General features: G+C 38.9%; 57 protein-coding genes and 1 pseudogene (1 of these 58 running past the window's edge). 37 read left to right on the top strand and 21 right to left on the bottom strand.

The window, feature by feature from the left end:
• Together ACLLO5_RS00290 and ACLLO5_RS00285 are read right to left on the bottom strand one after the other, a co-directional pair.
• Positions 1–471 carry the 5' end (the start) of a DUF790 family protein gene (locus tag ACLLO5_RS00290; protein WP_413173502.1) on the bottom strand. 744 nt of this gene lie to the left of the window's left edge, so the window shows 471 of its 1,215 coding nt (coding positions 1–471); its start codon is at positions 469–471; its stop codon lies beyond the left edge, outside the window.
• Positions 401–2,053, bottom strand: a complete 1,653-nt coding sequence (locus ACLLO5_RS00285; RefSeq protein WP_413173501.1) for a DEAD/DEAH box helicase — start codon at positions 2,051–2,053, stop codon at positions 401–403. The genes ACLLO5_RS00290 and ACLLO5_RS00285 overlap by 71 nt, the downstream gene beginning before the upstream one ends.
• A gap of 52 nt (positions 2,054–2,105) precedes the next feature.
• Here ACLLO5_RS00285 and ACLLO5_RS00280 point away from each other — a divergent pair, with 52 nt between their 5' ends.
• The 4 genes from ACLLO5_RS00280 to ACLLO5_RS00265 all read left to right on the top strand — a co-directional run bounded on the left by ACLLO5_RS00280 (position 2,106) and on the right by ACLLO5_RS00265 (position 8,098).
• Positions 2,106–3,410 (top strand): adenylate/guanylate cyclase domain-containing protein, encoded by a 1,305-nt coding sequence (locus ACLLO5_RS00280; RefSeq protein ID WP_413173500.1) that lies wholly within the window; start codon positions 2,106–2,108, stop codon positions 3,408–3,410.
• Between the two features lie 301 nt (positions 3,411–3,711).
• Positions 3,712–6,396, top strand: coding sequence for a PAS domain S-box protein (locus tag ACLLO5_RS00275; RefSeq protein ID WP_413173499.1), 2,685 nt, complete (start codon positions 3,712–3,714; stop codon positions 6,394–6,396).
• Positions 6,397–6,506: 110 nt separating this feature from the next.
• Positions 6,507–7,427: a M23 family metallopeptidase gene (locus tag ACLLO5_RS00270; RefSeq protein ID WP_413173498.1), complete on the top strand. Its 921-nt coding sequence runs from the start codon at positions 6,507–6,509 to the stop codon at positions 7,425–7,427.
• Positions 7,428–7,552: 125 nt separating this feature from the next.
• The gene (locus ACLLO5_RS00265) at positions 7,553–8,098 is read left to right on the top strand and encodes a late competence development ComFB family protein (protein WP_413173497.1); all 546 of its coding nucleotides are present in this window, start codon (positions 7,553–7,555) and stop codon (positions 8,096–8,098) included.
• Between the two features lie 59 nt (positions 8,099–8,157).
• On the opposite strand, the gene ACLLO5_RS00260 is transcribed toward ACLLO5_RS00265, so the two are convergent.
• Positions 8,158–8,973, bottom strand: a complete 816-nt coding sequence (locus ACLLO5_RS00260; protein WP_413173496.1) for a L,D-transpeptidase — start codon at positions 8,971–8,973, stop codon at positions 8,158–8,160.
• 526 nt (positions 8,974–9,499) lie between these two features.
• On the opposite strand from ACLLO5_RS00260, the gene ACLLO5_RS00255 reads away from it, so the two are divergent.
• Together ACLLO5_RS00255 and ACLLO5_RS00250 are read left to right on the top strand one after the other, a co-directional pair.
• Positions 9,500–10,156 (top strand): sigma-70 family RNA polymerase sigma factor, encoded by a 657-nt coding sequence (locus ACLLO5_RS00255; protein WP_413173494.1) that lies wholly within the window; start codon positions 9,500–9,502, stop codon positions 10,154–10,156.
• A gap of 156 nt (positions 10,157–10,312) precedes the next feature.
• Positions 10,313–10,948, top strand: coding sequence for an anti-sigma factor family protein (locus ACLLO5_RS00250; RefSeq protein ID WP_413173493.1), 636 nt, complete (start codon positions 10,313–10,315; stop codon positions 10,946–10,948).
• A gap of 11 nt (positions 10,949–10,959) precedes the next feature.
• Here ACLLO5_RS00250 and ACLLO5_RS00245 read toward each other — a convergent pair whose 3' ends face one another.
• The 3 genes from ACLLO5_RS00245 to ACLLO5_RS00235 all read right to left on the bottom strand — a co-directional run bounded on the left by ACLLO5_RS00245 (position 10,960) and on the right by ACLLO5_RS00235 (position 13,415).
• The gene (locus ACLLO5_RS00245; protein ID WP_413176203.1) at positions 10,960–11,355 is read right to left on the bottom strand and encodes a gamma-glutamylcyclotransferase; all 396 of its coding nucleotides are present in this window, start codon (positions 11,353–11,355) and stop codon (positions 10,960–10,962) included.
• 84 nt (positions 11,356–11,439) lie between these two features.
• Entirely contained in the window at positions 11,440–12,783 is a 1,344-nt protein-coding gene (locus ACLLO5_RS00240) for a TRAP transporter large permease (RefSeq protein ID WP_413173492.1), read from the bottom strand.
• An 8-nt stretch (positions 12,784–12,791) separates the two neighbouring features.
• Entirely contained in the window at positions 12,792–13,415 is a 624-nt protein-coding gene (locus ACLLO5_RS00235; RefSeq protein ID WP_413173491.1) for a TRAP transporter small permease subunit, read from the bottom strand.
• A gap of 249 nt (positions 13,416–13,664) precedes the next feature.
• Here ACLLO5_RS00235 and ACLLO5_RS00230 point away from each other — a divergent pair, with 249 nt between their 5' ends.
• The 3 genes and pseudogenes from ACLLO5_RS00230 (at position 13,665) to leuS (ending at position 18,507) form a co-directional block, all read left to right on the top strand.
• Positions 13,665–14,801, top strand: a complete 1,137-nt coding sequence (locus tag ACLLO5_RS00230) for a TRAP transporter substrate-binding protein (RefSeq protein ID WP_413173490.1) — start codon at positions 13,665–13,667, stop codon at positions 14,799–14,801.
• A 390-nt stretch (positions 14,802–15,191) separates the two neighbouring features.
• Positions 15,192–15,689 (top strand): annotated as a pseudogene (locus ACLLO5_RS00225) (DUF4351 domain-containing protein); the annotation flags it as partial.
• Positions 15,690–15,927: 238 nt separating this feature from the next.
• Positions 15,928–18,507, top strand: a complete 2,580-nt coding sequence (gene leuS / locus ACLLO5_RS00220; protein ID WP_413173489.1) for a leucine--tRNA ligase — start codon at positions 15,928–15,930, stop codon at positions 18,505–18,507.
• A gap of 312 nt (positions 18,508–18,819) precedes the next feature.
• On the opposite strand, the gene tnpA is transcribed toward leuS, so the two are convergent.
• A complete protein-coding gene (gene tnpA / locus ACLLO5_RS00215) occupies positions 18,820–19,257 on the bottom strand; it encodes an IS200/IS605 family transposase (protein WP_413173488.1) in 438 nt (145 codons plus the stop codon).
• Between the two features lie 171 nt (positions 19,258–19,428).
• On the opposite strand from tnpA, the gene ACLLO5_RS00210 reads away from it, so the two are divergent.
• Both ACLLO5_RS00210 and ACLLO5_RS00205 read left to right on the top strand, forming a co-directional pair.
• Entirely contained in the window at positions 19,429–20,811 is a 1,383-nt protein-coding gene (locus tag ACLLO5_RS00210) for an AAA family ATPase (RefSeq protein WP_413173487.1), read from the top strand.
• A gap of 17 nt (positions 20,812–20,828) precedes the next feature.
• Complete coding sequence (locus tag ACLLO5_RS00205) at positions 20,829–21,782, top strand: hypothetical protein (RefSeq protein ID WP_413173486.1); 954 nt, start codon at positions 20,829–20,831, stop codon at positions 21,780–21,782.
• Positions 21,783–22,232: 450 nt separating this feature from the next.
• Here the strand turns inward: ACLLO5_RS00205 and ACLLO5_RS00200 are convergent, their stop codons facing one another.
• Positions 22,233–23,309 (bottom strand): PIN/TRAM domain-containing protein, encoded by a 1,077-nt coding sequence (locus tag ACLLO5_RS00200; protein ID WP_413173485.1) that lies wholly within the window; start codon positions 23,307–23,309, stop codon positions 22,233–22,235.
• A gap of 257 nt (positions 23,310–23,566) precedes the next feature.
• Between ACLLO5_RS00200 and hemW the strand changes: the two genes are divergently transcribed.
• The 3 genes from hemW to ACLLO5_RS00185 all read left to right on the top strand — a co-directional run bounded on the left by hemW (position 23,567) and on the right by ACLLO5_RS00185 (position 25,578).
• Entirely contained in the window at positions 23,567–24,772 is a 1,206-nt protein-coding gene (hemW, locus tag ACLLO5_RS00195) for a radical SAM family heme chaperone HemW (RefSeq protein WP_413173484.1), read from the top strand.
• Positions 24,773–24,865: 93 nt separating this feature from the next.
• On the top strand, positions 24,866–25,126 hold the full coding sequence (locus ACLLO5_RS00190; RefSeq protein WP_413173483.1) for a hypothetical protein: 261 nt from the start codon (positions 24,866–24,868) through the stop codon (positions 25,124–25,126).
• Complete coding sequence (locus tag ACLLO5_RS00185; protein ID WP_413173482.1) at positions 25,123–25,578, top strand: type II toxin-antitoxin system VapC family toxin; 456 nt, start codon at positions 25,123–25,125, stop codon at positions 25,576–25,578. The genes ACLLO5_RS00190 and ACLLO5_RS00185 overlap by 4 nt, the downstream gene beginning before the upstream one ends.
• A 49-nt stretch (positions 25,579–25,627) precedes the next feature.
• Here ACLLO5_RS00185 and ACLLO5_RS00180 read toward each other — a convergent pair whose 3' ends face one another.
• Positions 25,628–26,035, bottom strand: coding sequence for a universal stress protein (locus ACLLO5_RS00180; RefSeq protein WP_413173481.1), 408 nt, complete (start codon positions 26,033–26,035; stop codon positions 25,628–25,630).
• Between the two features lie 87 nt (positions 26,036–26,122).
• Here ACLLO5_RS00180 and ACLLO5_RS00175 point away from each other — a divergent pair, with 87 nt between their 5' ends.
• The 6 genes from ACLLO5_RS00175 (at position 26,123) to hpnH (ending at position 32,552) form a co-directional block, all read left to right on the top strand.
• Positions 26,123–27,325: a phosphoglycerate kinase gene (locus ACLLO5_RS00175; protein ID WP_413173480.1), complete on the top strand. Its 1,203-nt coding sequence runs from the start codon at positions 26,123–26,125 to the stop codon at positions 27,323–27,325.
• 204 nt (positions 27,326–27,529) lie between these two features.
• Positions 27,530–27,946 carry a DUF29 family protein gene (locus tag ACLLO5_RS00170; RefSeq protein ID WP_413173479.1) on the top strand — a complete coding sequence of 139 codons (417 nt, stop codon included), beginning with the start codon at positions 27,530–27,532 and terminating at the stop codon, positions 27,944–27,946.
• Between the two features lie 175 nt (positions 27,947–28,121).
• Positions 28,122–29,315 (top strand): AAA family ATPase, encoded by a 1,194-nt coding sequence (locus ACLLO5_RS00165; protein ID WP_413173478.1) that lies wholly within the window; start codon positions 28,122–28,124, stop codon positions 29,313–29,315.
• On the top strand, positions 29,312–29,866 hold the full coding sequence (locus ACLLO5_RS00160) for a DUF4276 family protein (RefSeq protein ID WP_413173477.1): 555 nt from the start codon (positions 29,312–29,314) through the stop codon (positions 29,864–29,866). Before ACLLO5_RS00165 ends, ACLLO5_RS00160 begins: the two co-directional genes overlap by 4 nt.
• 525 nt (positions 29,867–30,391) lie before the next feature.
• On the top strand, positions 30,392–31,375 hold the full coding sequence (gene hpnA / locus ACLLO5_RS00155) for a hopanoid-associated sugar epimerase (protein WP_413173476.1): 984 nt from the start codon (positions 30,392–30,394) through the stop codon (positions 31,373–31,375).
• A gap of 157 nt (positions 31,376–31,532) precedes the next feature.
• Entirely contained in the window at positions 31,533–32,552 is a 1,020-nt protein-coding gene (hpnH, locus tag ACLLO5_RS00150; RefSeq protein ID WP_413173475.1) for an adenosyl-hopene transferase HpnH, read from the top strand.
• A gap of 113 nt (positions 32,553–32,665) precedes the next feature.
• On the opposite strand, the gene ACLLO5_RS00145 is transcribed toward hpnH, so the two are convergent.
• Together ACLLO5_RS00145 and ACLLO5_RS00140 are read right to left on the bottom strand one after the other, a co-directional pair.
• Entirely contained in the window at positions 32,666–32,881 is a 216-nt protein-coding gene (locus tag ACLLO5_RS00145) for a hypothetical protein (protein WP_413173474.1), read from the bottom strand.
• A 69-nt stretch (positions 32,882–32,950) separates the two neighbouring features.
• A complete protein-coding gene (locus ACLLO5_RS00140; protein ID WP_413173473.1) occupies positions 32,951–33,442 on the bottom strand; it encodes a GNAT family N-acetyltransferase in 492 nt (163 codons plus the stop codon).
• Positions 33,443–33,626: 184 nt separating this feature from the next.
• Between ACLLO5_RS00140 and ACLLO5_RS00135 the strand changes: the two genes are divergently transcribed.
• The 5 genes from ACLLO5_RS00135 to ACLLO5_RS00115 all read left to right on the top strand — a co-directional run bounded on the left by ACLLO5_RS00135 (position 33,627) and on the right by ACLLO5_RS00115 (position 37,231).
• Positions 33,627–33,998 carry a DUF2237 family protein gene (locus tag ACLLO5_RS00135; RefSeq protein ID WP_413173472.1) on the top strand — a complete coding sequence of 124 codons (372 nt, stop codon included), beginning with the start codon at positions 33,627–33,629 and terminating at the stop codon, positions 33,996–33,998.
• Positions 33,999–34,100: 102 nt separating this feature from the next.
• Positions 34,101–35,222, top strand: coding sequence for a magnesium chelatase ATPase subunit I (gene bchI / locus ACLLO5_RS00130; RefSeq protein ID WP_413173471.1), 1,122 nt, complete (start codon positions 34,101–34,103; stop codon positions 35,220–35,222).
• Positions 35,223–35,417: 195 nt separating this feature from the next.
• Complete coding sequence (locus ACLLO5_RS00125) at positions 35,418–35,735, top strand: hypothetical protein (RefSeq protein ID WP_413173470.1); 318 nt, start codon at positions 35,418–35,420, stop codon at positions 35,733–35,735.
• 140 nt (positions 35,736–35,875) lie between these two features.
• On the top strand, positions 35,876–36,607 hold the full coding sequence (gene radC, locus ACLLO5_RS00120; protein WP_413173469.1) for a RadC family protein: 732 nt from the start codon (positions 35,876–35,878) through the stop codon (positions 36,605–36,607).
• A gap of 18 nt (positions 36,608–36,625) precedes the next feature.
• The gene (locus ACLLO5_RS00115; RefSeq protein ID WP_413173468.1) at positions 36,626–37,231 is read left to right on the top strand and encodes a Uma2 family endonuclease; all 606 of its coding nucleotides are present in this window, start codon (positions 36,626–36,628) and stop codon (positions 37,229–37,231) included.
• Positions 37,232–37,312: 81 nt separating this feature from the next.
• On the opposite strand, the gene ACLLO5_RS00110 is transcribed toward ACLLO5_RS00115, so the two are convergent.
• Entirely contained in the window at positions 37,313–37,744 is a 432-nt protein-coding gene (locus ACLLO5_RS00110; protein WP_413173467.1) for a PEP-CTERM sorting domain-containing protein, read from the bottom strand.
• Between the two features lie 228 nt (positions 37,745–37,972).
• On the opposite strand from ACLLO5_RS00110, the gene ACLLO5_RS00105 reads away from it, so the two are divergent.
• Both ACLLO5_RS00105 and ACLLO5_RS00100 read left to right on the top strand, forming a co-directional pair.
• On the top strand, positions 37,973–39,283 hold the full coding sequence (locus tag ACLLO5_RS00105) for a YcjF family protein (protein ID WP_413173466.1): 1,311 nt from the start codon (positions 37,973–37,975) through the stop codon (positions 39,281–39,283).
• Positions 39,284–39,417: 134 nt separating this feature from the next.
• Entirely contained in the window at positions 39,418–41,286 is a 1,869-nt protein-coding gene (locus tag ACLLO5_RS00100) for an RNA-binding domain-containing protein (RefSeq protein WP_413173465.1), read from the top strand.
• 26 nt (positions 41,287–41,312) lie between these two features.
• Here ACLLO5_RS00100 and ACLLO5_RS00095 read toward each other — a convergent pair whose 3' ends face one another.
• Positions 41,313–42,557, bottom strand: coding sequence for a DUF4336 domain-containing protein (locus ACLLO5_RS00095; RefSeq protein WP_413173464.1), 1,245 nt, complete (start codon positions 42,555–42,557; stop codon positions 41,313–41,315).
• Positions 42,558–42,668: 111 nt separating this feature from the next.
• Between ACLLO5_RS00095 and ACLLO5_RS00090 the strand changes: the two genes are divergently transcribed.
• Complete coding sequence (locus tag ACLLO5_RS00090) at positions 42,669–43,223, top strand: Uma2 family endonuclease (RefSeq protein ID WP_413173463.1); 555 nt, start codon at positions 42,669–42,671, stop codon at positions 43,221–43,223.
• 8 nt (positions 43,224–43,231) lie between these two features.
• Here ACLLO5_RS00090 and ACLLO5_RS00085 read toward each other — a convergent pair whose 3' ends face one another.
• Positions 43,232–43,489 (bottom strand): hypothetical protein, encoded by a 258-nt coding sequence (locus ACLLO5_RS00085; protein WP_413173462.1) that lies wholly within the window; start codon positions 43,487–43,489, stop codon positions 43,232–43,234.
• Between the two features lie 449 nt (positions 43,490–43,938).
• Here ACLLO5_RS00085 and ACLLO5_RS00080 point away from each other — a divergent pair, with 449 nt between their 5' ends.
• Together ACLLO5_RS00080 and ACLLO5_RS00075 are read left to right on the top strand one after the other, a co-directional pair.
• Positions 43,939–44,163, top strand: coding sequence for a hypothetical protein (locus ACLLO5_RS00080; RefSeq protein ID WP_413173461.1), 225 nt, complete (start codon positions 43,939–43,941; stop codon positions 44,161–44,163).
• On the top strand, positions 44,163–44,624 hold the full coding sequence (locus ACLLO5_RS00075) for a type II toxin-antitoxin system VapC family toxin (RefSeq protein WP_413173460.1): 462 nt from the start codon (positions 44,163–44,165) through the stop codon (positions 44,622–44,624). Before ACLLO5_RS00080 ends, ACLLO5_RS00075 begins: the two co-directional genes overlap by 1 nt.
• Before the next feature lie 27 nt (positions 44,625–44,651).
• Here ACLLO5_RS00075 and ACLLO5_RS00070 read toward each other — a convergent pair whose 3' ends face one another.
• Positions 44,652–45,632, bottom strand: coding sequence for an aldo/keto reductase (locus ACLLO5_RS00070; RefSeq protein WP_413173459.1), 981 nt, complete (start codon positions 45,630–45,632; stop codon positions 44,652–44,654).
• A gap of 168 nt (positions 45,633–45,800) precedes the next feature.
• Positions 45,801–46,604 carry a hypothetical protein gene (locus ACLLO5_RS00065; protein WP_413173458.1) on the bottom strand — a complete coding sequence of 268 codons (804 nt, stop codon included), beginning with the start codon at positions 46,602–46,604 and terminating at the stop codon, positions 45,801–45,803.
• Positions 46,605–46,975: 371 nt separating this feature from the next.
• On the opposite strand from ACLLO5_RS00065, the gene ACLLO5_RS00060 reads away from it, so the two are divergent.
• Entirely contained in the window at positions 46,976–47,809 is an 834-nt protein-coding gene (locus ACLLO5_RS00060; protein ID WP_413173457.1) for an alpha/beta fold hydrolase, read from the top strand.
• Between the two features lie 54 nt (positions 47,810–47,863).
• On the opposite strand, the gene ACLLO5_RS00055 is transcribed toward ACLLO5_RS00060, so the two are convergent.
• Positions 47,864–49,273, bottom strand: a complete 1,410-nt coding sequence (locus ACLLO5_RS00055; protein ID WP_413173456.1) for a glycosyltransferase — start codon at positions 49,271–49,273, stop codon at positions 47,864–47,866.
• Between the two features lie 283 nt (positions 49,274–49,556).
• Here ACLLO5_RS00055 and ebsA point away from each other — a divergent pair, with 283 nt between their 5' ends.
• The 4 genes from ebsA to ACLLO5_RS00035 all read left to right on the top strand — a co-directional run bounded on the left by ebsA (position 49,557) and on the right by ACLLO5_RS00035 (position 52,661).
• Complete coding sequence (gene ebsA, locus ACLLO5_RS00050; protein ID WP_413173455.1) at positions 49,557–49,931, top strand: type IV pilus biogenesis protein EbsA; 375 nt, start codon at positions 49,557–49,559, stop codon at positions 49,929–49,931.
• 198 nt (positions 49,932–50,129) lie between these two features.
• Positions 50,130–51,224 (top strand): phosphotransacetylase family protein, encoded by a 1,095-nt coding sequence (locus ACLLO5_RS00045; protein ID WP_413173454.1) that lies wholly within the window; start codon positions 50,130–50,132, stop codon positions 51,222–51,224.
• A 270-nt stretch (positions 51,225–51,494) separates the two neighbouring features.
• Positions 51,495–51,998: a DNA recombination-mediator protein A gene (locus ACLLO5_RS00040; protein ID WP_413173453.1), complete on the top strand. Its 504-nt coding sequence runs from the start codon at positions 51,495–51,497 to the stop codon at positions 51,996–51,998.
• 171 nt (positions 51,999–52,169) lie between these two features.
• Positions 52,170–52,661: a YajQ family cyclic di-GMP-binding protein gene (locus ACLLO5_RS00035; RefSeq protein WP_413173452.1), complete on the top strand. Its 492-nt coding sequence runs from the start codon at positions 52,170–52,172 to the stop codon at positions 52,659–52,661.
• A 119-nt stretch (positions 52,662–52,780) separates the two neighbouring features.
• Here ACLLO5_RS00035 and ACLLO5_RS00030 read toward each other — a convergent pair whose 3' ends face one another.
• Together ACLLO5_RS00030 and ACLLO5_RS00025 are read right to left on the bottom strand one after the other, a co-directional pair.
• On the bottom strand, positions 52,781–53,341 hold the full coding sequence (locus tag ACLLO5_RS00030; protein ID WP_413176201.1) for a glutathione S-transferase family protein: 561 nt from the start codon (positions 53,339–53,341) through the stop codon (positions 52,781–52,783).
• Positions 53,342–53,356: 15 nt separating this feature from the next.
• Entirely contained in the window at positions 53,357–53,821 is a 465-nt protein-coding gene (locus tag ACLLO5_RS00025; RefSeq protein WP_413173451.1) for a hypothetical protein, read from the bottom strand.
• 364 nt (positions 53,822–54,185) lie between these two features.
• Between ACLLO5_RS00025 and ACLLO5_RS00020 the strand changes: the two genes are divergently transcribed.
• Positions 54,186–54,911, top strand: a complete 726-nt coding sequence (locus ACLLO5_RS00020) for a tetratricopeptide repeat protein (protein WP_413173450.1) — start codon at positions 54,186–54,188, stop codon at positions 54,909–54,911.
• Positions 54,912–55,219: 308 nt separating this feature from the next.
• On the opposite strand, the gene ACLLO5_RS00015 is transcribed toward ACLLO5_RS00020, so the two are convergent.
• Both ACLLO5_RS00015 and psaM read right to left on the bottom strand, forming a co-directional pair.
• Positions 55,220–55,630 carry a hypothetical protein gene (locus tag ACLLO5_RS00015; protein ID WP_413173449.1) on the bottom strand — a complete coding sequence of 137 codons (411 nt, stop codon included), beginning with the start codon at positions 55,628–55,630 and terminating at the stop codon, positions 55,220–55,222.
• Positions 55,631–55,884: 254 nt separating this feature from the next.
• Positions 55,885–55,980 carry a photosystem I reaction center subunit XII gene (gene psaM, locus ACLLO5_RS00010; RefSeq protein WP_015141228.1) on the bottom strand — a complete coding sequence of 32 codons (96 nt, stop codon included), beginning with the start codon at positions 55,978–55,980 and terminating at the stop codon, positions 55,885–55,887.
• 330 nt (positions 55,981–56,310) lie between these two features.
• On the opposite strand from psaM, the gene ACLLO5_RS00005 reads away from it, so the two are divergent.
• Positions 56,311–57,591 (top strand): FGGY-family carbohydrate kinase, encoded by a 1,281-nt coding sequence (locus ACLLO5_RS00005; protein ID WP_413173448.1) that lies wholly within the window; start codon positions 56,311–56,313, stop codon positions 57,589–57,591.
• The last annotated feature ends 80 nt before the right edge of the window (positions 57,592–57,671 follow it).

The raw sequence follows: 57,671 nt of genomic DNA, 5'->3' as shown, positions 1-57,671 counted from the left end.
ATCCTCTGGTTTGGGTGCTTCAAAAGCGGTTAAAATTTTATTTTCAGATAAATCAGCATAAAGACCATCACGCACCTGAATCGGTAAAACCTCCTGCTGTAATTCCCGACTTAATTCATCAGCAAGCTTACTCAAAGTCACCTCCGTTGCTTCCCGACTAGGAACAGACTTTGCAGCCAAAGCAAAAACCCGTTCCCTTAACATTGGTGGTTCAAGAGGACTAACAACTTCAAAAGTACAGAAACTGCTTTTAAGAATATAAGCCAAACCACGCTTCATGCGATAATCAGTAGTATCACCTTCAAAATCAGCCAATTGACGTTCCAGAACCCCTTGAGATTTCCCCACAGCCTCCTTAAAAAAACCAATCAAATCATTTGCTAAATCCAAATGTTTCTGATCAAGTTTCAGTCTCTTCGGGATAATTTCCTCCCCGTTTTGACGATGAATCAGTAACTCCGTTGGTAACATCTTTCTTCTTAGTTGAATAATTAATCTCTAACTGTTCAGCAGCCTTAGCACTATTTTCCTTCCCACCCCCATAAACAACCTTTAAATTCCCTCTTTTTTTCTTCTCCCCTCTATTCCCCTGCTCCTCTGCTCCCCTGCTCCCCTGCTCCTCTGCTCCTCTGCTCCCCTGCTCCTCTGCTCCCCTGCTCCCCTGCTCCTCTGCTCCCCTGCTCCTCTGTTCCCCCCTCCTCCTCGCCGAAGTTCCCTCCTCACTAGTATCTTCTGCTACAACTTCATATAAAATTGCCTGTTTATTTTCAATATTACCCTTACGTAAAACCCTCCCCAAACGTTGAATATATTCCCTAGCTGAACCAGTACCCGAAAGAATAATAGCGATAGAAGCCGCCGGAACATCAACACCCTCATTTAAGACATGAGAAGCCACCAAAGTATTATATTCACCCTCCTTAAACTTAGTTAAAATTTCGTGCCTTTCCTTCACCGGAGTTTGATGAGTAATTGCCGGAATTAATAAATCTTGAGAAATGCGGTAAACAGTAGCATTATCTGCCGTAAAAATCAACACCCTAGCGGGATAATGTTCAGCTAATAAATCCATCAAAATTCTTAATTTACCATCAGTCCCCAGGGCGATTTCTTTAGCTTGACGGTGTGCTAACATTGCTCTGCGTCCGACTTGCGATCGCGCACTCATCTGTACAAAAGTTTGCCAACCTTGCAGACTTCCCAAAGAAATCCGCGATTGCTTTAAAAAATCATTGCGGGTTTGAATTAGCTGATTGTATCGTTCCCGTTCCAACTGGGATAACTTGACCTTAATTTGCACAATTTGATGTTCTGCTAAAGCCTTACCAGCTAAATCTTCAGCACGTTGACGATAAACTTCTCTCCCAATGAGAATATTTAAATCAGCGTGTTTACCATCAGTGCGTTCTGGTGTAGCAGAAAGTCCGAGTCGATAGGGTGCGATCGCATATTCAGCAATGACTCGATTAAAATCCGTTGGTAAATGATGGCATTCATCAAAAATTATCAAAGCATATTTATTACCCAAAGTTTCCGCATGAATCGCTGCACTGTCATAAGTAGCCACCAAAATCGGTGTTTGATCCCGTGAACCACCCCCCAGCAAACCCAACTTGGCATCAGGAAAAGCCGCCGTTAGATGTGCATACCACTGGTGCATCAAATCCAAAGTTGGCACAACAATCAACGTCGTGCGCGGTGTCGCTTGCATCGCCATTTGTGCCAAATAAGTCTTACCCGCAGCCGTCGGTAACACCACAACCCCCTGTCTTCCCGCCAATTTCCAAGCCGCTAAAGCCTCATTTTGGTGGGGATATGGAGTCATTTCCAAACTGGCAACCAAATCCAAAGAATAAAATCCCTTGGCCTCATCAGTGAAGTTTGTATCTTCTGCTTGTAATGCTTCGACTAAAGAACGGTATCTAATCGCCGGAATGCGGAATTTTTCGACTCTATCATCCCATGTTGCATAATCTATCCAAGCTTTACTGCGTGGTGGTGGGTGTAAAATTAACGTACCACGATCAAAAGTTAAGGTGGGGTTGCGACCCATCTGAGGTTTTCTCCCAACTCGTTCACTTCACTACTCATAACTTAAAACGTGCATGATTCCCAAAAGAGATTTTGATATCACCCAACTAGAACATCTGTTTACCCCAGAGATATCAGACTGGCAAACTGATACAATCCTGCTTGAATCCTACAGAGAACAGCGAAGACAGTTTCTGATCAAACGCCTACGATTACAAACAAAAATTATGCTGCTGGTAGGTTTAACACTTACTGGCTTTTTTATATGGGTTAATCAGCAACCTCATGAAAAAATCTACGCCTTGAAAATTGGCTTAATACTTGAATCTTTTATCTTAATTTGTTGGTTTTTATGCAAAACTCCTCTTGGTCGTCGTTACCCACACTTGATTTTTTTAGCTTTATCCTGGTGTGGAACTTGCGTCATCCAAATTGACACAGCCATTTTATTTAATCATGTAGAACCATTCACTAATATTTGGAATTTGATGTTTATCACCCAAGCAACAATTGTTCCAGTATTATGGCGACTACATTTAATTTCTCAACTTGGTGCAATTATTTGCTATGCAGGATTATACATTCTCTATCGTCCTCAATTGCAGCAAACATTATATTTTTATGTTGAGCATGGAATATATTTATTTTGGACAGGAACAATTTGTGTATTTTCTGTTTATCTGTATGAAAAATTGCGAAAAAAAGAATTTCGAGCTAAACAACAATTAGAAATAGCTCAACAACAATCAGAAAAACTACTTTTAAATATTTTACCCCAGGTAATAGCCGATCAATTAAAACAACAACCTACAACTATCGCTGATAGTTTCCTAGAAGTCACAGTTTTATTTGCTGATATTGTCGGATTTACAGAACTTTCAAGCCATACGTCACCACCCAGACTAGTCGAATTATTAAACGAAATATTCTGCTTATTTGACCAGTTAGCAGAACTTCACGGAGTCGAAAAAATCAAAACCATTGGTGATGCTTACATGGCCGTTGCTGGTTTACCTCATCATCGCAGTGATCACGCCATAGCTATAGCTAATATGGCACTGGATATGCAACAGGCTGTCCTTCAGTTTAACCAGCAACAAAATCAATCATTTCGCATCCGTGTAGGTATAAGCACAGGGCCAGTAGTAGCAGGAGTAATTGGGCTGAAAAAATTTGCTTATGACCTGTGGGGTGATACAGTCAATACGGCTAGTAGAATGGAATCACATGGTATCGCCGATTGTATTCAAGTTTGTGAAGCCAGTTATCATTTGTTAAAAGAACAGTATGTCATGGAAAAGCGTGGTTTAATTTCCGTCAAAGGCAAAGGAGAAATGCTTACGTATTTACTCCTGAGGAGAAAGCTGAAAAATCAATAAACTTTTGCGGATACAACACCACTCATAATACAATTGAAATCATAGATTCTATACTATAAAATCTTGATCGTCATGGATTTTTACTACTTTAGATAGATTCAGACTCTGTAAATGTGAGCTTTTTATTTCTCCATAGCATAATAAATATGAAGCCATAAATACAGCAGAATTCAGGAGTCAGGAGTAAAACTGGCTTTTTGTATAGGTTTGAATTTAGATGTTATACCTCCTAATTACGCAAACTGCTGTATATGTCTAAGAAAACTTCCAGTAACTTACTACCCTAAAGGAGAATTCTATATTGATAGAAAAAATTACCCTTCTATCAAAATATGCTGTAGCCAGCATCTCTGTTAGTACAGCCTTGGTACTAACACTAATGTTGCAGCCAATACTACATCAATCTATTTTTCTGTTCTTTTATGCTGCTGTAGCCGTTAGTACCTTCTATGGTGGCATCAAGCCAGGGGTATTAGCTACATTTTTGTCTGTCATAGTAGTTAACTACTTTTTGCTAAATTCCCAATTTTCACTAAACATTGAGAGAGTAGAAAATATAATTAGATTGGCTTTGTTTACCATCATCATGTTGGTGATCATTTGGCTGAATTCAGAATTACGTAATGCCAAACAGAAGTTAGAAATTAGTGTTCAATATCTAGCAGCCAGTGAATCTCGATTTCGGCGCTTGAAAGATGCCAATATCATTGGGGTGATTATAGCTGATATGAATGGCAGAATTTTAGAAGCGAATGATGCTTTTTTAAAGCTAGTGGGTTACACACCAGAAGAAGTCCTATCAGGACGAGTTAACTTTCGCGAAATGACACCTCCAGAATATGTGGAACAAAGTATTCGCGCTACATTAGAACTCAAAACTCAAGGTGTTTGTCAACCTTTTGAAAAAGAATATATCCGCAAAGATGGTAATCGTGTGAGTGTACTATTAGGATTAGCATTATTAGAAAATAACTTAGAGCAAGTGATTGGTTATGTTGTTGATATTAGTGAACGTAAACAGGCTGAACAATCCTTGAGTAAACAAGAAAAACAACTACGCTTAATTACTAATTCTTTACCAGTACAAATTTCTTATGTAGATGCTCAACAGCGTTATCTATTTAATAATCAAAAATATGAAGAATGGTTTGGAATTTCCACATCTGCCATGCTAGGTAAGCACGTGCAAGAAATTTTAGGAGAATCAGTTTATCAAAAAATTTATCCTTATTTGGAAGCAGTATTATCAGGACAGCAAGTAAATTACGAAACTAAATTATTACATCAAGATGGGACAATTCACGATACAAATGTGACTTATGTTCCCCAATTCAATCAACAAGGAAAAGTAGAAGGATTTGTTGCCCTCGTTAGAGATATTACAGAGCAGAAGCAATCACAAGCTGCCATCAAACAAAGTGAAGAAAGATTTCGCAAACTCACAGAAAAAGTGCGCGTAATTCCTTGGGAAGCAGATTCCAAAACCGGAAATTTCACATACGTGGGTCCCCAAAGTGAAGATATTCTCGGCTATCCCTTAACGGATTGGTATACCACTAATTTCTGGGTCAAACACATCCACCCAGAAGATCAACAATGGGTGGTTGATTATTGTCTCCATGCTTCACAATCACAGGAAAATTATGAATTTGAATATAGAATGTTATCAGCCGATGGTAGGGTAGTTTGGCTATATGACATTGTGAATGTGGTGTGGGTTGAAAATAATCCCCAACAAATGCATGGGTTCATGATTGATATTACCGAACGCAAGCAAGCAGAACAAGAACGAGAACAATTATTAAAGCGAGAACAAATTGCAAGGGCAGAAGCAGAAGTTGCAAACCGCATCAAAGATGAATTTTTAGCCACACTATCCCATGAACTCCGGACTCCCCTAAATGCCATACTGGGGTGGTCACAGTTACTCAAAAGCCGCAAATTTGATGAAATTACCACTGCTAGGGCATTAGATACCATAGATCGTAATAGCCGTGCTTTAGCACAGTTAATTGAAGATGTGTTGGATGTTTCGCGGATTATTTGCGGCAAACTGCGATTGAATCTGCATTCGGTAGAACTTGCCCCAGTGGTGTCAGCAGCCATAGATACTGTGCGTCCAGCGGCAGACGCGAAAGAAATTACGATTGAATCCCAATTTGACTCAGAAGTGGGGGTAGTAATAGCTGATGCTAACCGCTTACAACAAATTGTCTGGAATTTGCTTTCCAACGCTGTCAAGTTTACACCCAAGAGAGGAAAAGTTAAGGTCGGACTCAAACGCATTAATTCCCGTGTGCAGATTCAAGTCAGCGATACCGGAGGGGGGATTCATTCTGATTTTTTACCTCATGTATTTGAACGATTTCGCCAAGCTGATAGTTCAACTACGCGATCGCATGGCGGATTAGGATTAGGATTAGCAATTGTCCGGCACCTGGTAGAATTGCATGGAGGCACAGTCTCAGCCACCAGTCCCGGACTTGGGCAGGGAGCGACTTTCATCGTCAATTTACCCATGAAAGCCCTGACTGTTAAATACAGTACATCAGAGCAACAGCAACTTTTGGTTAATGATGATTTTGTTCAACAGCAATTATCAATCCTGCAAGGGTTACGGGTACTCGTTGTTGATGATGAAGCAGATGCACGGAATTTACTGACCACAATTTTAGGGCAATATGGCGCTCAAGCAATGGCTGTCACCTCAGCCACAGAGGCAATAACAGCTTTATCACAATTTCATCCAGATATATTAATCAGTGATATTGGAATGCCAGAAGAAGATGGCTATACACTAATCCATAAAATTAGAAATCTGCCTAGTCATCAGGGAGGAAAAATTCCCGCAGTCGCCGTCACAGCTTATGCTAGAGCAGAAGACCGCACCCAAGCTTTGTTAGCTGGGTTTCAATTACATATTCCCAAACCTGTCAATCCTGCGGAATTAGCCGCTGTGGTAGCAAATTTGGCAGGCAGGACATAAATTTTCCCATGCCCCATCCTCAAACCCCTAATTTTGATTTGGAAGTGGAAACACCAGAGATGATAAGTTAGTCTGTTGAGAAACAGCAACAATAGATTTTTCATAACTTCATGACTACCAAAACTCAAGCTATTAATCCGCAGAATAAGTTTCAGTGTGTTGGTATCATCAACCGTGCAAATAGAATCTTCATGGGAATAGTTGCAGCTGTCCCAATTGCTTTAGCATTACCAGCAGAAGCATTACAAGTACAGATCACACCAACTGCTCCGAAACTGGGAGATACACTTTCAGTCATGATTGATGTAGATAGTCAAGAAAATGTGATTAATCCCACAGTGAAAGTTGGGGAAGAAACATATCCAGCTTTTGCAATTTCCCCTAATAAGTATCGTGCTTTTATTCCTACCACTCCACTAGAACAACCAGGGATCAGAAAAGTCACAGTGGCTGGAGATGGACAAGAAAGAAATTTAGCAGTAAAAATAAGCGATCGCAAATTTCCCGTCCAACGTATCACCTTACCACCAGGAAAAGCCGGAGTACAAGCCACAGAATATGAACTCCAGCGAGTCAAAGAATTTAAAGCCCTCCAAACACCAGAAAAATATTGGAACGGAGTTTTCCTCAGACCAAATAAAGGACGCATGACCACAACCTATGGTGTACGTCGCTACTATAATGGTAAATTTGCAAATGACTACTACCATCGTGGCCTAGACTACGCTGGTGCCGCAGGTTCAGCCGTAGTTGCCCCAGCCCCAGGACGAGTTGCTTTAGTAGGTACAGTTTCCCAAGGTTTCCGTATTCATGGTAACGTAGTTGGCATCGACCACGGTCAAGGTGTAACCAGTATTTTCATGCACCTCAGCCGTATTAATGTTAAAGAAGGAGATATTGTCAAAGCTGGTCAACTCATTGGTGGAGTAGGTTCAACAGGTGCTTCCACAGGCCCTCATTTGCACTGGGGTTTATATGTCAATGGAAAATCTATTGACCCCACATCCTGGCAAACCAAAGTCGTCGATTAATAATTCGTAATTCGTAATTCGTAATTCGTAATTAAATTCATAATTATGAATTATGAATTTGTTTGGTATAATCAATTGCTTTCTCTATTCCCTGTATTCCTTAAATTTAATCGTGAGAACTAATTATGAGTATTGAAAAAATTGTCGAACAAGCCCTTCAGGATGGTTATCTCACACCAGCAATGGAAGCCGAAGTGGGTCGAATTTGTGATAACGCCTCAGATCTATCCATTGAAGAGTACATGGCTCTAGATCGACTCATGGGTTCATTATTGACAGGTGAAGTAGTCGCAGTACCTCGCAAACAATTTATTAACGTAATGGAAGAATTGGTACTAACTGAAGTAATCAGCAAAGTAGCAGAAATAGAAGCCACTTCTGAAAGCTCTCTGGATGTGGGAGATATCACCGCTTACGCTCTTAATCGTCTTCCACCTCTGTATGCTACCACGGAAGAAGGCGCTAATTACCAGCGCCAACGCGCCAAAACAGAACTTCAAAACTTGATTTCTCAACAAGTAGCCAAAGCCATTGATTGTTACTTAGATAGACCTGAATTCTTCCCAGAACGTCAAGCCTTAAGCAAACACACTGGTAATGAAGTCCTCAGCCAAGTTAGTAACTTACTCCAAGTTTACGCACCCAATTTTGAACAAAAATCACATCCTTAGTCAGGAGTCAGGAGTCAGTAGTTAGTGGCAAATATTAAAAACTGACAACTGACAATTAACTAATTTCTCACCATAACTGGTGTACCTAAACTCAATTGTTCATACAGCATTCGGACATCAGAATTACGCATTCTTAGGCAACCATGAGATACTGCTGCTCCTATTAAGTCAGTATTAGGTGTACCATGAAAGCCAATTTCGTTTCTTCCATCTGACCAAAACCCAATCCATCTATCTCCTAAAGGACTGTCAGTACCTGCTTCAAATATTTGGCCAGTAATCGGATGCTTCCAAATGGGATGAAGTTGTTTGTGTATGACTTGAAACTCCCCTGTGGGCGTTTCCCAACCCTTCTTTCCTACAGCAATGGGATAACTAGCTATCACTTCATCATAGCGGTAAACATAAACCCGGCGATCGCTTAAATCAACTACCGCCTGTGTTCGATTAACTTCCAGTCCCTGAACAGATTTAGCTTGAGCTACACCCGGAAAGAAAAATCCCTTGGGACTATTATTCTCCTTGTTATTCTCTCCTTTTTCTGGAACTGCCAACTTTGTCTTCTTTGGTTTGTCCACAGCACCATCTGGATTTTGGTTTCCTTGAACTAATCTAGTCTTAGGCTTTGTTACAGAAGAATTTGGTGCTAATGGAAGTTCAGCCAAAGCTACTTCCCCAATACCAATGCCTTGCGGGGGATTTTTACCAGAGTTAGTGCGGCTAGTGGGATTTTGCCTCAATGTCGTGGATGCTGATTGATTTAACTGCTCTGTCGTTTTCTTAGTATGCCAATGGACAGCTAGAGACAAAATTGCTGTGCCAAAACAGAGGAACATCACCATCCGCGCTACAGATTCATTTCTTGCCATTGCCATCGCTTATTGTTTATCCCTGACCTATCTGGCTCTATAAAATTATGGACTACCCAGACCAGTCAATTAGCAAAGAATTTATCAATTATTATCAGTTATCTTATTACGCTGACAATATCTTCATAATTTAGCAGGAAGGTGACAGGTAACAGGTGACAGGTGACAGGTAACAGGTGACAGGTAACAGGTAACAGGAGTCAGGAGTCAGGAGTCAGGAGAAAGAAGAAAGAATTAATTTTTACCCTGCTCCCCTACTCCCCTACTCCCCTGCTCCCCTGCTCCCCTGCCTCTTTTTCCCGATCCCCCACACCCTGTTCTTAGTCAAGAGCGAGTAGTCAGTTGTTCAAGTGAATACATTTTACTAATTTTTTTCCCTAAACCCAAGACCCAGCAATGTACACTCAACACTTTTTTAATAATTCCTGATTTATACCGCTGTGGTTATCTCATAAATCCGTCACCTAGCGTGGGAACTTCTGAAAAATTATCCTGTCTAATAGGAGGGGATGATTTAACGCCAGTACGATCTATGAGTCAAGCGATTACGGTATCCTGGTCAACGGTTGATGCAACTTATTTGGAAGCATCGGTGCAGGTTGACAAACTCTCAAATCACGATCTAATTTTACGCTGTCAAGCAGGACTGCGTCCAGAGAAAGCTGCCTTTGCAGAACTCTTGCGTCGCTATCAGACTCAGGTTGATCGGGTTTTATACCACCTAGCCCCTGATTGGTCTGACAGAGCCGATTTAGCTCAAGAAGTGTGGATTCGAGTCTATCGGAATATTAACCGATTACAAGAACCTACTAAATTTCGGGGCTGGTTAAGCCGTATTGCCACTAACTTGTTTTACGACGAATTGCGTAAACGCAAACGGGTGGTTACTCCCCTATCACTAGATGCTCCTCGTTCGCTAGAAGATGGCGAAATGGATTGGGAAATTGCTGGTGATACTCCAGGGCCAGAAGAAGAACTGACAACCAGGGAATTTTACGAACAATTGCGAGATGCGATCGCGGATTTACCAGAAGTATTCCGTACTACAATCGTTCTCAGAGAAATTGAAGGCATGGCCTATGAAGAAATTGCCGAAATTACAGGCGTTTCATTAGGAACAGTCAAATCGAGAATAGCTAGAGCCAGATCCAGATTGCAAGCACAGTTGCAAACTTATCTAGATACCTAAATTTACAATCTGTTTCCTCAGTTCTATGGCAGAATTTAACCATATTAAAAATTTCTGCAAAAATAGATTTTTTCTGCCTCATGGAAGCAAATTTAACTAAATTCTCGTACTTAATACCCTGTATTCACCCGTGTATGAATTGGTAAAAACGTTAAAATGAATACTGATTCTCAGTTCTACGACCGTTCCCACTCCCAACTCTCTAGTGATGTATCAAATGGAATGGCTCAACATACCAATGAATTAACGGGTGCTATGGATATGGAGAAACACGATAACCAAGGGCATAAAGAAGCAGATCGCTTCGAGTTATTAAGTGCCTATCTTGATGGTGAAGTGACAGCATCTGAACGTCGGCAAGTGGAAGAATGGCTGGCAAAGGATGACTCAGTTCAATGCCTATATCAGCGACTACTAAAGTTAAGGCAAGGTGTAAAGTCCATGCCTATACCAGTATCTCAACTCTCACCAGAGGTGACATTTCAAAAGGTATGGAAACGTTTACGCAGCCGTACCCAGTTAAGTTGGTTGGTTGGTGGTGCAGCGGTAGCGGCTTGTGTCATCGGCTCAATATCTGGCTTAATTCCCGGTAACACAACCAAATTGCAACTAGCACAACAAAAAATACAACCAATAGCGACAATAACACAGCCAGCAGTCCCAGTTTCACCGCTAATGGTAGCTCTAAACAACCCAGTCATTGAAATTCCCAAAACAGCAATAGCTTCTCCCATTACACCAGTTAATGAATCAAAAACTCTGGAAAAAGACACAGACTTAGACATCAATTAATCAAGTTGCTTTTAGCTTAAACTATTCCAACAACCATCTAGTTGACAAATGCCACCTAGTTGGTAAACTTTTTCGGGTGTCATCAAGTACACCCAAGCCCAACCCAATGATAAGCCCATTGGCGCAGAAATCTCTATAGATTGCCGATTATAGAGGTTTTCTGATATTGGTCTTGTGGAGTCATAATCTTCTAAATCATCCAACGCTGTTAAAATCGCTGCATCGGCGAAAGAGAGTAAATAACCGTGAACTTTTTCATCCCCCAGTGTCATCGCTGGATAACCCATTGGTAAAGCATATAATTTACCTGGTGCGATCGCTTTTCTTGCTTCTACCACTCTACCAGCACAATATTTTTGATAATTCACTTCACCTGGCTTGAGAGTTCCGTACACGAAAACATTAATCACTGTGATTTCCTGGTTACAGTAATGATCCTGTAATCGCTAGTCCTATTGGTTGCATGAATGAAATGTAATGCACCATATTTTTCAACTACCAGTTGTTGCCGAAATATCAATTAACCAACGTACCGTTTGCGGAAAAGCAATTACAATCAACAACACAATAAACTGTAAAACCATAAAAGGAATAGCACTTTTATGAATATCAAATGTACTCACTTCTTTAGGGGCAACACTTTGTAAATAGAACAAAGAAAATCCCACAGGTGGAGAAATAAAAGCCGTTTGTAAATTAATAGCCATTACCACCCCAAACCATACCATATCAATATTTAAAGCTTGGGCAGCGGGTACAAATAAAGGCATAGCAATAAAGCAAATTTCCATAAATTCTAGAAAAACTCCCAGAGCAAAAATTGCTAAATTACTCACAATTAAAAATCCCCAATATCCTCCAGGTAAACCTGTTAATAAATTAGTAATAAGAGTTTTTCCGCCCAAAGCATCAAACACCAAACTAAACATCGAAGAACAGAAGAGAATCATCACCACCAAAGAAGTAATTACTGCGGTAGAATGAGCAGCATCACGAATTAATTGCGGTGTTAAACGTTTATTAAAAGCTGCAAGAACAGAAGCCCCAACCGCACCTACAGCACCTGCTTCTGTGGGAGTAGCAACACCAAAGAAAATACTACCTAATACTGCAAAAATTAACAGAATAGGAGGAACAACCGCCTTAAAAACTTTCTTAATTAATTGACGACCTTGAGGAATTTCCACATCAGCAGGGATAGGTGGAACTTTTTCCGGTTGAAAAAAAGCTAGTCCTAAAATATAGAGAATATAAGAACCAGATAACATTAATCCGGGAATTAATGCCCCTAAAAATAAATCTCCAACAGAAACACCAATTTGATCACTAAGAATTACTAAAACTAAACTGGGAGGAATTAACTGGGCTAAAGTACCGGAAGCAACTATTACCCCAGCAGCTAACTTTTTATCATAGCCATAGCGGATCATTACAGGTAATGATAACATTCCCATCACAATTACTGTAGCGGCTACGACTCCAGTTGTTGCGGCTAAAACCGTTCCTACTAAGACAACTGCTAAAGCTAATCCTCCCCGTACACGACTTAAAACAATCCCAATAGTTTCTAATAACTCTTCCGCTAGTCCTGATTTTTCTAAAACTGCACCCAGAAAGACGAAAAAGGGAATAGCGAGTAGAGTGAAATTAGACATTGTGCCGAACCAACTATTAGGTAATAGTAGGAGACGAGCAGGATTAAAAGCCCCTACTGCTGTACCAATTAGTCCAAAAACAATGGCTGTTCCTGCAAAAGAAAAAGCAACAGGATAGCCACTCATTAAAATAAAGAAAAAGCCGACAAACATTAAAATTGCTAACCATTCAAAACCCATGATTTTCCCTACTCAATATTGATATTTTCTGAAGTTTCTAGGCGAATTTTGTCTACTACTTGTTGATAGCCTAATAATACTGCTAAATATTTAATGGCTTGGGAAAGACTTTGTAAAAGCAGAAATATTAACGCTATGGGAACCATAGTTTTGATTGGTGCGCGGGGTAAACCATTAGCGTCAGAAGATACTTCCCAAGTTCCCCAACTGCCATCACTTGACCTTCCCCAAGACTGTAAAACAGGATTGAATGTCACCCAAATACCAATTATACAAAAAGGAATTAAAAACAAAATCGTTCCTACAAGATCAACTAAGGCACGTTTTTTTGCATTCATATTAGTATAGAGAAAGTCAACCCGCACATTTTCTCCATGCCTTAAAATATAAACAAAGCCGAATAAGAAAGTTAGAGAAAATAAATACCATTGCAATTCTAATAAAGCATTAGAAGATAATTGCACTCCAATGAAACGTCCTAGATAACGGACTACAACATTAAAAAAACCGACTCCAATTGTGAGTAATACTAGCCAGTTAGATAACCATCCCAATTTATCAGCACAACTGTCAATAAACTGCGAAAATTTTAACAGCTTGCTGATGAGAGTTAATCTTTTTGAGTTACGCATATAACATATAAATTCAAGGTAAGAATTGAGAAAATAACACAGAGAATTCAGTATAAATATACTTATAAAGTCCAGATGAATCAACTTTTAAAATACTTGCTCCTTGATATTCTTGAGATAAGCAAATATTCTGACTCCTGACTCCTGACTCCTGAATTCTCACAATTAAAGCACCTTATTTTACCTGAATTGTTACATCAATATGATATTGTGAGAAAATCTTATAGTTAGTCAATACTATTAACTTTTATGAAACGCCGAGCTATTGTTAACAGATTATCTCAAAGTGCGATCGCAGCTACAGGAGTGGCAATAGTCGCTGGCTGTCAAAAAGCCCAAAATACAGCCGCAACCGGACAAGCAGACACCAGCAACTTACCCACCATTAAATGGCAAATGGCTACAAGTTGGCCATTATCCTTAGAAACAATCTTTGGCGGAGCGCAGGTTTTAGCAGATCGTGTCAAAGCCCTAACCAACGGTAAATTTATCATCGAACCCCGTGCAGCAGGAGAAATAGCCCCCGGTTTAGAAGTTCTCAATGTTGTTTCTCAAGGTGCAGTACAAGCAGGACATACTGCCGCTTATTACTACATTGGTAAAAGTCCTGCCCTAGCTTTTGGTACATCAGTACCATTTGGACTTAATGCCCAACAACAAAATGCTTGGTTATATGAAGGAGGCGGTTTAGCTAAACTGCAAGAAATTTATGCCCGTAAATTTAATGTAATTCAATTTCCAGCGGGAAATACGGGTACACAAATGGGGGGATGGTTTCGTAACGAAGTGAAAACACTCAATGACCTCAAGGGTCTAAAAATGCGTATTCCCGGTTTGGGAGGACAAGTTATGGCTAAACTAGGCGTAACAGTACAGACTCTTCCAGGTGGAGAAATCTTTCAAGCCTTACAAACAGGCGCTATTGATGCTGCTGAGTGGGTAGGACCCTATGACGATGAAAAATTAGGCTTAAATAAAGTCGCTAAATTTTACTATTATCCCGGTTGGTGGGAACCAGGCCCAACCCTAGAAGTACAAGTTAATTTAGACGAGTGGAAAAAGTTACCACCTCAATACCAAGCAGCTTTAGAAACCGCTGCATATCAGTCGAATACAACAATGTTAGCTCGTTATGATGCCCGCAATAGTGAGGCATTAGAGAAACTATTAAAAACAGGGATTCAAGTTCGTCCTTATAGTCAAGAAATTCTGGAAGCAGCGGAAAAAGCGTCTTTTGCTTTATATGATGAGTTCGCGGCTAAAGATGCAGATTTTAAAGCCGTTTATGAACAGTGGAAACCCTTCAGAGATCGGATGTATGCTTGGAACAATCTCAATGAAGGCAGTCTGACTCGTTATGCTTATGGGAAACTGAAAGCAGAGTAATTGAGAGTTTTGTTAATAACGTAAGTTGCTAGTTAGGAAAATTGTCAGCATCAGGATTTACAGGATTTAAAGATCAACAGGATTAAGACTGAGATTTCATCATCAATTACCCATTACCAGCCTTAACTAGATGACTAGCAACTAGCAACTTGGGTTAATAGACTTCTAAAGAATAATGTAGAGATGTTTCATGGAACGTCTCTGCAAGGGTTATGGGAAACGTACTACTTCCAAATCCAAAAATTTCCACTTTACTTTTTTTACACGAAAATGGAAAATTTTCCTGTATATTCTATTGATAATTGGTGATAGAATCTCTGATTTTCATCCTGTTCATCCTTTAATCCTGGATATCCTGATTCTGACAATTTACCCAACTAGCAACTTTTAGGATTTAGCGGGACAACAAAACCGGATTCCTTACCAAGAATATACTATTTACCAAAATCATTACACACCGCAATTGTTGTCATTCATCAATTACCACAAACTCAAGAAACACTGTGGTTAAGACTTTTAGGTAGAGGTACAGTCCAAAAACGAGCAATTGATGAATTAGCTGCGTTACCATTAAATCAACCTTACGTCAAAATTACCTTAGAACTACTCTACAACCTCCAGAAAAACTTAAAAATCAATCAAAGTTCACAAACAGAAGATCAGGAGTTAATTATGCGTTTAGCACCACTTTACCAACAAGACCGAGAACTAGCTAAACAAGAAGGAGAACAACGTCTAATTATCCGTCAATTAAATCGCCGAATTGGTGAAATTGATTCCTCATTAATTCAAAAAATCCAAGAATTACCTGTTGAGAAACTTGAAGAATTAGGAGAAGCTTTGTTAGATTTTACTTCAGTTACAGACTTAGAAACTTGGCTGAAATAAATATCTCCAAAAAAGTGGAGACGTTCCATAGAACGTTTCTACAAGGGTTACAGATAACGCATATTTAATTATTGGAGATATTTATTAGGGTTAATTTACTTGTATCTTGATTTTCGCTAATTCTTTGGACGATGATCACTATATAGCTTATTTAATTATTTAATTTTCACTCTTATGTCTGATATCTATAATTATGCCACAATAGCAAAATTAGGTAACAGCATTAGGAGTTTTAGTTGTGGAGTCCCCCCAAAAAACGTTATACCACCCAGCCACAATTGAGGAAAAATGGCAACAAACATGGTTAGAACTTGGCTTAGATAAAACACCTCAAGATCAAAACAAGCCAAAATTCTACGCGCTTTCCATGTTCCCTTATCCATCTGGAAGCTTGCACATGGGTCACGTCCGTAATTACACAATTACTGATGTGATTGCCCGCCTCAAACGGATGCAAGGGTATCGGGTATTACATCCAATGGGTTGGGATGCTTTTGGATTACCCGCAGAAAACGCCGCCATTGATAGAGGTGTACCCCCTGCTAAATGGACATATCAGAATATCGACCAGATGAGGCAACAATTACAGCGTCTGGGTTTATCCTTAGATTGGGAATGTGAAGTTGCTACCTGTTCTCCAGATTATTACAAATGGACGCAATGGATTTTTCTGCAATTTTTACAAGCTGGTTTAGCATATCAAAGAGAAGCCGCAGTTAACTGGGATCCTATCGACCAAACTGTATTAGCAAACGAACAAGTGGATAGTGAAGGACGTTCTTGGCGCAGTGGAGCAATAGTAGAACGTAAATTACTGCGTCAATGGTTTTTTAAGATTACCGACTACGCTGAAGAATTGTTGAATGACCTAGATAAATTAACAGGTTGGCCGGAAAGAGTCAAATTAATGCAGGCTAACTGGATAGGAAAATCCACAGGTGCATATTTAGAATTTCCCATTGTTGGATCAGAGGAAAAAATCGGCGTTTACACCACCCGTCCCGATACCGTTTATGGTGTTAGCTACGTCGTATTAGCCCCAGAACACCCCTTAACTCAAGTTGTTACTACTTCAGACCAAAAAGCAGCAGTAGAAGCCTTTATTAAAGAAGTCAGCAACCAAAGCGAATTAGAAAGAACCGCAGAAGACAAACCAAAACGCGGTATTCCTACAGGTGGGAAAGTTATTAACCCCTTTACTGGCGAAGAAGTACCCATTTGGATTGCAGATTATGTACTCTATGAATATGGTACAGGTGCGGTGATGGGTGTACCTGCCCATGATGTGCGAGATTTCAAATTTGCCAAAGAACAGAATTTAGCTATCAAAGTTGTAATTGTTCCAGAAGTTGGTGCAGAAGAAACTTTAAAAGCAGCATATACAGAAGCGGGAATTTTAGTTAATTCCGGTGAATTTAACGGGATGAATTCTGTAGATGCTAAAAAAGCAATTATCGAATTTGCAGAAAAACAAGGTTTTGGTAAATTAAGAGTACAATATCGCCTCAGAGATTGGTTGATATCTCGTCAACGTTATTGGGGCGCACCTATCCCTGTTATTCATTGTCCTAATTGTGGAATTGTGCCTGTACCTGATAAAGATTTACCTGTACAATTACCAGAAGAAATTGAATTAAGTGGTCGTGGTGGTTCACCTTTAGCACAATTAGAAAGTTGGGTAAATGTTCCTTGTCCAACCTGTGGTACTCCTGCAAAACGGGAAACCGACACAATGGATACTTTTATTGATTCTTCTTGGTATTACTTGCGTTATGCTGACGCAAAGAATGAAGAAAAGATTTTTGATTCCAATAAAGTAAATGATTGGATGCCTGTAGATCAATATGTAGGTGGAATTGAACACGCAATTTTACATTTGTTGTATTCGCGTTTCTTCACCAAAGTATTAAGAGATAGGGGTTTATTTAACTTTGATGAACCATTTCAACGCCTATTAACTCAGGGAATGGTACAGGGTTTAACTTACATTAACCCGAAAAAAGGTGGCAAGGATAAATGGATTCCTTCTCATTTAGTTGATGCTAGTAATCCTGTAGATCCGCAAACAGGAGAACCTTTACAACGTCTCTATGCAACCATGTCCAAATCAAAAGGAAATGGTGTTGCGCCAGAAGATGTAATTAATAAATATGGCATTGATACAGCGCGAATGTTCATTTTATTTAAAGCACCTCCAGAAAAAGATTTGGAATGGGATGAGGCTGATGTTGAGGGACAATTCCGCTTTTTAAATCGCGTTTGGCGGTTGGTTACTGATTATGCTGCTGCGGGAGTATGTAAGCAAAAAGCAGAATTGGATAAATTAACTAAAGCGGAAAAAGATTTGCGTCGGGCAATTCATATTGCAATTCAAGCGATTACGGAAGACGTGGAAGATGAATATCAATTTAATACCGCTATTTCTGAATTGATGAAGTTAAGTAATGCCTTGACTGATGCTAAATGTAATAATTCGCCAATTTATGCAGAAGGTATTCAAACTTTGGTGATTATGTTAGCACCTTTTGCCCCGCATATTGCTGATGAATTATGGCATTTGTTGGGGAATAAGGGAACGGTGCATACTCAAGTTTGGCCGAGTTTTGATCCTGCGGCTTTGATAGCTGATGAGATTACTTTGGTAATTCAAATTATGGGTAAAACTCGCGGTTCTATTCAAGTTCCTTCGCAGTTAGATAAGGCTGAGTTGGAAAAATATGCGCGTGAGTCGGAAGTTGCACAACGGTATATTGAAGGGAAGGAAGTTAAGAAGGTGATTGTGGTGCCTGGTAAGTTGGTGAATTTCGTTTTGGGTTAATTTTTGGTTTGTAGGTTGGGTTAAATGAAATGCAACCCAACACATTTATTATTATTGGTTGATGTTGGGTTTGCTATCGTCAACCTAACCTACAGAATTAATCACAAACCTGTCATAAAAATGAAAATATTATAGTCGGCTTGAGCCGACTTTTGCTATGAGACTGGGAATTCATTCCCAGGCGGGTGATTGCGTCTGGACTTAAAAATTCCACTGATATCCACAATCCCATCTTTCCATTATCCCCATGTCCGCCTCAGAATGAATTCTGAGGCTAATAGCAAAAGTCAGCTAAAGCTGACTAAATGTAAATTACATATAAAATTTCTGTGGTGGATCATCATCTTGGTTAAAATCTTCCAAAGATTTAATTATTGTACTCTGTGCATGATGTTCCTTTTGATTTTTCACATAAATCACAGCTTCTTGGAGTTGTTTTCTCCCTAACGAAAAAACACCATATCCTCTTTGCCAAGCAAACATATCTGGTAACGAAAACACATTATTAATATAATGAGTGCTGCTACCTTTGATTTTTTGCACAAATTCAGATATGGAAATTTTCGGAGGAATGGAAGCTACTATATGAATGTGGTTTTCTGTACCATTAATAGCATGAATAATTGTTTCTAATTCATCAGCTTTGCTAATAATGTAACTATAAATTTTCGTTTCTCTTTCATTGGTAATTAATAACTGACGCTCTTTTGTTGCCCAAACCAGATGATAATACAGTCTCCACAAAGCCATAATACACCCTATTTATTGATAAATATCAATGTTTTCATATTCATTATTCCCAAAATTCCCACGCTTATGCTGTGAGACTGGAATTATTTCCGTAAATTTTGCAATTATATAAATTCATTTGCGGTATAATAGGTATAATTAATTTATCAAATTACGACAATAAATATATCTATGCACATACAAAGAATCCAAGTACCTGATTTTCGGGCTTTGAAAAATGTAGATATTACTTTTGAGAAGGAATTTACTCCACGGATTTTTCCCCTTGGTAGTCAAAATGGAGGCGGTAAAAGTACATTGTTGCAGTTGATTTTTGTGTTGTTACATTGTGCTGGTAATCCTGATAGGGTGGAGTTTATACAGAATTTACTTGATGGATTTTATATAAAAAATAATTCTGGTGAAAGAACTTTAGCAACTATTGATATTTGGGATGGTAGTTTAAATATAAAAATAGAATTTTTTGTTGGTAATGAAGATTATATTTTTAATCATTTTATCGGATCTAAGGTTGATAACATAGAATTGATGAAATATTACAATTTTTATAAAAATCAATTTACAGCAGAAAAAATATTACCTCTACAAAAAAAGAAATCAAATATAGAAATGGTTTTATTAAATCTAAGACACAAAGCAAGGAAGAATAATCAATCAAATTCATTAAGCACTGAAGAACAAGAGCAAGAAAAATCTATAAAGCAAGAAATAAATGTTATTCAAACAGAAATAGATAAAGAAATAGCCTTATCTCAGAAATATCATAATTTACTAAATGAAGCATTAAAAAATACTCAGGTATTATATATTTGCGATTGTTATAATGAAAGTAACTCCACGGTAGAAAAATTAATGTGTATTGTTGATGGTATTGATGATATACATGAAGTAGGAGAATTTTTAAAAACCATTTCAAATAAAATATTTCTAACTTCCCATATTTCACAAATCTTCCTATTTCTACAACCAGACAACAGAAAATCACTATTTAAAAAACAAGACAATAATCAAAATAACTATTACCAACAAATTAAAATAGCTAATTCTAGATTACTAGGGTTTTTTACTTATGACTTCCTAGCAATAGATATTTTGATTGAAGCATTCAAAAAAGCACGGGATGAAGATTTTAAACAAGCTGTAGAACAAGGAGGAAATTATGGTAATAATTATGTAAAACTATTAGCCGAATTGAACAATCTTCTGAGCAATAAGAAAATTAATGTACAACCAGATTTGTCTGGAATTAATTTTAGAATTGATGGTGATCAAACAGAACTTTATCCAGAAGATTTAAGTCATGGAGAATTAAAAAGATTATGTATTTATATGTGGTTAAAGTATAATAATATCAAAGATGCAATTGTGCTGATGGATGAATTAGAGATATCATTTCATCCAGATTGGCAATATCAAATAGTTAGAGATTTAGAAGAATGGGGTGCGACTAATCAATATATTTTAGCTACCCATTCCTACGAAATTTGTCAAGCGGTTACACCTGCTCATGTTAAGGAATTAGATCCAAAATTACAAGCAAGAACAATTCAATAATCAACTGAAAACAAAATATGAGTTTAAATGAAACCGAACTAAAAGAACATTGTTTAAATATTCTCCAGTCTGCAAGAATTAGAAATAAAATTGTGATTCTCTGTGAAGGTGTTATTTCCGAAGTACAAGGGAGACGTTCACCGCAATTATACAAGCAAATGGAACAGATGCCAGATGCTAACTTTTATAATGCTTGTTTACCTACATGGTGGAAAGAATATAGACCGCAATTTTTTAATTGTGGAGGTAAAAGTAGTGTCTTAAAGACATATTTTAAAATTCTAGAATTGCATAATGCTAATAGCAGCCAATCATTTTTAAATCCTAATCTACTTTTTGCCATTGTAGATTTAGATATTCAATCAGAAGAAATTCAAGAAGAGTACAGTTTTAAAAATACAGAAGATATTTTTTATAGTCTTTATCATCAAGGAAATATCAACGAATCTAACATAGACCATCATCGTATTTGGGTGACTGGGTTAATTCATAAAGAGGCTTATTTTTTATTACCTGATATTCAGGAAGTTTTTGACAATCATTATGTTAGTTATCCGTTATATAAAGAAAATCCTGTGAATTTAGAAAATATTTATTTAGATATGGTTAATGATATGACTAATGATAAAGAATTACAATATCATTGGTCAAGGGTAATTCAGAGAATTAATTATCTTGCTAATTTGGATGGTGTGGAAATAGATAAATTTCAATATTCATGGAATCAAGAATATTGTAATTATCAAAGTTCAGATGATAAAACTAAATTAATCAATGCTTTATTAATGTTGGTGAAATCTAAAGAATATTGGCGACAGATTTTACCTGATGAAAATTGGCCTCATTCGGAACATAAATTTAGAGAACAGTTATCTTTAGAAATTGGTAAATTTTATTCAAAGCAAGATGGAAGTGTGGAAAATCATATTCCTTTTTTCTTTAAGACGCTATATAAATTAATTGAAAAATAAACTTTTTTATAGTCGGCTTCAACTGACTTTTGTTATGAGACTGGGAATTAATTCCCATGCGGGTGATTGGGTTTTGAGAACTAATTCACAAGCGGGTTATCGGATTTTAACATTCATTTTCAAACTGGCTTGAACATCCCATTTTCCCATTATTGCCAAGTCTGCCTCAGAATGAATTCTGAGGCTAATAACCAAAGTCAGCTAAAGCTGACTAAATGTAAAATTTTTGGGGTAGATCATCATCTTGGTTAAAAACAAATTGAGTTGGATAATCTTGTGAATGCTGAACTCAATGCTGCTACAGCCAGAACTGCATCAAGAAATTCTTTGAAGTTTATTTAAAAGTTTAAGAATTTATTACTAGATAGAACAAACAATCACCAAATACAAAATCGGTGCAGTTTCCCACACCGATTTTCAGGTTTAATTCTGTTTTCCGCACCATTTCCCTCACGCTAATGCGGAAGCTTGGGGTTTAGCAAAAATCATTCTTCCTGCTGAGGTTTGTAAAGCACTGGTGACAACTACCCGGAGTTCACCACCTACATAACTGCTTCCTTCTTCAACTACTACCATTGTGCCGTCGTCTAAATAACCCACACCTTGACTTGGTTCTTTACCTTCTTTGAGGATTTTTAAATCCAGATTATCACCGGGTAAATAAGATGGACGAACTGCATTTACCAAATCATTGACATTTAATACTGGAACTTTCTGTACACTAGCAACTTTAGATAAATTGTAGTCATTAGTTAACAGAGTCCCGTTAATTTCTTGGGCAAATCGCACCAATTTAGCATCAACTGTGGCAATATCTTCGTAATCAGCGGCGTTAATTAAAATCCGTTCTGGGTAAGCTTCTTTAATGCGGTTGAGAATTTCTAATCCGCGTCTTCCTCTAACTCGTTTTTGGTCTTTACTTGCATCAGCTACTTGTTGCAGTTCTTGTAAAATAAACTGGGGGACAATAATGACCCCTTCTAGAAAACCAGTTTCTAGTAAGGTTTCAATGCGACCATCAATAATGCAACTGGTATCTAAAACTTTGGTATTGGCAGGTTTGAGAGTTCCTTCTACTACCATTGTTTCTACAGTGTTGGGATTAATTAGGCGTAATAAACCGCGTCCATGAGTATCTGCCAAATTCATGCCTGTGACAGCAAGTATAATACTACCAACAACGGCTACTAGCGGTTTAATAAATCCAAAATCTGCGGGAATGGGTAGTAAAAATAGCGGGGCTAACATTAAATTAGCTAGTAACAGCCCAATTACTAAGCCAATGGCACGAGTTAAAATGACTTCGAGGGGCATTTCTCGGACTTGTGTTTCTAAGCGACGGTATGTAGTCTGGAAACTTAGCCCAATTGCACCACCAATAATAGCAGCAAAGACGGCAACGACCATCCGCAATGCGTCTAGGTTTGTTACCCCGTCTAGAGTTCCAGGGGGCAGTAAATCGGTACTAAAGTAACCTATTCCCGAAGCTGCCAAAATAAATGAGAGAATGATAATGATATCAAGCATGATAGTGTTGTTTTCCTACAACTGTAGTTACCCAAGAGAGTAAGGTATTTTTTGTTTCAACGGTCAAATTGATTAAGAAATATGGACTTACGCTAAGGGTTTAGGTGATAAATACAATATATGCAAACATTATAACCAAAGTGTTTTCCCTGCATAATTATTCTTATTTTTGTTATCAAAAGATAAAAAGTTGTAAACAAACTACTCATTTTTTTTATTTGTAATTGTCTATTTAATTAATTTAATTGTTGATCATAATGAGTCACAAAGATATTGCTGTTCAAGTTCCTAGTGCGGCTTACGTACATATCCCCTTTTGTCGGCGGCGGTGTTTTTATTGTGATTTTCCGGTGTTTGTGGTGGGCGATGCCTACGGCGAGCCAAGCTACCGCTCACAGGGTAAAACATCTGGTACAATTTCTCAATATGTTGAGGCACTCTGTCATGAAATCGGCATCTCACCTGCTTTTGGTCAACCACTAGAAACTATTTTCTTTGGTGGTGGTACTCCTTCGCTGTTATCGACAGAACAGTTGCAATGTATATTAACAGCCTTAGAGAAGCGTTTTGGCATTGCGGCTGGGGTGGAAATTTCTATGGAAATGGATCCCGGTACTTATGATTTGGCACAGATTGCAGGTTATTGCAGTGCGGGTGTGAACCGGGTAAGCTTGGGTGTACAAGCCTTTCAAGATGAATTACTAAAAATTGCTGGGCGATCGCACTCAGTTAATGATATCTTTGCAGCTATTGATTTAATCAACCAAGTCGAGATACCCGAATTTAGCTTAGACCTAATTTCCGGGTTGCCACATCAGTCTTTGGTTCAATGGCAAGATTCCCTAACTAAAGCGGTAGAAATTGCCCCCACCCATATCTCTATTTATGATTTAACCATAGAACCAGGGACAGCTTTTGGTCGTTATTACAAACCGGGAGATAATCCCCTACCGACAGATGAAACCACTGTTCAAATGTACCAACAGGCGCAAAAAGTCCTAACTGGTGCAGGTTATGAACATTATGAAATTTCCAACTATGCCAAACCTGGACATCAGTGTAGACATAATCGAGTTTATTGGCAAAATCTTCCTTATTATGCTTTTGGTATGGGTGCGGCTAGTTATATGCAAGGTAAACGTTTCACCCGTCCCCGCAAAACTAAAGAATATTATCAATGGTTGGAAAATGGCGCTGTGATTGATTGTGAAGTCACCCCACCAGCGGAAGAATTGTTAGAAACTTTAATGCTGGGATTGCGTTTAGCAGAAGGTTTGAGTTTAACAGTGTTGGTTGAGAAGTTTGGAGAAGGAAAAGTAGAGGAAATTAAACAATGTTTGCAACCTTATTTTGAAAAAGGTTGGGTAGAAGTTGTGGGGAAAAGATTGCGTTTAATTGATCCCGATGGGTTTTTGTTTTCTAATGTGGTGTTGGCAGATTTGTTTGAAACATTGGGGGAATGAAAAGATATTCTTTCTTGTAAGTTATTATTCAAGCAGTAATTTGCAAACAAGATAAAGCTATTGTTACAATTAAATAAATAACCATTAACCCAAATGTCTAAAGAACTAATTGAATTGATGAGACTAGCAGACGCACTCACACCAGATGAGCAATTAAGTCTCATTGCTTACCTAACTCAAAGGCTACAACATTGCGAAATCAAGCGCAAACCACGCCGTGACTTGATGGAATTTGCGGGAATAGCACCCAACTTACTAGGTGGTATGGATGCTCAAGAATATGTTACTCGCATGAGACGTGGAGAGTTTCCTGATTTAGAAATTGCAGAAAAGCAATTAGGTAAAAAGGAGTGAATATTACAAACAGTTTACAGGGTGTAAGGCGCTTATTTCTGGATACCGCACCAGTTATTTATTTCGTGGAACAACATCCACAATACTTTCCTGCGACTATAGAAGTGTTTGAGCAGCTTCAGAATACACCCCTCGTTGGTGTTGTTTCACCTATTACTTTAGCTGAATGTTTAGTTCAACCCTATCGTTTAGAACAAACAGAATTACAGCAAGAGTTTATAGAGTTAATGACTGACAATGAAAATATTAAATTTGTACCAGTTGTGAATGAAAGCATAGCAATAGAAGCTGCTCAAATCAGAGCCAGATACAATTTACAATTACCTGATGCTTTTCAAATTGCCGTTGCTCTAAATGCAGAATGTGAAGCATTTCTCACTAATGATGTTACCTTCAAGCGAGTTACAGAATTGCGTATATTAGTGTTGAATGATTTTAATCATTCTAGATAAGTTAAAATTTTTGATGGTGCGTTATTTGATTAACGCACCCTACAGGTTTTTAAGGAACAATCAAAACTGGACAAGGGGAAAGATTAATAACGCGACTGGTGACGCTATCAGTTGCACCCTCATCAGTTAAGCCTAAACCCCGACAGCCCATAATAATTAAGTTGGCCTCAATTTCATCAGCCACATCACAGATAGTAAAGGCTGGTTTACCCTGTCTTTCCAGGACTTCGGCTATAATACCCTGCTGGGAAAATAAAGCTTGGGCATTTTCCAGAAGTTTAGCAACGGCCTCTGGAGACATCATGGGATCAGCATTAGGTGCGTCTGGGGCGGCTTCTTCCACCACAGAGAGCAGTATCAAGCGACTGCCATATTTCTGCACAACGTTGGTAACTACTTCGGCAGCTTCCCGTGCAGCGCGACTTTGATCAATTGGAAACAGAACAGTTTTAAACATAGATCACCTCAGCACCCCTCACTCCGGTAAAATCTTGATAGTTATATTCCAAAACCATAACAAAAAGGCAATCAGGAGAGTTTGGCTGTGTCGAAAAAAAGTTTAGCAAGTTTATCTGCTGCGGATGTATCTGGAAAACGTGCTTTGGTACGGGTTGATTTTAACGTGCCTGTGGATGATCAAGGCAGCATTACTGATGATACCCGGATTCGGGCTGCGCTGCCAACTATCCAAGATTTGACCAAAAAGGGCGCGAAGGTAATTCTAGCCAGCCATTTTGGCCGTCCCAAAGGTGTAAATGATAAATTGCGTTTAACTCCTGTTGCTAAACGCCTTTCTGAGTTGTTGGGACAAGAAGTTGTCAAAACTGATGACTGTATTGGTGATGATGTAGCTGCTAAGGTTGCGGCTTTGCAAAATGGCCAAGTGCTGTTATTGGAAAATGTCCGCTTCTACAAGGAAGAAGAAGGAAACGACCCTGAATTTGCGAAAAAATTGGCAGCAAATGCTGATTTTTATGTAAATGATGCGTTTGGTACTGCTCACCGCGCCCATGCTTCTACTGAAGGTGTAACTAAGTTCTTAAGTCCTTCTGTAGCTGGTTATTTGGTTGAAAAGGAATTGCAATATCTACAAAGTGCAATTGAAGAACCTAAGCGTCCTTTGGCAGCTATTATCGGCGGTTCTAAGGTTTCTAGCAAAATTGGTGTAATTGAAACCCTATTAGAAAAGTGCGATAAGTTGATCATCGGTGGTGGGATGATTTTCACCTTCTACAAAGCGCGTGGTTTGAGTGTTGGTAAGTCTTTGGTGGAAGAAGACAAGCTGGAATTGGCTAAGGCTTTGGAAGCTAAGGCAAAGGAACGCGGTGTGGCTTTGTTGCTACCTACAGATATCGTTTCAGCAGATAAGTTTGCGCCTGATGCTAATGCTACTACTGTCCCCATTGAAAATATCCCTGCTGATGGGATGGGTTTAGATATTGGCCCTGATTCTGTGAAGGTTTTCCAAGCGGCTTTGGCTGATTGTAAGACTGTAATCTGGAACGGGCCTATGGGTGTGTTCGAGTTTGATAAGTTTGCTGCGGGTACAGAAGCGATCGCACATACTCTAGCAGAAATCGGTAAAACCGGCACAACTACCATTATCGGTGGTGGTGACTCTGTAGCGGCTGTGGAAAAGGTAGGTTTGGCTGATCAAATGAGCCACATTTCTACCGGTGGTGGTGCTAGTTTAGAGTTGTTGGAAGGTAAGGTGTTACCTGGTATCGCAGCTTTGGATGAAGCGTAATCTGTTAAAGTCCACTAACTAATGACAATTTGAGCAGGGGTGCGGTATGCTGTACCCTTGCCGTTGTCTATAGTTAATAGTTTTAGTAGCACCAATTAGAAAGTATTGAAAAAGATCAATAGTTCAGTATTCTTAATTCTGAAAAAGAAATTAAAGGTTTGAGAGCTATGCTAGAAATAGCAAACTTCAAGGAGAGAGCAAATCATGGAAGAATTACTAGAACTCAGGGAATTAGTAGTTTCTGGCAACCTAGAAGCGGCTCTATCTTTAATTGATGAATTGGAAGAAATGAGCAAAGAAGATAAAATTAATAAAATTTATAGCTATTGTGTAGTGCTTTTAGTTCATTTAATTAAACAACAGGCAGAAAAAAGGACAACTCCTTCTTGGGATGTTTCTATTCGCAATGCTACTGATGCAATTGTTCGGATTAACAAACGCCGAAAAGCTGGAGGATATTACATGAACAAAAAAGAAATAGAGGAAATTTTATTAGAAGCTTATAATCGAGCTTTAGATAATGCAGCCTTAGAAGCCTTTGGCGGAATTTATGATGGATTAACCTTAAGAAACATGGTAGAACAAGAATTAATTATCCAACAGGCTTTAAGTTTAATTTAATATTAAATTACAGTGCGATCGCGTAGTCCCACACATCAAAATATTTTTCTCACCAAATCAACATAGACTTAGTTTTGTTCGCCATCAGGAGATATAAAATGGGAAACAGTCAAAGTTTTATCCGTGTGCTAAGGTGACGAAATAGCTATTGATAAAAACAGTTTTATGGTGAATTATGAAAATAGAAAGTATGCATCTAAAAAACTTTAAAGCTTTCAAAGATGTGGAAATTAAAAAAATTCCTAAAATGTGCGTTTTTGTCGGTGCAAATGGTACAGGTAAAACAACCCTTTTTAATGTATTTAGTTTTTTAAAAGATGCTTTAACTGATAATGTTCATGTTGCCCTCACTAAATTAGGAGGAAGTAAAGGATTTCAGGAAGTAAGAAGCCGCAATTCAACCGGACCAATAGAAATTGAATTGAAATTTCGTATTCCTCAAGGTGAAAAATCCCCCTTAGTTACCTATTCTTTAACAATCAACGAAGAAGATGGTCGTCCTATCATAGAAAAAGAGATTCTTCAATACCGAAGAGGTAGTAAAGGTCAGCCTTGGCGGTTTATTGATTTTTCCAAAGGCAAGGGACAGGCTGTTATCAATGAGCCTGATCAGGTTATAAATGAAAAAGAATTAAAACGAGAAGACCACGAGTTAAAATCTCCAGATATCCTTGCATTGAAAGGTTTAGCTCAATTTGAAAAATTTCCGGCAAGTAAAGCAATTGGTGATTTGCTTGAAAACTGGCATATTTCTGACTTTTACATCCAACAAGCGCGACAAGAAAGGGAATCGAGTTATGCAGAACACCTCTCAAAAGAGGGTGAAAACTTAGCAAGTGTGACAGAATTTCTCTATAGAAGACACCCTGATATTTTCCAGAAAATCATTGAAAAGCTGAAACAACGAGTTCCTGGTATCAGCGAAGTTGATTCAAAAATTACCGAGGAAGGACGGGTATTGCTGCGGTTTAAAGATGGCGATTTTCATGATCCTTTTTTAGCGCGATATGTTTCTGATGGAACTATCAAAATGTTTGCTTATTTAGTGCTTTTATATGATCCTAAGCCTCATCCTTTGCTATGTGTGGAAGAACCAGAAAATCAACTTTACCCTAAACTTCTTTACGAATTGGCAGAAGAATTTAGAGAATATGCACGGAAAGGCGGGCAAGTTTTTGTATCCACTCATTCCCCTGATTTTTTAAATGGTTGCGAACTAGAAGAAGTATTTTGGCTACGAAAAGAAAGAGGTTATACAGTAGTTAAACGAGCAAGTGATGATGAACAAATCACAACATATATGAATGAAGGTGATAAACTTGGTTATTTATGGCGGCAGGGCTTTTTTGAGGGAGCAGATCCGCTATGATAGAGCTTGTTTTCTTACTAGAAGAACCATCTGCAAAAGCAATGATTGAAGGTATCTTACCGCATATAATATTAGAAGCAGATATAGTTGTTCGGTATATTGTTTTTGAGGGTAAACAAGACCTAGAAAAGCAAATGATACGAAAACTTCGAGGGTATAATAATCCTAACGCAACATTCATCATTTTACGTGATCAAGATTCTGGTGACTGCCAAATTATTAAAACCGAACTTCAACAAAAATGCGAAGCAGCAAATAAATTTCAATATATTGTCCGTATTGCTTGTCGTGAACTTGAAAGCTGGTATCTTGCTGATTTAGAGGCAGTGGAAAAAGCTTATAATAAAACCAATCTTTCGGCATTGCAAAATAAAAATAAATTCCGAAATCCTGATAATCTTGAAAGTCCATCAAAAGAATTGCAATCTCTTGTACCTGAATATCAGAAGATAAACGGCTCACGAATGATAGCACCTTTCTTGAATCTGGAAAATACACGCTCTCTGAGCTTTTATTACTTTATCAGTGCAATCAAAAAAATTATTCAGTAGCGATCGCACATACTATAGCAGAAATCGGTAAAGGTACTTGTAGTCTCGCACAACACGCTCAAAAAATATGGATGAGGGTAAGTCCAAGATTTTAAAATGTTTGTTTGTGGTATGATTTTTTTATCTGAATGCTGATTTCGGCGTTCTCAAGATTCCAAAAAAAAGTTCAAAAATTTTAAAAAATAAAAAAAAATTCGTTTTTTAGGGTCGAACCCCATTGACTTTTTCCCCTGAAACTGATATTTTCATAATGGGAATATACGGCTCAAAAAAACTTTCCTCATGCTCAATTATATTTAATATCAATATTTTACCATCTTCGCCGCGACCTCAACCCCAAAAAAACAAAATTTTTTTTGAAAAAACTTATTTTAAATAGCTTAAATAATAATTTTTAGTTATTAATGACCGAAGACAACTCGGTTTTTGCAGATATCCTGTAAATTCTGATCCAGACAATCATATCTGATCGGATGTGATCAGCAATAATCAAATATTGAGGATGAGGAGTTAAGAGGTGATTAAATGCGGGCTTTTGTGACTGGTGGTACAGGTTTTGTTGGTTCTCATGTAGTGCGATCGCTATTGCAGTCAGGATACAAAGTTACAGCTTTGGTGCGTGGGAGTAGCAACCTGGGAAATTTACGAAGTTTAGAAATAGATATTGTCAAAGGCGATTTAAATGACCCGCATATCTGGAAACAGATGCAGGGTTGTAATTACCTATTTCATGTCGCTGCCCATTATTCTCTTTGGCAAAAAGACCGCGATTTACTCTATCGTCATAACGTAGAAGGAACGCGCAATCTGTTAGCAGCAGCCCAAAAAGCGGGAATTGAACGCACAGTTTATACAAGTTCAGTCGCAGCTATTGGAGTCGGAAAACGTGGAAAGGTGGTTGATGAAACCCATCAGAGTCCTGTAGAGAAGTTGGTGGGAGACTATAAAAAGTCTAAATTCCTAGCTGAACAAGAAGCGATCGCCGCAGCAAAACAAGGTCAAGATATCGTGATCGTTAATCCTAGCAGTCCCATTGGGTCTATGGATATCAAACCCACACCAACCGGGGATATTATATTGCGGTTTTTGCGGCGACAAATGCCAGCTTATGTGGATACAGGTTTAAACTTTATTGACGTGAGAGACGTTGCTAGAGGACATTTGCTGGCCTTAGAAAAAGGTAAGTCAGGCGATCGCTATATTCTTGGACATCAAAATCTTAGCCTCAAACAACTACTAGAAATACTATCCGACATCACAGGATTGAAAGCACCGCAAATATCCGTTCCAGCTTTTTTACCATTGAGTGTCGCTTGGATAGAAGAAAAAATCCTTGCACCTATAGGAAAAACCCCCACAGTTCCCATAGATGGTGTCCGCATGGCACAGCAACCAATGTATTATGATGCTTCCAAGGCCGTCCGCGAACTAGGTCTACCTCAGTCCCCGCTGAACGTAGCACTCAAGGAGGCTGTTGACTGGTTTGTATCTAATGGTTATGTGAAGTAGGTGACAGGGAACAGGTGACAGGTGACAGTAAGAAGACAAAAGGCAAGAGTATATAAGAGTATATTCTTCCCAATTACCAATTACCAATTACCAATTACCAATTACCAATTACCAATTACCAACTTAAGTGGTGTTATCAAGAGAGGAGAATAGTTAAATGGCGATTAATCTACAACAAGCAATTGATATCGGAAAGTATTTAGTTACACAACGTCTGTTAGGGCGTAAACGCTTTCCTCTAGTATTAATGTTAGAACCTTTGTTTCGATGCAACCTAGCTTGTACCGGTTGTGGAAAAATCCAACATCCCACAGACATTCTCAAACAAAATCTCACCCCAGAACAGTGTTTTGCGGCTGTGGAAGAATGTGGCGCACCTGTAGTTTCTATTCCTGGAGGAGAACCGTTATTACATCCCCAAATTGATGAAATTGTTAAAGGTTTAGTGGAACGCAAGAAATATGTTTACTTGTGTACCAATGGTTTGTTATTAGAAAAAAGTCTCCATAAATTTCAACCTTCTCCTTATCTAAGTTTCAGCGTTCACCTCGATGGAATGCGGGAATGGCATGATAAATGTGTGGACAGAAAAGGCGTTTTTGATACTGCTGTTCAAGCAATCCGCGCCGCTAAAGCCAAAGGGTTTCGTGTAACTACTAACACGACAATTTTTGAAGGTTGCGATGTCAAAGAAATGCAGGAGTTTTTCGACTTCCTGGAAACTCTAGGAACTGATGGAATGATGATTTCTCCTGGTTACGGTTACGCATGGGCTCCAGATCAGGATCATTTTCTACAAAGAGAACAAACCCGCGCTTTATTTAGAGAAATTCTCACACCTTACACATCTGGAAAGAAAAACTGGAACTTTAATCACAACCCCTTATTTTTAGATTTTCTCATTGGTGAGAAAGACTATGAATGCACTCCTTGGGGTAGTCCTAGTTATAGTGTTTTGGGTTGGCAAAAACCTTGTTATTTGTTGAATGAAGGATACTATACAAGTTTCAAACAGTTGTTGGAAGAGACTGATTGGAGTCAATACGGACGCGCTAGTGGTAATCCTAAATGTGCTGATTGTATGGTGCATTGTGGTTACGAACCAACCGCAGCTATGGATGCTATGCAACCGCAAAATATAGTCCGTTCTATGGGAACTGTGTTTGGTAGGGGGTAATTTTAAGAATGTCGGAATCAGGATTACCTGGATTTAAGGATTTACAGGATAAAATAATAGTGAATCACATTTCATTTTGTTAATCTTCAAATCTAGGAAATCCTGATTTTGATTCATCTGCCATCTTTAATAAAATCTTCAAATTCATCATTTGTTTCATCTTTTTGCCAAAAATTAACTGTGAGGGATTGAATATTAGTAATAATAGGAATTGACTGTTGTTGAAGCAATTTATCTATAGATTGGTTTTCCCATATTTCTTCAAATTTACCAACAGAATAGCAATTAAGATTTGCATCTTCTTGAATATCAATTATTTTGAATTTCATAAATAGATCCATATTTTGTGGTAATCAAATTATATCTCACCAGTGTCTTGATTGATTAAACCTCTATTCTCACCCTTCATTTAAAACCATCATCATCTCGTAAGTTGCCACATTAAATCCATTAGCTTCAAATAACTTCTTGGCAAATTCATTTTGTGCTGCAACTTGAAGGATCAATACTTGTGAACCTAACTTTTTAGCTGCATCTATTGAAGCATTTAACAGTAATTTTCCTGCTCCTAGTCCCCGTGCTGATTCATCAATGTAAATGTCATGAAGCCATGCTGCTGCTGGTGCAATATCAACCAAACTGCTTTCTTCTAACCTTGTAAATGAGTAACCAACAATTTCATCTTCTACTTCTACAACTAACACAACTGCTTTTAGATTGATAATCTCTTCAGCAAAAAAATCAAAAAGCTGTTGTTCATGATTTTCAAATTCAACAAATCTGAAAGGATTGAAATTTTGATGTTGATGAACTAGTTTGATAGCATACTTTGTCACCTCTTGATGATCATTTATGGTTGCTTGTCTAATTGTAATCTTTGAATTTTCCATTTTTTAAATTTGCCTAATTTTATTATTTGTGTAAATTTTAAAACTAATTTATTAAAAATTTGCAAGATATTTTTTCATGATTTTTAAATTAAAATAGATAGATCAGAAAATCCATAGCGATAATTATTGTGATGGGGTATTTAGTATTTAAGGTGCGATCACTAAACTTACACAATCTAGAAAAATGACAGAAGCTAAAAACGTACTCGGTACAAAACTAGAACTTTGCTGCACGTCTCCCATGACCGGATATTACCGTGACGGTTTTTGTAATACAGGTGGTCAGGATTTTGGGATGCACGTTGTTTGCGCTCAAGTGACAGCAGAATTTTTAGAATATACCAAATTCCAAGGCAATGATTTAAGCACACCTGCACCTCATTTTAACTTTCCCGGTTTAAAACCTGGAGATTGTTGGTGTTTATGTGCTGCCAGATGGCAAGAAGCCCTAGCAGATGGTGTTGCACCTCCAGTGGTTCTGGAAGCTACCCACGCTAGAGCTTTAGAAGTTTGTAATTTAGAAGATTTGCAAAAACACCGGGTAATTCTTCAGTAGATGGCTAAAACTATGTTCCCTGAAACTGAATAACCAACCTACACTCCCCAAATATGGCAAAATAAAGAATTGTAATAAGAAAAGTATTGTTAAGGTAATTTAGTGACTCCAACTGCTCAATCTATGGCAAGTGCGCGTCGCGTGGTCTTTCCGTTTACGGCAATTGTCGGCCAGGAAGAAATGAAACTGGCGTTGCTGTTAAACGTGATTGACCCCAAAATTGGTGGTGTAATGATTATGGGCGATCGCGGCACCGGCAAATCCACAACTATCCGCGCATTGGCAGACCTGCTGCCAGAAATCTCCGTGGTTGCCAATGACCCCTTCAGCAGTGACCCCAGCGACCCGGACTTGATGAGCGATGAAGTCCGTCAACTAGTAGCGCAAGGGGCAGAAGTTCCCATAGCTCACAAAAAAGTGCAGATGGTAGATTTACCATTGGGAGCCACAGAAGACCGGGTTTGCGGCACCATCGACATCGAAAAAGCTCTGTCTGAAGGTGTAAAAGCTTTTGAACCAGGACTACTGGCCAAAGCGAATCGAGGTATTCTCTACGTCGATGAAGTCAACTTGTTAGATGACCACTTGGTAGACGTACTTCTAGACTCCGCTGCTAGTGGTTGGAACACCGTAGAACGGGAAGGGATTTCAATCCGTCACCCAGCCCGGTTTGTTCTGGTTGGTTCAGGAAACCCAGAAGAAGGAGAACTGCGTCCCCAACTCCTCGACCGCTTCGGAATGCACGCCGAAATTCACACAGTCAAAGAACCAGCTTTGCGGGTGCAAATTGTAGAACAACGGTCAGAATTTGACCAAAATCCCCCGGATTTTCTAGAAACTTACAAATCCGAACAAGAAGCATTACAGGAGAAAATTGTCAAGGCGCAAGAATTATTACCCCAAGTTAACCTTGACTATGACCTGCGGGTGAAAATTTCGGAAGTTTGTTCAGAATTGGATGTTGATGGTTTGCGGGGTGACATTGTAACCAACCGCGCTGCCAAAGCCTTAACCGCCTTTGAAGGACGGACAGAAGTTACCGTTGATGATATCCGGCGGGTAATTACATTATGTCTGCGTCACCGTCTGCGGAAAGATCCTTTAGAATCTATTGATTCTGGCTACAAAGTCGAAAAAGCCTTTGCTCGCGTTTTTGGTGTGGAATTAGCAGAAGATGATGCTGCACAGAAAAACGGTACTGGTGTAAAAGCTGGGGCGCGTTAGTTTTTGAGGTGATAGGAGATGGGGGAGATGGGGAGCAGGGGGAGCAGAGGAGCAGAGGAGCAGAGGAGAAATATTTTCTTCCTAATCCTTACTTAATTAATTCTTTCTTCTGACTCCTGACTCCTGCCTCCTGCCTCCTGACTCCTGACTCTTGCCTGTTCCCTGTTCCCTGTTCCCTTTTTCTAATAACAAATTATGCGATTGTGGAATTTTTGGGTAAATACCTTGATTTTATCAAGTCAATATAATCCACCGAGATTTATTGAATTATTGATGTTGACGCTGGCGATCGCTATGCTAATAATTGCCACACTTGTACCAGACGAACCTTATTTAGTGCTGGGCTTAAGCTTTGTAGTGGGTTCATCAATGTCAATTTTAGTCCGAGAAGCGATATCTACAACAGATCACGCTCATCCAGCTTCACACCAAAGACGCATCACTCAATTTACAGCCTTACTTCTACTCGGTATCAGCATCTACGGTTTTGCTGATTTAGTTCGTTCACGGTAAAGATAAACATTCATCATCAAGTCTAAACCCTATAGTAACGTTCAAAAATTTAATATTTTTGCCCATAGAGATAATTTTCAGCTTAAAAAAGGGATAAATAAAATAATTCCATCCTTGGTGCATATTCCCTTTGTTTCTATATGACATATTGCCTCAGAATAGCCGACTTACCTGAAAATGAGCGTCCCCGTGAAAGATTGATGACTCATGGCCCGAAAATATTAGCCACTGCGGAATTAATTGCTATTCTGCTAGGAACTGGACAAGGTCCAGGTAAACTCTCCGCCATCGGTTTAGGGCAATATATATTACAAGAATTAGGAAAAAATCAGCGTGATCCCTTAGTCGCGTTACGAGAAGTCACACCTGCTGAATTGATGGAAATTCCCGGTGTTGGTCCTGCCAAAGCCACAACTATTCTTGCTGCCATTGAATTAGGTAAACGTGCTTTTTTATGCCGTCCTGCTGATGGCACAGTAATTGACAGTCCCATAGCTGCGGCCGCAACCCTCAGTCAAGACCTGATGTGGCAAAATCAAGAACGTTTTGCCGTCTTACTTTTAGATGTCAAAAATCGGTTTTTGGGGACAAAAGTAATTACTATAGGTACAGCCACGGAAACTTTAGCTTCTCCCCGTGATATTTTTCGGGAAGTCATTCGACACGGTGCAACACGGGCTATAGTTGCCCATAATCACCCTTCTGGTAATTTAGAACCAAGTGAAGCAGATATAGAATTAACACGGCAATTATTAGCAGGGGCGCAACTTTTAAATATTCCCCTATTAGATCATTTAATTTTAGGTAATGGCACTCATCAGAGTTTGCGAGAAATTACAACCTTGTGGGATGATTGCCCCCAAGGGGATTGATAAAGAGGAAAAAGTCCCATGACTTATGCACTATCAAAACTTCTCACCTTCGAGGATTTTATTACCCAGTACCGCGATAATCCCCGCTATGAATTGGCTGACGGAGAATTAATTGATATGGAACCCACAGGACCACATGAAGCCGTCGGTGGGAAACTAGCGACTAAAATAGGTGTTGCTATTACTAACGCCCAACTACCTTGGTTTATTCCCCGCACTTGCCTGATTCGTCCCTTGGCTGATGCCATCACCGCCCGTAGACCTGATATTGTTGTCCTAGATGAAACTGTTCTTCTCAGTGAACCCTTATGGGAACAAGAACCAGTAATCACTCATGGTCGTTCAGTTAAACTCGTTGTTGAGGTTGTTAGTAGTAACTGGGAAACCGACTATGCCCGCAAGGTTGAAGAATACGCTCTTTTAGGAATCCCTGAATACTGGATAGCAGATTACCGAGGATTGGGTGGTGTTGCTTTTATCGGCAGACCAAAACAGCCGACTTTCACAGTTTGCCAGTTGAGTGGTGATGACTATAGCCAGCAACAGTATCGTCTTGGTGAATCCATCATTTCTGGAATTTTACCCAATCTAGAACTTCGATTTGATGACATTCTACCTCGATGAATGATACAGCGTCTTCTCAGTGAATTGGGATAGCTTCGTTTCAGTGGTGAACCAACACCGAGAGTACCCAGGACGAACAAGCTAAGAATGGGAGGTGATGATGGTTGCAGAAAAATTAATGTCTAGTTCAGTATCTTCAGATCCAAAATTTTCAGCATTTGGTACAAATGGAGGAGCAGAAAACACTTCTAAATAACTCGGTGTGGGCAAAAAACTAGCGAAAAACGGACTAGAATAGCTCCCACTAGCAGTAGAATATCCAAAACCGTCAACCGTTAACTGTGGACTATTCAGACTAATTAAATTGTCAATATGATAAGGTTCGTTTCCTGGTATTGCAGTCCCAGCAGATAGTAGACCAGTAATCATTTCACCATTTCTTGTCCCAGTAATTCCAGTAATTAGGTAAAAACCTAAATCGTCAGGTTTATCATTAGTGGTGAAAGTACCGCTTGCCGTTACGCCAGTAGTAGAATAATTCCAGTTCCAACTTAAAGCTGAGGCGGTTTGCATTGTCCCCAGAACCAATCCAAATGTGGCAATAAGGAATGTGATACATAGTAGAGCTAAATTTTTCACAGAGGTATTTAGATTTGTAAAACTTCGCCCAATCTATAGACAAATATTAACATTAAACCTCGTCTAATTTGGGATTTTGGATTGATGCCACCGATAAATCTCAGGGCTTGTACCAACACAGCACAGCTATACTAGAAATGGTGGCAAGTTAAAATTACACCAATGACTGAACAACCCAACACGGACTCATTAAAGACACCAACTGATGAAACAAAACCCAAGTCAGACAATGATTCTTGGAAAACCCGCATCACTGGTGTTGTCAACAAAACTACAGCTAAATTAACCCAACTCCTACCTGTAGACCAAGTAACACAGACTGTAGGACAATGGTTTAGTGTGAATGATGCCCAAGTTGCAGAGATTTTAGCAACTATCCGCACTCAGTTACCCACTACAGAAGCTTTATTGATAGGGAAACCCCAAGCGGGTAAAAGTTCTATTGTCCGGGGTTTAACAGGCGTTTCGGCGGAAATTATCGGACAGGGTTTTCGTCCTCATACTCAAAATACCCAACGTTACGCTTATCCTTCTAATGATTTGCCGTTGTTGGTTTTTACTGATACGGTGGGTTTGGGAGATGTCAATCAAGATACAGAAACTATTATTCAAGAATTAATTAGTGATTTACAAACAGAAACTACAGGGGCTAGAGTTTTAATTCTCACTGTTAAAATTAATGATTTTGCTACTGATACTCTGCAAAAAATCGCTCAGAAATTGCGTCAGCAATATCCCAATATTCCTTGTTTGTTAGCAGTGACTTGTTTACATGAAATTTATCCAACGTCAATAGAAGATCATCCCAATTATCCACCAGATTTTGCGGAATTAAACCGAGCTTTTACAGAAATAAAAAATAATTTTGCGGGTTTATATAATAGTGCAGTTTTAATTGATTTTACTTTAGAAGAAGATGCTTATAATCCCGCATTTTACGGTTTAGAAGCACTGCGAGATAATTTAGCTGAACTTTTACCGGAAGCTGAATCAAAAGCAATTTATCAATTATTAGATAAACAAGCGGGAGAGAAATTAGGTAATATTTATCGTGATGCTGCAAGACGTTATATTTTACCTTTTTCGATTATGGCAGGTACTTTAGCTGCTGTACCTTTACCTTTTGCCACAATGCCTGTTTTAACGGCTTTGCAAGTCTCAATGGTGGGACTTTTGGGTAAATTATATGGTCAGACGTTGACACCATCTCAAGCTGGGGGTATTGTGAGTGCGATCGCAGGTGGTTTTATCGCTCAAGCAGTAGCACGGGAATTAATTAAATTTATCCCTGGTTTTGGTAGTGTGATTGCTGCATCTTGGGCAGGTGCTTATACATGGTCTTTGGGTGAAGCTGCTTGTGTCTATTTTGGGGATTTAATGGGTGGGAAAAAGCCCGATCCTCAAAAGATTCAAAATGTGATGCAAGAGGCTTTTGAAGGGGCAAAGGAACGGTTTAAGGGGATAAAAAGTTAGAAATTAAAGAATTTAGGAGACAAGAGTACAGAAAAAAATGCTAGTATTTTTGTATGGCAGTTATAACTGTTGAATTAACAAAACTATAAAGAGCATTTTTCTAAAAGGCGATCGCTAGGACACTATAACCAAATATGACACCGGATGAACTCACACAACTCATAGCTAATGGTGAAACTTTGACTGTAGAGTTTAAGAGTGATTCTGCGTGGCTTAGTGATAAACATTCATTAAGTGATAAAGATTTATTAGAAGCAGTGGTTTGTCTAGCTAATACTAGTGGTGGTACATTATTAATTGGTGTAGAAAATGATGGCAAGATCACAGGTTTACATAAAAATCATTTAAAATATCCTCCTAGTTCTTTATCTGCAATGGTGGCAAATAGAACTGTACCACCATTAACTGTAGATGCAGAAATAATTAATTTGTCAGAAACACCCATAGCAATAGTAAAAGTACCACCAGCTACGCAATTAGTAGCAACCAGTGATGGACGAACTTTAAAGCGAATTTTAAATACTAAAGGTGAACCTGAATGTAGACCGCTATATCCCAGTGAAATAAATAGCTGGTATGCAGATAGAGGTCAGCGTGATGTATCAGCAAGGGTAATGTCTGGTACTAATTGGAATGATTTAGATCCATTAGAATTTGTCCGTTTAAGAAGATTATTAACTGAATATAGGGGTGATACATCCCTTCAAGATTTATCTGATTTAGAGTTAGCAAAAGCATTAAATTTAGTACGTGGAGATGATGCAACTCCCACCCTTGCAGGTTTATTAATTGTTGGGAAAGAAACGGTTATTAATGAACATATTCCCACCCATGAAGTAGCCTTTCAAGTTTTACGAGGTCAAGATGTTGCTGTTAATGAATTTTATCGTTGGCCATTATTGCGTATTTTTGAAAGACTGATGGAAGCATTTAGTTTGCGAAATGAAGAATATGAATTAACTGTTGATTTATTTCGGGTTGGAGTTCCAGCTTATGACCCCCGCGCATTTCGTGAAGCTGTGAATAACGCACTTACCCATCGGGATTATAATCGCATGGGAGCAGTTCATATTCAAATACATGATGATTCTTTAATAATTAGAAATCCAGGGGGTTTTGTTGAAGGAATTAGATTAGATTCTTTATTAATTAGTGGACCATTACCAAGAAATCCATCACTTGCGGATATATTTAAAAGAATAGGTTTAGTAGAACGTACTGGTCGGGGTATAGGACTTATTTATTCTGGTCAATTAAGAACTGGACATCAATTACCAGATTATTCAGCAACTACTAATATAAATGTTGCTGTGCGTTTACCTGGTGGTGATGCTGATTTAGAGTTTGTGAAAATAATATTATCTGAAGAAAAACGCCAAAAAAGGCAGATGAATTTAGATGAATTAATACTACTCAATTATTTGTGGCAAGAAAGAGAAATAAATCCTACTGAAGCCGGAAAGCTGATACAAAAAGGAGAAATACAGGCTCGTCATTTACTTGAGCAATTAATGGAAAATGGTTTAGTAGAACGCATCAAAACTGCGCGACAGAGAGAATATCATTTGAGTGCTTCTGTTTATCGTCAAATGGGTCGTTCATCAGCATATATTCGCCGTCGTGGTTTTGACGAACTACAAAAAGAACAAATGATTGTACAGTCTATTAAGACTAATGGTAGTATAACAGTGAAAGAGACATCAGAACTGTGTCGTATTAATACTAATCAAGCAAAATATCTATTAAGAAAACTTGTTAATCGCCTAATTCTAAAGAATATGGGTATAGGAGGACGTAGTGGATATTATATTTTAAATGAAGATGAAAATATATCTACCAACTTACTAGAAAATACTCCAGAAATGGAAAAAGATAATCATAAAAATAATAAAATTATATCTTCTGATATGCAAGAGAAATCTAAACAGATAAAGCAAACAAAATCTGAACATTCAAAACAGCTTGAACTTGATTTATTTCAAAACTTTGATAATGAACCATAAATATTAGTTATTACTCATCCCTATTCCTACACTCTCTCCCGTGCAGGTGGAACAATTTTAAACCTATTCAACCCCGCATCAATATCTCTTAAAACCTGAAAATCATCCTCCGGTAAAGGATAACTATTACTATTAAATAAACCCCCACTGGGATATTTTTCTAAAAAAGAAAACGCCTTTCTAAATTGTTGTGGTTCGGCTTTAATAGGTGCATCAAAATGACAGGGTATTATCCATTGAAAATCCCATTGTGCAACTTTATCAGCCCAATTTATTGTTTCCTGGGGTGCGCGATTTAATATTAAACTCTGCAAAACCGGCGCTACAAATATCCGTCCATCTCCCCTTAACGCTTCATAAGACCTTTCCCAGTCTTTGCGCCATTGGAAGGGGAAAAAGCCAAAATATGTTTTTAGGGTGCGTTCTGGGGCTTTCCAGGCATCTGTAAATACATCTTTCCACTTGGGTACATCTACCACACTGGGCTGAAAGTAAAAAGCAAATAAGGTGATGCGTTGCCATCCTTTGCGGCGATTTTCTGCTGTATCGGCTACGATATCATAGGCTTTATCTTTGGCGTGATACAGTAAGGGGTAAGGATCGAGTTGGACGATCGCAGGTGGTTCTGCTGGTACTGAAACTATGGTATCTGTAAGTAGGAGTGTGTGCGATCGCTTGTGGAAAAAAGCTACCTCTGCAAACTTACCCGGACCTAAATCAATTGCTCCCAGTATCGCATAATCAAAATCATTGGCAAAAGGCGTTTTTTGACTGTCTTCTGGTAATATTTGTGTGCGGTTTCCTGGTAAACCCAACCAACTCAAAGGTAAATTGAGCGGAAAACTCCATTGTTCCGGTGCAACAAAAACCTGTGCATTAGTAAAGCATCGCGCAAATGGTCCGACAAATACTTTATGTTCTATCCCCGATATCGTTGGCAAAATAATATACTTAACTTCACCATGTTCTGCTACCAACTCATTTACTAACCGAATACATTCTCCTGTTGGTGCGACAGGTGCATAAACCAGCAGACCGCCATTTTCTAACTTTACCACTGTCATGCGAATCGGCACAACCACATAAAAAACCCCCTGCATTTGGTCAAACGTCCAAATCGTATCCTTTATTACTTCTTTGCGGATAGTGCGACGTTTACCGTAGGGATAAAGGGGGACAACAGGCCAGAACCTCCATAAATAGTCCTGGGGGTTGACGTTTTCTATATTGATTGTACCTTCACCTTGACTCACAGTGCGATCGCTCCCCATAACCAATACTCTAATCTTTCACAAATTTGGAGTTTAGCAAATTATGGAACTAATAATTTAATTTTGTCATAAATGAAAGTAGGATAATAATAAAGCAGATGGAGAACTGCTATGAATGTAACTACTGTCAAATGGACTATTAAAGATTATCATCAAATAATCGCTACAGGTATTTTAGCAGAGCGTAATGTTGAATTAATTAATGGAGAAATAGTAGAAATGTCCCCAGAGGGAGAATATCATGCTTATGCTAGTGATGAAGCAGGAGAATATTTAATTTATTTATTAGGACAAAAAGCAAAAGTTCGTCAAGCTAAACCAATTACTATCCCAGAAACTAATTCAGAACCAGAACCAGATATTGCTATTGTTCAACGTTTAGGAAAAGATTACCGAGAACATCATCCTTATCCAGAAAATATATTTTGGGTAATTGAATATTCAAATTCTAGTTTAACTAAAGATTTGGAAGTTAAAACTAAAGTTTATGCAGCCGCAGGTATTCCCGAATATTGGATAATTAATTTGCGGACTATGGAATTGATTGTTTTTCGAGTTCCGACTGATGCTGGTTATCAAAGTCATGAAATTTTCAAAACTGGTGAAATTCGCTCTTTGGCTTTTCCTGATGTGAGTATTTCTGTTGAGACGTTATTGGGAGTGTGATAACAATTTTAACTCATACTAAATGAGAATTTAAGTTTAGGTATTCCACTGGAGTTTAAACGCTGCGTAATAATATTTACTACTTCAGTATAAGACATATTATCTTTTGTTCCAAATGGAATATCTGTTTTCCACTTTCCATTTAAAGTTATGCTAATTTTAGAAGGTTTTAAAGTGGTTCTAGCAGAAACATAATATTTATCTATGTAACCTTCATTTGGATTAAGTTCTACTTTAATAAAGTCTAATAAATATTCTTCCAGCAATAACCAAAACGCTTTATCTGCTTGAATTTTTAAATAAACTGCTTCATAAGGAAAGTTCTCTAAATCATTTTTTTGATTTATTAGACCTTTATTACCATATATAATCTGAGAATAATGACCTGGTTTTCTTAAATCACCATATAAAAAAGGTTTGATATAAACTGTTATATAGGACTCCTATTTGATTTTTGAACAAAACTCAGTACACCTTTATATTCTCAAATCCTCTTGCCTTTTGCCTCTTGCCTTCCTACATAGGAAAATTCAGGAATCAAACCGGATGCCTATATTTTTATCTGAGTTGGACTTACGCAACTGGCATATTAGTAGGGTGCGACAGACTTCATAAATCCTGTAAATAAACAGATATTTGATATCTGACGCACCATAAAATAGATGTTTGGTGTGACACGTAAGTCCTAAATTCATTTCAGCAAGGAGAGAAAATTATGACAACCAAGGAATTATTAATACAAGAAATAAATTCAATGTCAGAAATAGAGCTTATAGAAACACTAAATATTGTCCGAACAATTAAACAAAAACAGTCTAAACCTCCTCATCGTCCAGGATCAGGAAAATCTATTCTTCGTCATGCTGGAAAGTGGGTTGGTGATGATCTTAAAGAATGTTTAGAAATAGTACAATCTTGCCGTGGGTTGGCTGAATTTTAATGATATACCTTCTAGACACAAATCACTGTAGCTCTATTATTTTTGGGGATTCTAGCATTATTACAAAGATAGAATCTGTTGGTATTGCTAATGTTGCAATTTCAGCTATTACTGAAGGTGAGTTATTATATATGGCTGAGAATTCTACATTAATAGTAGATAATTTGGCTATAATTGAGGAATTTTTAGAAGATATTCCTGTTTATGATGTGAATAGTGATACAAGTAGGATTTATGCCAAGCTAAAAGCCAAAATTATGGATTGTTTTGGTCCCAAAGAACGAAAAAAACGGCGAAAGACCCGAATACATGAATTAGGTATAAGTGAGAATGATTTATGGATTGCGGCAACTGCTATTGAAAATTATCTCACAGTTGTTTCCGCAGATAGAGATTTTCACCGTATCCAACAAGCTTGGGATTTTCCTTTAGAAAATTGGCATGATTTATTGGATAGTTGATAGATATATCACTAAACATTATTACTACTATCTCGTTTGAAAAATATTCTGTACCATCTTTTTCTGTGACCTAGCAGCAGCACTATCCAACTCTGCAATTTCTGAATCACTCAAAAACCAACCCAAAGCACCGATATTTTGTTGTGCTTGTTCCAGATTTTTAGCACCAGGAATAGGAATTGTGCCTTTACAAATACACCAGTTAATAGCAACTTGAGACATGGTTTTATTTCTCTGCTGTGCTATTTCTCGTAAAGCTCCTAAAACACCTTGAATTCCTGGTAATATCTGCCTAAATAAAATTCCTCTCACACCTTTAGGAAATTTACCATTTTCCGAAAACTTACCTGTTAATAAACCCAATGCTAAGGGACTATAAGCAATTAATTTAATTCCTAAATTATCACATACATCTTTTAAACCTAATTCCGTGACTGGATAGGTAGATAATAATGAATATTGTACTTGCAAAGTTTTTATCGGTATTCCTCTTTCCTGAAATCTTTTATGTACCCATAAAAGTCGTTTTGTACCGTAATTAGATAATCCTACACCTTTAACTAAACCGTGTTCATGTAAATCTGCTAAACCATCTAATAAACCTATTTCTTGCCAAGGTGCGTAATTTGCTGTTGACCAGTGCATCTGCACTAAATCAACATTTTTTCCTAATCTTTTTGCAGAAGCATTACAAGCAGAAATAATTGATTTTCTTGTCCATCTCCAAGGGTAAGCGGCCAGCTTAGTAGCAATACAAATATTATTTTGATTTAATCCTTGATATTCCCTAGCAAACTTTCCTAAAAGCGACTCACTGCGTCCGTTTAATCTTCCTGTTCCATAGGAATCTCCTGTATCAAACAGGGTGACACCGTTATTTACACAGAGATTAAATACTTGTTGCAGCTGGTCATCCATGCTTTCATCGTATCCCCAAAGCAGTTGGTTTCCCCAAGCCCAAGTTCCGCATCCCATTGTGGGTAAAGATAGTGATTGACTGGTTTGCATATTGCTTACCTATAAAAAGTTCGTATTTTAGCAGTTTAGTATAGTTGGGCAGTTGAGCGATCGCACAAAATAAAAAAGTGCCATGAAATGTGGGTAACTTTCATGACACTGATGATTATTTAAATCAGAAGGACTTTATTGGTGCTAATACTTAGCTAGATGACAAAACTAAGCTGACTGTCTGGCATTAACAATATACAAGTTCTTGCCAAGTTTAGGGAATAAAACAAAGGGGTTTTCCCGTGCTGGTTGTTGTAAGTCAGGAGGTAAGAGAGTGAAGATGTCTTGGAAATTAACGGTAATCTTTTGAGTAGCGCCGTTAACTAAGAAACAAGTTGCATTTTTCTTTCCATTTCTATATTGGTTGTAAAGAGAATCAAGAACTTTCTTCCGTAATTCCTTCACTGGAGAAACATAGATAAAGTAGCCTTGTGTATCCAGTTCTTGAGCTTTCGCTGATGCTTTAGTTGCATCTGTAAAGAAAGCAATTTGAGTATCTTCAATTTCTAGAGGACATTGTTGAGCAGGTTTGCCAGCTACAACACTATAGAGTTTACCACCCAGAGGAGCATCAACAGTGAATAATTTGTTACCAGCAGTTGCTGTATTCGCTGCTTGGAAATCAAACCAAGCTTTGGTTACTGAACCATCACCGAGAGCATCTACAAGTTTGGGTACTACGTTCTTTTCAAATATTTTTTTACTAGCAGGAATTTGAAATCCTGGGGGTAATTTGAAAGGAACAGCTATGCCATAATTCAGAATATCGTCATAAACCGTAACGCCTTTTTGTTGCTGCTCTGGAGTGCTGTAAATTGTTGTAATACCTAATGTTGTTTGAGCAGGATTAGATGTTATAGTAGGTGCTAGAGTAGGTGTAGGGGTGGTATCTGCTAAGGCAGAATGGACTCCACCGAATAACATGACAAAGCTGAGAATAATAGCGACAAAGCTAGTAAACTTTTTCAACATTTTTCCTCTTTTTGCAGTTAATGAAATATTTAGAGATGCTGATTTTAGGAATACAAAAACAACCTAAATTCAGTCTTCGTTAGTTAATACTCAAATTGTTTTGAGCCTTGCTTTCTAAATAGTTATTCACAATAGTTTTTGTGCTTTTCGTAAGCGGAATCATTAATTTAGTTCAGGAAAAATCAAAAATATGTATTTTTACATAGCTTTAACTTATCCATAAGTAAAATCTACTGAATAAATTTACTGAGTTTAACAGTCATCCGATTTAGGATTTGAGATTTTGAATTTTATATTGATTACACGACTAAAGCCGGAGGCTTATAGCATCAAGGAATTATCGGTCAAACCAATTTCCTGTTCCCTATATCATGAATACTGAAGCTTTACCTTTAAACGTTTACATCCAAGGTCAAGGATTTCCCATTTTGGGTTTACACGGCCATCCTGGTGCGGGTCGCAGTCTTTCTGTTTTCACTAATCATTTATCGCGACGGTTTCAAATTTTTGCCCCAGATTTACGCGGATATGGTAAAAGTCGCTGTAATGGAAATTTTGCGATGAAAGACCATTTAGATGACTTAGAAGCTCTCCTAGACCGTTTTGAGATTGAAAAGTGTCTGGTATTGGGATGGTCACTAGGTGGAATTTTGGCGATGGAATTGGCACTGCGCTTACCACAACGAGTGACTGGGTTAATATTGGTAGCAACTTCAGCTAGACCTTGGGGTAATCATCCCGCTATTTCTTGGCAGGATAATGTTTATACTGGTGTGGCGGCGCTATTAAACTATATCAAACCTGGTTGGTCTTGGAATATTGAAACTTTTGGCAAGCGATCGCTCTTTCGCTATCTCATTCAACAACATACACCCACAGCTTACAGTTACATTGCCAGGGAAGCCATACCAGCTTATTTACAAACTTCTCCATACTCTACTCGCGCCCTCTATAGCGCCATCAAAGCAGGGTACAACCGACTTCCCGACCTAGACAAAATACAATGTCCTAGTTTAGTGCTTGCTGGTTCTCAAGACCGCCATATTACAGCCGATTCTAGCTTAGAGACAGCAAGACATCTCAAAAATTCTCAGTGGCAATGTTACCCCAACACCGCCCATCTTTTTCCCTGGGAAATACCTCAACAATTGCTGTTCGATATTGACCAATGGTTAGAAACACACCCCATAATTACTAATTCGTAATTCGTAATTAAGAGGGTACAAGCCCTCAATAATTGCAATTACGAATTATTTTAACTATTCCTTCTCAACACCTGTATGCACGGTTTTCACCCATTTTAGGCGTTTGGGACGTATAGACATCCGGGCGGTAGTGCTACTCATAACTACCAACCAATGCAACATATAAATACTGCCGCGAATGGTTTGTAGAAGTAACACAAAATAGTTAGAAGTTTTCTGATCTTGGCGTGTCCGCCTTAAACCAGCAAACATCCCCACAAAAGACATCGTAACTGACAGACCAGTTACAGAAGCTAATACTGGTGGCCGATGGCGAATTACAGACATTAATAAATCTGGTACTGCTGCTGTCGGTAGGATATACATAATCAGCAGAAAAATCAGTAAATCCCAGGTTTTCCGTGTCCCCATGCGGTTTTGGAGGATCAGATCCCAGTAATCTAAATAACGCTGATAACCACCTTCAGCCCAACGGTTGCGTTGATGCCAAAGTGCGATCGCATTTGTGACTCCCTCTTCCTGCACTGGGGGATAGAACATACATTCAATATCCCATTTATCCAGATTCAGGCGAATTGTCAAATCCAAGTCATCGGTGATGGTTTCCTCATTCCAGCCACCGCAGCTATCCAAAGCTTGACGACGGACAAATTGACCATTACCCCGCAGTTCACCAAGACCACCAATAGCAGTCCGTTGTTGTTGGAACCAGGTATCAACAGCCATTTCTGCCATTTGTCCCTTAGTCCAAAAATTCTCCTTAGCGTTGGCGATCGCTTTTCGCACCTGCACCGCCCCCACCTGTTCTTTTTGGAACAAAGGCACTACCTGTAATAGCAAATCTGGGTTGACTTGGGCATCGGCATCAAATACAGCAATAATATCCCCCTTGGTCATAGGTAGGACTTGATTCAAAGCTCCTGATTTACCGCCAGTATCTTCAGCAGAACGTCTAAGAACCTTGAGTTGCTTGTATTCCTGCTTCAGTTCTGCCAATAACTGCGGCGTGCTGTCCGTACTATTATCGTCAATAATCCAGACTTCATATTCTCCATTGGCATATTCCAGACTACAAAGACTCTTGACTATTCTGCCAATAACTGCTTCTTCATTTTTTGCAGCCACCAACAAAGAAACAGAAGGCAAATCTCCCTGTATTTCTTTGTGATGATGGCGGGGTCTAGCAAAAATGATACCCAAGGCGTGAATACCAAGGATAGTTGTCAGTCCCAGGATAAAAATAGAACCCCAGGAAACTAAATGTAAAGCGATCGTCCCACTCCAGACAATAGTCAAGACCAGGGCAGCTTTGGGTCTACGTCGTTTAAACCGGTGTGAAAGTAAAGACACAGCATTTGCCTCTTCCACTAACTCTTGTTGTGCTGATAGGTCAGACAGTAGGGAGTTAAGAGGAGCAGAGGTTCCGTTATCAGAGTCGTTTTCCGGCCAGGAATTCGCTGGCATAGTTAATTTGAGTAAAAACCAGTATTTGTTTAAAGTTTACAATTCCCTTGTGAAAGTTAGCAAAATTATAGAATTTTTCATATTTCACAACCACTTTTCTTTACCCTGGGGAACATCCCAAAACTTACTTAAACTGATAACGAATAAATATCTCCTTAATACTCAGTATTTTTCAGAAATTACAAATATTTTTTTAATCTGTGTGAATACACATAGTTATGGGAATACTATTGATGAAAACTCAATATCCCCGGTTATTAGCCAACTTGAGGAATCTTAAACAATGTCTATCGACCAACTCCAGCCTGTAAGTCAGCAACAAGCTACGGTATATCTACCGTACATCCAGCAAAGCAAACGGAATTTCTTACCCTATGCCATCAGTCTTTATCAAAAAGGCTTTGTGGAAGGACACCGCAAAATAGAAGGCAGTGAAAATATTCCCTTTATTGCTACCTGGAACGTTGCCACCCTACCCTCAGACCTGACCCGCTGCCGAATCCAGTTTGATGGCAACGCGGAATTAAGTTATGAAGTCAGGATGGCCAGTTTTGAATTTATTAATTTTTTAATTGAACTGATGGAAAATTATAAGCGCCAAAAACTGAGTGATTTTTCCACAACTTTTTACCGCAAACTACTAAGTATAGAAGATTGAATCAGAAAGCAAGGCAGGGGGGATGGTCAGGGTACAGGGGGCAGGAAGTAATATACCCCATCCCCTCATCTCCCCCATCCCCCCATCTCCCTCATCCCCCAATCCCCAATCCCCACAGAAGCGATTTCTGCTGCTTCAGCTAAAATTAGGAAACACCTAGCTGGGTTCAACAGACTTTTGAAATTAGGAGTGCATGGCGTGCCAACATCTTTTAAATATTTGCTGATTGGCTCAATAGAGACTTACAGTGGTAAATCCGCAACAGTTCTAGGTTTATCTAATCAGCTAAAGCAGAAAGGACTGGATATAGCCTACGGTAAACCACTGGGAACTTGTTTGCATAATGCTGATGGAACTGTAGTCGAAGAAGATGTCCAGTTCATTACTCAAAGCCTCAAATTGTCGGAAAACCGCGTGGCACCGACTTTGTTGGCATTGGATGAAATCAGAGTCCAAAAACGGTTACGTGGAGAAGATCAAACTAATTATCAGCAGTCATTAATACAGCATTATTTACAAATACCCAGAGGTGATTTGATGCTGTTAGAAGGGCCTGGTAATTTAGCAGAAGGTAATTTGTTTGGCTTATCTTTGCTGCAAGTTGCTCAAGTCTTAGATGCTGCTGTGCTGTTGGTACATCGCTATCAATCATTGCTTTCTGTTGAGGCGCTGTTGTCTGCCAAACAACAGATAGGTGAAAGATTGATTGGTGTTGTGATCAATGAAGTTCCCGCCGAACAATTAGAAGCTGGTAATAGTCTCTTACGTCCATTTTTGGAACAACAGGGTATTTCTGTACTAGCAATGCTACCTAAAAGTGACTTACTCCGCAGCGTTAGCGTGGAAGAACTGGTAAAACAGTTAGGTGCAGAAGTTTTGTGTCGGAGCGATCGCTTAGATTTATTGGTGGAAAGTCTAGCTATTGGGGCGATGAACGTCAATGCAGCAGTCAAATATTTCCGCAAACGCCGCAATAAAGCAGTAGTTACAGGAGGCGATCGCGTAGAAATTCAGCAAGCAGCCTTAGAAACCTCTACCCAGTGCCTGATCCTCACCGGACAATTACCACCTCCTGCCTTTATTCTCAATCGTGCTGAAGAATTAGAAATCCCGATTTTATCTGTTGACCTCGACACCTTGACCACCGTAGAGATTGTTCATCGCACTTTTGGACAAGTCCGTGTCCACGAACCTCTAAAAGTAGAATGCATCCGCCAATTAATGTCCGAACATTTTGACATTAACCGTTTGTTATCTCAACTAGGATTAAACCCAGCCGCCGCTGTATCTTAGTATTATTACTGATCCACAGTACCAGTTAATCGCCAGCGTAAATCCTACATCTGAGTTGATTTGTGAGAATATACGCACAATCAACCTAGTTACTTACAAATAATTGTCCAACTTTTATACTAAGGACTTGGGGAAACGTTTCCATCAACAAACTTTTTGTTACTTAACGTTTCAATCCAGAAAACATAGCAATATGTAACTCTAGTTGGCTTCTCAACTACACGCTGTTTGGTAGAATATCTAGGTCGTTTAATCTGATCACCTCCATCTTTGAGCCAGTCAATAGACCTCATCAACCTTGATACATTAGCGCAAGAACTAGCGACAATCCAGCAAACAGGTTCTAAACGAATTGCCTTGTTGGGTTCTCGTCACGTGCCAATTACTCATCAAAATCTCATTGAAATGATGACTTATGCCCTAGTTTTATCGGGCAATCGTGTCATCACTTCCGGTGCTACAGGTACTAATTCAGCTGCTATCAGGGGAGCCACACGGGCTGACCCAAATTTGCTGACAGTAATCTTACCTCAGAGCCTGGAACGCCAGCCATCTGAATCACGCCAGCAACTAGAGCAGGTCATGCATCTAGTCGAAAATCCCAGTAATGATAATCTGTCTTTAGCCGAGGCCAGCTACCTGTGCAACAAGGAGATTGTTTCCCGTTGTCAGCAACTTATCTGCTTTGCTTTTCACGATAGCCGCACCCTGCTGCAAACTTGTGGAGACGCAGAAGAACAAAGAAAAGTGGTGACACTGTTCTACTTTGACTAAAGTGAAACGTAGTCTCCACATAGCTAATGATAGAGATGGGAAATTACCATTGGGTATTGGGTAATAATTTTTCTAAATTACTCAGTACCCCTTCACAGCTAGAAATATGTGACTATATTTTTAGTAACTATAAACCCTGCCAAAATTCAACATTTCATATCTAAAATTTCTATGGCTTCTACTTTTTCTTTTGACATTGTGAGCGACTTTGACCGCCAAGAATTAGTTAATGCTATTGATCAAGTAGTTAGAGACATCAAAAGCCGTTACGATCTCAAAGATACACAAACTACTGTCGAATTAGGCGAACAAAGTATTTCTATCAGCACCGATAGTGATATGACTTTAGAGGCTGTACACGGCATACTGCGAGAAAAAGCAGCTAAACGTAACCTCTCCCAAAAAATCTTTGATTTTGGCAAAGTTGAATCTGCCAGCGGCAACCGCGTCCGTCAAGAAATAACCCTCAAAAAAGGCATCAGCCAAGAAATTGCCAAACAAATTTCTAAGTTGATTCGTGACGAATTTAAAAAAGTGCAAGCTTCAATTCAAGGTGATGCTGTGCGGGTGACAGCCAAAGCTAAAGATGATTTACAAACTGTGATTCAGCGGCTAAAACAAGAAGATTTTCCTGTCGCTTTGCAATTTACAAATTATCGTTAAAGATTGGGTAAGAAAAGGGTGTAGGGTGTAGCGTGCAGAGGAGAATAATGTATTGATCATCTATTCCCTATTGCCTCTTAACTGTCACCTGTCACCTGTTACCTGTTACCTATCACCTGTCAACTACGTCCTGCACCGATGCTTTTTTGAAATGCGGGACGTTGAGAAATTTGCTGGATATAATTCAATACGGCCGGGTAGGGACTTAAATCCAGTTTCAGCATGATGGGAATATAAGCGAGTATAGATCCCACTGCTACATCAGCAACTGTGAATTCATCACCCTCTAAGAATGGTTGCTGTTCAAAAATTTGATTTAGGGTAGTTAACAAGCGAGGCATTTCCTTTTCCCGATTAGCTTCCACAAAAATTCCAGTAGCCAAGGTGGAATTACCAAATAATACCCACTGGGCAATTATGGCGCGTTCTTCTAGTGAAAGTTGCTTTTTACCGTACTTCTCAGCAAGATACAGCAAAATTGCCCCAGATTCCCACAGATGTAAATCACCATCAACAATTGCTGGTACTTTGCCTATAGGGTTAATTGCTAGATATTCAGGTTGTCGATGTTCTCCTGCTTTCATATCCAAAAGGATAAATTCGTAGGGAACTTGCAGTTCTTCTAAATACCACTGAACAATTGATGCACGACTAAAAGCGCCACCGTAAAGCTTCAACATCATAATTTCCTAAAACTAAAGAACTTTGTGAGTGTGTGAATGTTGTTTAACGTTGTCTTCCTTGCTGACAACTCTGGCTGCATTGAGTACCCGCTTGCGTTCTGTAGAATAATTCAAATCGGTTTTCGTTGTTCCCACAGGGATAAAGATTTGGGCTGATTCACGACGCTTGTAGGTGCGAGCCGCTGAAAATGCCCTTAACACAAATTCATCTCCGAATTGTGCAGATTCTGGAAATCCAGGCGGTAACAACAGGTTATCACCTGCCAATATAGAACCCAGATTTGTCCCATAGGCGAGCTTATATGAAGTAGGAATGCCTTTTAAGATAGCTTCCAACGCTGCTGAGGGAATAGGCTCGATAACTTCGATTTGATGCACTTCTCCATCGTCTTTGTAAAAGCAAGTTGCCAAGCCAATCACAATGTAATCGTCGGCTGTGAGGTCGGAAGCATTTGGATAAGAAATTGCTGTTGTCATTGAAAAATTTACTCAAAATTTAAATCTGGGGAATGGAGACAGGACATAGGAGACAAAAGGAAGCAAGAATTAAGTTTTTCTTCTACACCCTGTTCTTCCCCTACACCCCATACTCCATCTTGTTGGCATTCTACCAACTTGTTACTGCTATCTACTTGAGTATTCTTGGAGATTGATGTAATTCTTTCAGGAATCGGACTCAGGAGTGAAGTATATATTATTAGGTTTACGGCTTAATCGTTTAAGTAGTTTAAATTCAGTCCTTTAAGCCTAGATTTCTGAATAAGTGACACAGTGGCCAAACCACTAGCGGGCAAAAAACTATAATTTGATTTCACAAAGCAATTTGCTGAGGCAGGGATATATGGATCATTACTCGTTTTTAGCTTTTGGTAGTCAGCAAAATAACTTATACAGGGCAGATAAAAAAACAACTGCGTACACGCAAAAAACAGGAATTAAAGACTGTAATAAATCTTCACTAGAGAACAGCTACTTACGGTCTTATGCTTTAAAGTTAGCTCATCACGGAGATTACACTGAGGCGATCGCTTTATTAAGCCAACTTATTGATAGTCATCCCCAGAATGCGGTTGATTATAACAACCGGGGATTGGTTTATTTTCAAAGTGGTGAATCTCAAAAAGCTTTGCGTGACTACAATACAGCAATGCAACTAAATCCTAAGTTAGCCAGTGTTTATAATAACCGGGCTAATTACTATGCTGCTTGTGGAGAGTTAGCCGCAGCATTGGTTGACTATGATCAGGCATTGGATTTAAATCCGCGTTATGTTCGTGCTTGGATTAATCGAGGTATTACCCTGCGTGATTTGGGGCAATACAAAGACGCAATTGATAATTTTGAAATTTCACTCCTGTTTGGTCAGCTAGAAGGTAACATTTGGGCAGAACGTGGTAGAACTTATCATTTATGGGGTGACTGGAATTGTGCGATCGCTGATTATTATCGCGCCCTCACACATCTCATTTCTCAGGATACCAACGAAGAAGTTTCTACTTATCGTCTCCGGTTACAAATAGAAAATTGGCTGAATGAACTCCTATCTCCTCAAAAAACTGATTGGTAGATTTTGAATATCAATTAAAAATTAAGATTTAAAACTTAAACATTGGACTGATAGGATTTTATCTGGCTTTGCGGGTTTAATCTGTCACATTTTTGTCAAATGATATAACAATAAACTCAAATTTCAAAAATGATTTTTTGAACTTTGATTGCAAATTTTAATTGGTAGATAGCGCCTCTGTATCTTTGATTTGCTAATAGATGATAACTATAGAACTCTGCAATAATTAGCTATTAGCTATTGATATTCATAGAAATTTGTTTCCTGTTTATAGACATTCCGAATTATAACAATCCTATAAACTTGCCTCATGGTGTCGAGTCTAATTGTTCAGCATCTTTACGATCTGGGTTAATCAGTATAATCTGCCGTTGACTGGGATCAAATCGGTATGATTGTTCTTGTCTAATACTTTTAGCTTGACTAGGATCAAAGTTGCGGCTAAATTCCGTCCTTAAACTATTAACACGAGCTTCCATCAGCTTGACTTCTGTGCGGATTTCTCGCAACTTGTCTTGCTGTAACCAATGATAAGGCAACAGTTGTACTAAAGCCGATACCGCCGCTGTCATAATAACCAAGTTTACAGTGATCTTGGCAGAAGTTTCCAGTGCCATAATCTGGTAGGAACGTTGGTGAAGATGTTTCTTGGGTCGAGGTAGAGAGCGACGCTGTTTTTCTGGTTGTAGCGGTGGTCTGGATGGTTGAAAAGCATTCATGATACTAAAAAATAGTCTTGCTAACTGAAGGGAAGCACCATTAAAAGCAAACTGGCGCTAATTTTGGCTTGATTTAGCTGCCATATTACTTCATTTTTTGTAAATTTCTACAAGTATTACATGATTAAAAAAAATACCTGGCATACGCAGGTACATTTTCTCAAAATACTTTTAGCTCAAAGCCGCAAGATTTTAGAGGGTGTACTCCGTATGTCCAGGATAATTTAGTCGTCTGAGCGTGTCACATCTGGGAGTTACTTGTAAAGTTCAGTAGCCAAACGCCAAGCTAAAATGCCTGGAATCAAAGCCACAGCTAGAGCGATGTACACTTGAGTATCGGATATAGACATGGTGGAAACCCTCTTAACGTCAAACTAGATGATTAACACTTCGTTTACTACTTTTCCCTGTTTTGCCAAAATTGGGGAATATCTTGTTACAAGATGCAACAAAAACATGATTTAGAAGAAGGAGTCAGGAGTCAGGAGTCAGAAGGCAGGAGTTCAGGAGTTCAGGAGTATGGCTAACGCCACGCTATGCCTTCGGCACACTACGTGAACGCTATCAGGAGTTCAGAAAAATAAGAAGAAATTTCCCCCTGCTTCCCCTGCCCCCCTGCTCCCCTGCTCCCCTGCTCCCTTTCCTCTTCTCTGTCACCTGTCACCTGTCACCTGTCACCTATGACTTTCTACCTGGGAATTGATTTTGGTACATCTGGCGCACGAGCCGTAGTGATTGATGATGATGCTAGGATTTTGTTCCAGATGCGTCATCCTTGGTCTAGTAATGCAGATTGGATAAATTGTTGGAAGAAAGGTTTATGGAGCCTTCTAGAGGGAATTTCAGGGGAATGGCGGCGAGAAATTGGTGCGATCGCTATTAACGGTACCTCTTCAACAATCTTGCTCACAGATGCCTCTGGCCAGCCTGTAGATGTCCCCTTATTGTACAACGATGCACGGGGATCAATGGTGTTAAAGGATTTGAGCCACATTGCACCACCCAATCATACGGTCTTAAGTGCTACTTCTAGCCTTGCCAAACTGCTATGGATGCAACATTTACCGTCTTTTGGACAAGCTAGGTATTTATTACATCAAGCTGATTGGCTGGCATTTCTTCTGCATGGGAAATTAGGTATTAGCGACTACCATAATGCTCTCAAATTGGGTTACGACGTAGAAAAGCTTCAATATCCAGAATGGCTAAAAAAACTGCAAATTCCCATTAATTTGCCCCAAGTTTTAGCACCTGGCACACCAGTGGGCGAATTAAATCCAGAAATTGCTGCTAAATTTGGTTTTAGGCATGATTGCTTGGTATGTGCAGGGACAACAGACAGCATTGCAGCTTTTTTGGCTAGTGGTGCAAAATCACCAGGGGAAGCAGTAACTTCTTTGGGTTCAACCTTGGTACTTAAACTTTTGAGCCGTACTCGCATAGAAGATGCGCGATATGGCATTTATAGCCATCGTTTAGGTGATTTATGGTTAACTGGAGGAGCTTCTAATACAGGATGTGCAGTATTGAAGAAATTTTTTACTGATGATGAATTAGTCAGCCTAAGTCGGGAAATTGATGTATCAAAAGCCAGTGAATTAGATTATTATCCATTATTGAAAGAAGGCGATCGCTTTCCTATTAATGATCCCCACCTACCTCCCAAATTAGAACCCCGTCCAGATAATCCCAGAGAATTTTTACACGGCTTACTAGAAAGCATGGCACGAATAGAGGCAAGAGGGTACAAATTATTACAGGAACTAGGATCAGATCAATTAAACCACGTTTATACTGCTGGTGGTGGGGCAGCAAATTCCACTTGGACTGCTATTAGAGGCAGGTATTTAAACATCCCTGTAGCTCCCTCTATCAATACAGAAGCAGCTTATGGAACTGCGCTTTTAGCAATGCGGCAGTTAAAGATGTCAACCACCCATCACTTCCCTTCGGGTAAGTGAGGGCTTGTAAAAGCCTAGTTGACCAGACTCAGTTCTTGACCGAACTACGTTAGAGGTAAGAGTTAAAGACCTACCAGGGA

It is taken from the genome of Anabaena azotica SJ-1 (assembly GCF_047275885.1).
Lineage (GTDB): Bacteria > Cyanobacteriota > Cyanobacteriia > Cyanobacteriales > Nostocaceae > Trichormus_B > Trichormus_B azotica_A.
This window is presented reverse-complemented; position numbering and strand designations above follow the sequence as displayed.

Coding starts and splice junctions, on each gene's coding strand:
- ACLLO5_RS00285 (WP_413173501.1), bottom strand. CDS start 2,053: ATGGGTCGCAACCCCACCTTAACTTTTGATCGTGGTACGTTAATTTTA.
- ACLLO5_RS00280 (WP_413173500.1), top strand. CDS start 2,106: ATGATTCCCAAAAGAGATTTTGATATCACCCAACTAGAACATCTGTTT.
- ACLLO5_RS00270 (WP_413173498.1), top strand. CDS start 6,507: ATGACTACCAAAACTCAAGCTATTAATCCGCAGAATAAGTTTCAGTGT.
- ACLLO5_RS00265 (WP_413173497.1), top strand. CDS start 7,553: ATGAGTATTGAAAAAATTGTCGAACAAGCCCTTCAGGATGGTTATCTC.
- ACLLO5_RS00260 (WP_413173496.1), bottom strand. CDS start 8,973: ATGGCAATGGCAAGAAATGAATCTGTAGCGCGGATGGTGATGTTCCTC.
- ACLLO5_RS00255 (WP_413173494.1), top strand. CDS start 9,500: ATGAGTCAAGCGATTACGGTATCCTGGTCAACGGTTGATGCAACTTAT.
- ACLLO5_RS00250 (WP_413173493.1), top strand. CDS start 10,313: ATGAATACTGATTCTCAGTTCTACGACCGTTCCCACTCCCAACTCTCT.
- ACLLO5_RS00240 (WP_413173492.1), bottom strand. CDS start 12,783: ATGGGTTTTGAATGGTTAGCAATTTTAATGTTTGTCGGCTTTTTCTTT.
- ACLLO5_RS00235 (WP_413173491.1), bottom strand. CDS start 13,415: ATGCGTAACTCAAAAAGATTAACTCTCATCAGCAAGCTGTTAAAATTT.
- ACLLO5_RS00230 (WP_413173490.1), top strand. CDS start 13,665: ATGAAACGCCGAGCTATTGTTAACAGATTATCTCAAAGTGCGATCGCA.
- tnpA (WP_413173488.1), bottom strand. CDS start 19,257: ATGGCTTTGTGGAGACTGTATTATCATCTGGTTTGGGCAACAAAAGAG.
- ACLLO5_RS00210 (WP_413173487.1), top strand. CDS start 19,429: ATGCACATACAAAGAATCCAAGTACCTGATTTTCGGGCTTTGAAAAAT.
- ACLLO5_RS00205 (WP_413173486.1), top strand. CDS start 20,829: ATGAGTTTAAATGAAACCGAACTAAAAGAACATTGTTTAAATATTCTC.
- ACLLO5_RS00200 (WP_413173485.1), bottom strand. CDS start 23,309: ATGCTTGATATCATTATCATTCTCTCATTTATTTTGGCAGCTTCGGGA.
- hemW (WP_413173484.1), top strand. CDS start 23,567: ATGAGTCACAAAGATATTGCTGTTCAAGTTCCTAGTGCGGCTTACGTA.
- ACLLO5_RS00190 (WP_413173483.1), top strand. CDS start 24,866: ATGTCTAAAGAACTAATTGAATTGATGAGACTAGCAGACGCACTCACA.
- ACLLO5_RS00180 (WP_413173481.1), bottom strand. CDS start 26,035: ATGTTTAAAACTGTTCTGTTTCCAATTGATCAAAGTCGCGCTGCACGG.
- ACLLO5_RS00170 (WP_413173479.1), top strand. CDS start 27,530: ATGGAAGAATTACTAGAACTCAGGGAATTAGTAGTTTCTGGCAACCTA.
- ACLLO5_RS00165 (WP_413173478.1), top strand. CDS start 28,122: ATGAAAATAGAAAGTATGCATCTAAAAAACTTTAAAGCTTTCAAAGAT.
- ACLLO5_RS00160 (WP_413173477.1), top strand. CDS start 29,312: ATGATAGAGCTTGTTTTCTTACTAGAAGAACCATCTGCAAAAGCAATG.
- hpnA (WP_413173476.1), top strand. CDS start 30,392: ATGCGGGCTTTTGTGACTGGTGGTACAGGTTTTGTTGGTTCTCATGTA.
- hpnH (WP_413173475.1), top strand. CDS start 31,533: ATGGCGATTAATCTACAACAAGCAATTGATATCGGAAAGTATTTAGTT.
- ACLLO5_RS00145 (WP_413173474.1), bottom strand. CDS start 32,881: ATGAAATTCAAAATAATTGATATTCAAGAAGATGCAAATCTTAATTGC.
- ACLLO5_RS00140 (WP_413173473.1), bottom strand. CDS start 33,442: ATGGAAAATTCAAAGATTACAATTAGACAAGCAACCATAAATGATCAT.
- ACLLO5_RS00135 (WP_413173472.1), top strand. CDS start 33,627: ATGACAGAAGCTAAAAACGTACTCGGTACAAAACTAGAACTTTGCTGC.
- ACLLO5_RS00125 (WP_413173470.1), top strand. CDS start 35,418: ATGCGATTGTGGAATTTTTGGGTAAATACCTTGATTTTATCAAGTCAA.
- radC (WP_413173469.1), top strand. CDS start 35,876: ATGACATATTGCCTCAGAATAGCCGACTTACCTGAAAATGAGCGTCCC.
- ACLLO5_RS00115 (WP_413173468.1), top strand. CDS start 36,626: ATGACTTATGCACTATCAAAACTTCTCACCTTCGAGGATTTTATTACC.
- ACLLO5_RS00110 (WP_413173467.1), bottom strand. CDS start 37,744: ATGCAAACCGCCTCAGCTTTAAGTTGGAACTGGAATTATTCTACTACT.
- ACLLO5_RS00105 (WP_413173466.1), top strand. CDS start 37,973: ATGACTGAACAACCCAACACGGACTCATTAAAGACACCAACTGATGAA.
- ACLLO5_RS00100 (WP_413173465.1), top strand. CDS start 39,418: ATGACACCGGATGAACTCACACAACTCATAGCTAATGGTGAAACTTTG.
- ACLLO5_RS00095 (WP_413173464.1), bottom strand. CDS start 42,557: ATGGGGAGCGATCGCACTGTGAGTCAAGGTGAAGGTACAATCAATATA.
- ACLLO5_RS00090 (WP_413173463.1), top strand. CDS start 42,669: ATGAATGTAACTACTGTCAAATGGACTATTAAAGATTATCATCAAATA.
- ACLLO5_RS00080 (WP_413173461.1), top strand. CDS start 43,939: ATGACAACCAAGGAATTATTAATACAAGAAATAAATTCAATGTCAGAA.
- ACLLO5_RS00075 (WP_413173460.1), top strand. CDS start 44,163: ATGATATACCTTCTAGACACAAATCACTGTAGCTCTATTATTTTTGGG.
- ACLLO5_RS00070 (WP_413173459.1), bottom strand. CDS start 45,632: ATGCAAACCAGTCAATCACTATCTTTACCCACAATGGGATGCGGAACT.
- ACLLO5_RS00065 (WP_413173458.1), bottom strand. CDS start 46,604: ATGTTGAAAAAGTTTACTAGCTTTGTCGCTATTATTCTCAGCTTTGTC.
- ACLLO5_RS00060 (WP_413173457.1), top strand. CDS start 46,976: ATGAATACTGAAGCTTTACCTTTAAACGTTTACATCCAAGGTCAAGGA.
- ACLLO5_RS00055 (WP_413173456.1), bottom strand. CDS start 49,273: ATGCCAGCGAATTCCTGGCCGGAAAACGACTCTGATAACGGAACCTCT.
- ebsA (WP_413173455.1), top strand. CDS start 49,557: ATGTCTATCGACCAACTCCAGCCTGTAAGTCAGCAACAAGCTACGGTA.
- ACLLO5_RS00035 (WP_413173452.1), top strand. CDS start 52,170: ATGGCTTCTACTTTTTCTTTTGACATTGTGAGCGACTTTGACCGCCAA.
- ACLLO5_RS00030 (WP_413176201.1), bottom strand. CDS start 53,341: ATGTTGAAGCTTTACGGTGGCGCTTTTAGTCGTGCATCAATTGTTCAG.
- ACLLO5_RS00025 (WP_413173451.1), bottom strand. CDS start 53,821: ATGACAACAGCAATTTCTTATCCAAATGCTTCCGACCTCACAGCCGAC.
- ACLLO5_RS00020 (WP_413173450.1), top strand. CDS start 54,186: ATGGATCATTACTCGTTTTTAGCTTTTGGTAGTCAGCAAAATAACTTA.
- ACLLO5_RS00015 (WP_413173449.1), bottom strand. CDS start 55,630: ATGAATGCTTTTCAACCATCCAGACCACCGCTACAACCAGAAAAACAG.
- psaM (WP_015141228.1), bottom strand. CDS start 55,980: ATGTCTATATCCGATACTCAAGTGTACATCGCTCTAGCTGTGGCTTTG.
- ACLLO5_RS00005 (WP_413173448.1), top strand. CDS start 56,311: ATGACTTTCTACCTGGGAATTGATTTTGGTACATCTGGCGCACGAGCC.